General features: G+C 61.8%; 57 protein-coding genes (1 of these 57 only partly in view). 26 read left to right on the plus strand and 31 right to left on the minus strand.

What is annotated here, in order from left to right; translation table 11 throughout:
- Nucleotides 1–224: 224 nt before the first annotated feature.
- From BMY45_RS15540 to BMY45_RS15600, 13 genes are all read right to left on the minus strand, one after another.
- Nucleotides 225–1,304 carry a tartrate dehydrogenase gene (locus BMY45_RS15540; protein WP_092399075.1) on the minus strand — a complete coding sequence of 360 codons (1,080 nt, stop codon included), beginning with the start codon at nucleotides 1,302–1,304 and terminating at the stop codon, nucleotides 225–227.
- Between the two features lie 40 nt (nucleotides 1,305–1,344).
- Entirely contained in the window at nucleotides 1,345–2,802 is a 1,458-nt protein-coding gene (locus BMY45_RS15545) for an NAD-dependent succinate-semialdehyde dehydrogenase (protein WP_092399077.1), read from the minus strand.
- 261 nt (nucleotides 2,803–3,063) lie between these two features.
- Nucleotides 3,064–4,221, minus strand: coding sequence for an acetylornithine deacetylase (argE, locus tag BMY45_RS15550; RefSeq protein WP_092399079.1), 1,158 nt, complete (start codon nucleotides 4,219–4,221; stop codon nucleotides 3,064–3,066).
- Nucleotides 4,218–5,372: an NAD(P)/FAD-dependent oxidoreductase gene (locus tag BMY45_RS15555; RefSeq protein ID WP_092399081.1), complete on the minus strand. Its 1,155-nt coding sequence runs from the start codon at nucleotides 5,370–5,372 to the stop codon at nucleotides 4,218–4,220. The genes argE and BMY45_RS15555 overlap by 4 nt, the downstream gene beginning before the upstream one ends.
- On the minus strand, nucleotides 5,369–6,760 hold the full coding sequence (locus BMY45_RS15560) for an FAD/NAD(P)-dependent oxidoreductase (RefSeq protein WP_092399083.1): 1,392 nt from the start codon (nucleotides 6,758–6,760) through the stop codon (nucleotides 5,369–5,371). The genes BMY45_RS15555 and BMY45_RS15560 overlap by 4 nt, the downstream gene beginning before the upstream one ends.
- The gene (locus BMY45_RS15565; protein ID WP_092399085.1) at nucleotides 6,742–7,050 is read right to left on the minus strand and encodes a (2Fe-2S)-binding protein; all 309 of its coding nucleotides are present in this window, start codon (nucleotides 7,048–7,050) and stop codon (nucleotides 6,742–6,744) included. Before BMY45_RS15565 ends, BMY45_RS15560 begins: the two co-directional genes overlap by 19 nt.
- A complete protein-coding gene (locus BMY45_RS15570) occupies nucleotides 7,047–8,891 on the minus strand; it encodes an ABC transporter ATP-binding protein (RefSeq protein ID WP_092399087.1) in 1,845 nt (614 codons plus the stop codon). Before BMY45_RS15570 ends, BMY45_RS15565 begins: the two co-directional genes overlap by 4 nt.
- Before the next feature lies 1 nt (nucleotide 8,892).
- Nucleotides 8,893–9,768, minus strand: a complete 876-nt coding sequence (locus tag BMY45_RS15575; protein ID WP_092399089.1) for an ABC transporter permease — start codon at nucleotides 9,766–9,768, stop codon at nucleotides 8,893–8,895.
- Complete coding sequence (locus BMY45_RS15580) at nucleotides 9,765–10,721, minus strand: ABC transporter permease (RefSeq protein WP_092399091.1); 957 nt, start codon at nucleotides 10,719–10,721, stop codon at nucleotides 9,765–9,767. Before BMY45_RS15580 ends, BMY45_RS15575 begins: the two co-directional genes overlap by 4 nt.
- Nucleotides 10,722–10,766: 45 nt before the next feature.
- Nucleotides 10,767–12,410: an ABC transporter substrate-binding protein gene (locus BMY45_RS15585; protein WP_092399093.1), complete on the minus strand. Its 1,644-nt coding sequence runs from the start codon at nucleotides 12,408–12,410 to the stop codon at nucleotides 10,767–10,769.
- A gap of 86 nt (nucleotides 12,411–12,496) precedes the next feature.
- Nucleotides 12,497–13,771: an NAD(P)/FAD-dependent oxidoreductase gene (locus tag BMY45_RS15590; RefSeq protein WP_092399095.1), complete on the minus strand. Its 1,275-nt coding sequence runs from the start codon at nucleotides 13,769–13,771 to the stop codon at nucleotides 12,497–12,499.
- 35 nt (nucleotides 13,772–13,806) lie between these two features.
- Nucleotides 13,807–14,475 carry a haloacid dehalogenase type II gene (locus tag BMY45_RS15595; protein WP_092399097.1) on the minus strand — a complete coding sequence of 223 codons (669 nt, stop codon included), beginning with the start codon at nucleotides 14,473–14,475 and terminating at the stop codon, nucleotides 13,807–13,809.
- A gap of 453 nt (nucleotides 14,476–14,928) precedes the next feature.
- Nucleotides 14,929–15,813, minus strand: a complete 885-nt coding sequence (locus BMY45_RS15600) for a LysR family transcriptional regulator (protein ID WP_092399099.1) — start codon at nucleotides 15,811–15,813, stop codon at nucleotides 14,929–14,931.
- Nucleotides 15,814–15,907: 94 nt separating this feature from the next.
- Between BMY45_RS15600 and BMY45_RS15605 the strand changes: the two genes are divergently transcribed.
- The 3 genes from BMY45_RS15605 (at nucleotide 15,908) to BMY45_RS15615 (ending at nucleotide 19,076) form a co-directional block, all read left to right on the plus strand.
- Nucleotides 15,908–17,044 (plus strand): DSD1 family PLP-dependent enzyme, encoded by a 1,137-nt coding sequence (locus BMY45_RS15605; protein WP_092399101.1) that lies wholly within the window; start codon nucleotides 15,908–15,910, stop codon nucleotides 17,042–17,044.
- Nucleotides 17,034–17,474 (plus strand): RidA family protein, encoded by a 441-nt coding sequence (locus tag BMY45_RS15610; RefSeq protein ID WP_092399103.1) that lies wholly within the window; start codon nucleotides 17,034–17,036, stop codon nucleotides 17,472–17,474. The genes BMY45_RS15605 and BMY45_RS15610 overlap by 11 nt, the downstream gene beginning before the upstream one ends.
- 141 nt (nucleotides 17,475–17,615) lie before the next feature.
- On the plus strand, nucleotides 17,616–19,076 hold the full coding sequence (locus tag BMY45_RS15615; protein ID WP_092399105.1) for an aldehyde dehydrogenase family protein: 1,461 nt from the start codon (nucleotides 17,616–17,618) through the stop codon (nucleotides 19,074–19,076).
- 15 nt (nucleotides 19,077–19,091) lie between these two features.
- Here the strand turns inward: BMY45_RS15615 and BMY45_RS15620 are convergent, their stop codons facing one another.
- Nucleotides 19,092–19,484, minus strand: a complete 393-nt coding sequence (locus BMY45_RS15620) for a GFA family protein (RefSeq protein WP_092399107.1) — start codon at nucleotides 19,482–19,484, stop codon at nucleotides 19,092–19,094.
- 18 nt (nucleotides 19,485–19,502) lie between these two features.
- Nucleotides 19,503–20,444 (minus strand): LysR family transcriptional regulator, encoded by a 942-nt coding sequence (locus BMY45_RS15625; RefSeq protein ID WP_092399109.1) that lies wholly within the window; start codon nucleotides 20,442–20,444, stop codon nucleotides 19,503–19,505.
- Between the two features lie 131 nt (nucleotides 20,445–20,575).
- Between BMY45_RS15625 and BMY45_RS15630 the strand changes: the two genes are divergently transcribed.
- Complete coding sequence (locus tag BMY45_RS15630; protein WP_092399111.1) at nucleotides 20,576–20,980, plus strand: RidA family protein; 405 nt, start codon at nucleotides 20,576–20,578, stop codon at nucleotides 20,978–20,980.
- Between the two features lie 197 nt (nucleotides 20,981–21,177).
- On the opposite strand, the gene BMY45_RS15635 is transcribed toward BMY45_RS15630, so the two are convergent.
- From BMY45_RS15635 to BMY45_RS15645, 3 genes are all read right to left on the minus strand, one after another.
- Nucleotides 21,178–21,657, minus strand: coding sequence for a VOC family protein (locus tag BMY45_RS15635; RefSeq protein WP_092399113.1), 480 nt, complete (start codon nucleotides 21,655–21,657; stop codon nucleotides 21,178–21,180).
- Between the two features lie 76 nt (nucleotides 21,658–21,733).
- On the minus strand, nucleotides 21,734–21,970 hold the full coding sequence (locus BMY45_RS15640; protein ID WP_092399115.1) for a hypothetical protein: 237 nt from the start codon (nucleotides 21,968–21,970) through the stop codon (nucleotides 21,734–21,736).
- Nucleotides 21,970–22,752, minus strand: coding sequence for an MlaA family lipoprotein (locus BMY45_RS15645; RefSeq protein WP_092399117.1), 783 nt, complete (start codon nucleotides 22,750–22,752; stop codon nucleotides 21,970–21,972). Before BMY45_RS15645 ends, BMY45_RS15640 begins: the two co-directional genes overlap by 1 nt.
- Nucleotides 22,753–22,998: 246 nt before the next feature.
- On the opposite strand from BMY45_RS15645, the gene BMY45_RS15650 reads away from it, so the two are divergent.
- From BMY45_RS15650 to kefC, 4 genes are all read left to right on the plus strand, one after another.
- Nucleotides 22,999–23,709 carry a response regulator gene (locus BMY45_RS15650; protein WP_092399119.1) on the plus strand — a complete coding sequence of 237 codons (711 nt, stop codon included), beginning with the start codon at nucleotides 22,999–23,001 and terminating at the stop codon, nucleotides 23,707–23,709.
- Nucleotides 23,706–25,052, plus strand: a complete 1,347-nt coding sequence (locus BMY45_RS15655; RefSeq protein WP_092399121.1) for a sensor histidine kinase — start codon at nucleotides 23,706–23,708, stop codon at nucleotides 25,050–25,052. Before BMY45_RS15650 ends, BMY45_RS15655 begins: the two co-directional genes overlap by 4 nt.
- Before the next feature lie 102 nt (nucleotides 25,053–25,154).
- A complete protein-coding gene (gene kefF, locus BMY45_RS15660; RefSeq protein WP_092399123.1) occupies nucleotides 25,155–25,676 on the plus strand; it encodes a glutathione-regulated potassium-efflux system oxidoreductase KefF in 522 nt (173 codons plus the stop codon).
- 1 nt (nucleotide 25,677) lies between these two features.
- Complete coding sequence (kefC, locus tag BMY45_RS15665; RefSeq protein WP_092399125.1) at nucleotides 25,678–27,504, plus strand: glutathione-regulated potassium-efflux system protein KefC; 1,827 nt, start codon at nucleotides 25,678–25,680, stop codon at nucleotides 27,502–27,504.
- A 14-nt stretch (nucleotides 27,505–27,518) separates the two neighbouring features.
- On the opposite strand, the gene BMY45_RS15670 is transcribed toward kefC, so the two are convergent.
- On the minus strand, nucleotides 27,519–28,595 hold the full coding sequence (locus BMY45_RS15670; protein WP_256573660.1) for a GlxA family transcriptional regulator: 1,077 nt from the start codon (nucleotides 28,593–28,595) through the stop codon (nucleotides 27,519–27,521).
- On the opposite strand from BMY45_RS15670, the gene BMY45_RS15675 reads away from it, so the two are divergent.
- The 3 genes from BMY45_RS15675 to BMY45_RS15685 all read left to right on the plus strand — a co-directional run bounded on the left by BMY45_RS15675 (nucleotide 28,581) and on the right by BMY45_RS15685 (nucleotide 30,876).
- Nucleotides 28,581–29,363: an MBL fold metallo-hydrolase gene (locus tag BMY45_RS15675; RefSeq protein ID WP_092399127.1), complete on the plus strand. Its 783-nt coding sequence runs from the start codon at nucleotides 28,581–28,583 to the stop codon at nucleotides 29,361–29,363. The two genes, BMY45_RS15670 and BMY45_RS15675, sit on opposite strands and share 15 nt — an antisense overlap.
- Nucleotides 29,364–29,502: 139 nt before the next feature.
- Nucleotides 29,503–29,883 carry a RidA family protein gene (locus BMY45_RS15680; RefSeq protein WP_047227689.1) on the plus strand — a complete coding sequence of 127 codons (381 nt, stop codon included), beginning with the start codon at nucleotides 29,503–29,505 and terminating at the stop codon, nucleotides 29,881–29,883.
- Nucleotides 29,884–30,321: 438 nt separating this feature from the next.
- Complete coding sequence (locus BMY45_RS15685) at nucleotides 30,322–30,876, plus strand: thioesterase family protein (protein ID WP_092399129.1); 555 nt, start codon at nucleotides 30,322–30,324, stop codon at nucleotides 30,874–30,876.
- A gap of 69 nt (nucleotides 30,877–30,945) precedes the next feature.
- Here BMY45_RS15685 and BMY45_RS15690 read toward each other — a convergent pair whose 3' ends face one another.
- Entirely contained in the window at nucleotides 30,946–31,281 is a 336-nt protein-coding gene (locus tag BMY45_RS15690) for a lipoprotein (RefSeq protein ID WP_047227691.1), read from the minus strand.
- A gap of 237 nt (nucleotides 31,282–31,518) precedes the next feature.
- On the opposite strand from BMY45_RS15690, the gene BMY45_RS15695 reads away from it, so the two are divergent.
- A complete protein-coding gene (locus tag BMY45_RS15695; RefSeq protein WP_092399131.1) occupies nucleotides 31,519–32,175 on the plus strand; it encodes a polysaccharide lyase family 7 protein in 657 nt (218 codons plus the stop codon).
- A gap of 15 nt (nucleotides 32,176–32,190) precedes the next feature.
- Here BMY45_RS15695 and BMY45_RS15700 read toward each other — a convergent pair whose 3' ends face one another.
- From BMY45_RS15700 to BMY45_RS15710, 3 genes are all read right to left on the minus strand, one after another.
- Nucleotides 32,191–33,423 (minus strand): nucleoside permease, encoded by a 1,233-nt coding sequence (locus BMY45_RS15700; protein WP_092399133.1) that lies wholly within the window; start codon nucleotides 33,421–33,423, stop codon nucleotides 32,191–32,193.
- Nucleotides 33,424–33,628: 205 nt separating this feature from the next.
- Complete coding sequence (locus BMY45_RS15705; protein ID WP_092399135.1) at nucleotides 33,629–34,729, minus strand: sugar phosphate isomerase/epimerase family protein; 1,101 nt, start codon at nucleotides 34,727–34,729, stop codon at nucleotides 33,629–33,631.
- Nucleotides 34,726–35,892 carry a Gfo/Idh/MocA family protein gene (locus BMY45_RS15710; RefSeq protein WP_092399137.1) on the minus strand — a complete coding sequence of 389 codons (1,167 nt, stop codon included), beginning with the start codon at nucleotides 35,890–35,892 and terminating at the stop codon, nucleotides 34,726–34,728. Before BMY45_RS15710 ends, BMY45_RS15705 begins: the two co-directional genes overlap by 4 nt.
- A gap of 178 nt (nucleotides 35,893–36,070) precedes the next feature.
- Between BMY45_RS15710 and BMY45_RS15715 the strand changes: the two genes are divergently transcribed.
- The 4 genes from BMY45_RS15715 (at nucleotide 36,071) to BMY45_RS15730 (ending at nucleotide 40,637) form a co-directional block, all read left to right on the plus strand.
- A complete protein-coding gene (locus tag BMY45_RS15715) occupies nucleotides 36,071–37,090 on the plus strand; it encodes a LacI family DNA-binding transcriptional regulator (RefSeq protein WP_092399356.1) in 1,020 nt (339 codons plus the stop codon).
- A gap of 111 nt (nucleotides 37,091–37,201) precedes the next feature.
- Nucleotides 37,202–38,152, plus strand: a complete 951-nt coding sequence (locus BMY45_RS15720; protein WP_092399139.1) for a TAXI family TRAP transporter solute-binding subunit — start codon at nucleotides 37,202–37,204, stop codon at nucleotides 38,150–38,152.
- A gap of 80 nt (nucleotides 38,153–38,232) precedes the next feature.
- A complete protein-coding gene (locus BMY45_RS15725) occupies nucleotides 38,233–40,260 on the plus strand; it encodes a TRAP transporter permease (protein WP_092399141.1) in 2,028 nt (675 codons plus the stop codon).
- Nucleotides 40,257–40,637, plus strand: a complete 381-nt coding sequence (locus BMY45_RS15730) for a DUF1850 domain-containing protein (protein ID WP_092399358.1) — start codon at nucleotides 40,257–40,259, stop codon at nucleotides 40,635–40,637. The genes BMY45_RS15725 and BMY45_RS15730 overlap by 4 nt, the downstream gene beginning before the upstream one ends.
- Before the next feature lie 179 nt (nucleotides 40,638–40,816).
- Here the strand turns inward: BMY45_RS15730 and BMY45_RS15735 are convergent, their stop codons facing one another.
- A complete protein-coding gene (locus BMY45_RS15735; RefSeq protein ID WP_092399143.1) occupies nucleotides 40,817–41,908 on the minus strand; it encodes an SMP-30/gluconolactonase/LRE family protein in 1,092 nt (363 codons plus the stop codon).
- A 97-nt stretch (nucleotides 41,909–42,005) separates the two neighbouring features.
- Complete coding sequence (locus BMY45_RS15740; RefSeq protein WP_092399145.1) at nucleotides 42,006–43,136, minus strand: sensor histidine kinase; 1,131 nt, start codon at nucleotides 43,134–43,136, stop codon at nucleotides 42,006–42,008.
- Between the two features lie 260 nt (nucleotides 43,137–43,396).
- On the opposite strand from BMY45_RS15740, the gene BMY45_RS15745 reads away from it, so the two are divergent.
- On the plus strand, nucleotides 43,397–44,350 hold the full coding sequence (locus tag BMY45_RS15745) for an EamA family transporter (protein WP_092399147.1): 954 nt from the start codon (nucleotides 43,397–43,399) through the stop codon (nucleotides 44,348–44,350).
- Between the two features lie 134 nt (nucleotides 44,351–44,484).
- Here the strand turns inward: BMY45_RS15745 and BMY45_RS15750 are convergent, their stop codons facing one another.
- Genes BMY45_RS15750 through BMY45_RS15760 form a run of 3 tightly spaced genes read right to left on the minus strand, consistent with a single transcriptional unit; the run spans nucleotide 44,485 to nucleotide 46,947 of the window.
- Entirely contained in the window at nucleotides 44,485–45,114 is a 630-nt protein-coding gene (locus tag BMY45_RS15750; RefSeq protein WP_092399149.1) for a Vgb family protein, read from the minus strand.
- A 34-nt stretch (nucleotides 45,115–45,148) separates the two neighbouring features.
- Nucleotides 45,149–46,375, minus strand: a complete 1,227-nt coding sequence (locus tag BMY45_RS15755) for an HTH domain-containing protein (protein ID WP_092399151.1) — start codon at nucleotides 46,373–46,375, stop codon at nucleotides 45,149–45,151.
- 38 nt (nucleotides 46,376–46,413) lie between these two features.
- Complete coding sequence (locus BMY45_RS15760; protein ID WP_092399153.1) at nucleotides 46,414–46,947, minus strand: cysteine hydrolase family protein; 534 nt, start codon at nucleotides 46,945–46,947, stop codon at nucleotides 46,414–46,416.
- 202 nt (nucleotides 46,948–47,149) lie between these two features.
- On the opposite strand from BMY45_RS15760, the gene BMY45_RS15765 reads away from it, so the two are divergent.
- Nucleotides 47,150–47,584: a GNAT family N-acetyltransferase gene (locus tag BMY45_RS15765; protein ID WP_092399155.1), complete on the plus strand. Its 435-nt coding sequence runs from the start codon at nucleotides 47,150–47,152 to the stop codon at nucleotides 47,582–47,584.
- Between the two features lie 184 nt (nucleotides 47,585–47,768).
- Here the strand turns inward: BMY45_RS15765 and BMY45_RS15770 are convergent, their stop codons facing one another.
- Nucleotides 47,769–48,119: a hypothetical protein gene (locus BMY45_RS15770; protein ID WP_092399157.1), complete on the minus strand. Its 351-nt coding sequence runs from the start codon at nucleotides 48,117–48,119 to the stop codon at nucleotides 47,769–47,771.
- Nucleotides 48,120–48,261: 142 nt separating this feature from the next.
- Here BMY45_RS15770 and BMY45_RS15775 point away from each other — a divergent pair, with 142 nt between their 5' ends.
- The 8 genes from BMY45_RS15775 to BMY45_RS15810 all read left to right on the plus strand — a co-directional run bounded on the left by BMY45_RS15775 (nucleotide 48,262) and on the right by BMY45_RS15810 (nucleotide 52,598).
- Entirely contained in the window at nucleotides 48,262–48,522 is a 261-nt protein-coding gene (locus tag BMY45_RS15775) for a hypothetical protein (RefSeq protein WP_092399159.1), read from the plus strand.
- Nucleotides 48,523–48,524: 2 nt separating this feature from the next.
- Entirely contained in the window at nucleotides 48,525–48,854 is a 330-nt protein-coding gene (locus BMY45_RS15780) for a DUF6388 family protein (RefSeq protein ID WP_092399161.1), read from the plus strand.
- A 273-nt stretch (nucleotides 48,855–49,127) separates the two neighbouring features.
- A complete protein-coding gene (gene tusD, locus BMY45_RS15785; RefSeq protein WP_092399360.1) occupies nucleotides 49,128–49,520 on the plus strand; it encodes a sulfurtransferase complex subunit TusD in 393 nt (130 codons plus the stop codon).
- Entirely contained in the window at nucleotides 49,520–49,882 is a 363-nt protein-coding gene (gene tusC, locus BMY45_RS15790; protein WP_092399163.1) for a sulfurtransferase complex subunit TusC, read from the plus strand. The genes tusD and tusC overlap by 1 nt, the downstream gene beginning before the upstream one ends.
- Nucleotides 49,882–50,175, plus strand: coding sequence for a sulfurtransferase complex subunit TusB (tusB, locus tag BMY45_RS15795; RefSeq protein WP_092399165.1), 294 nt, complete (start codon nucleotides 49,882–49,884; stop codon nucleotides 50,173–50,175). The genes tusC and tusB overlap by 1 nt, the downstream gene beginning before the upstream one ends.
- Complete coding sequence (locus BMY45_RS15800; RefSeq protein ID WP_092399167.1) at nucleotides 50,172–50,507, plus strand: TusE/DsrC/DsvC family sulfur relay protein; 336 nt, start codon at nucleotides 50,172–50,174, stop codon at nucleotides 50,505–50,507. The genes tusB and BMY45_RS15800 overlap by 4 nt, the downstream gene beginning before the upstream one ends.
- A complete protein-coding gene (locus BMY45_RS15805) occupies nucleotides 50,504–51,505 on the plus strand; it encodes a glycosyl transferase family protein (protein WP_092399169.1) in 1,002 nt (333 codons plus the stop codon). The genes BMY45_RS15800 and BMY45_RS15805 overlap by 4 nt, the downstream gene beginning before the upstream one ends.
- Before the next feature lie 88 nt (nucleotides 51,506–51,593).
- Nucleotides 51,594–52,598, plus strand: a complete 1,005-nt coding sequence (locus BMY45_RS15810) for a glutathione S-transferase family protein (RefSeq protein WP_092399171.1) — start codon at nucleotides 51,594–51,596, stop codon at nucleotides 52,596–52,598.
- 137 nt (nucleotides 52,599–52,735) lie between these two features.
- Here the strand turns inward: BMY45_RS15810 and cysG are convergent, their stop codons facing one another.
- Complete coding sequence (gene cysG, locus BMY45_RS15815) at nucleotides 52,736–54,130, minus strand: siroheme synthase CysG (protein ID WP_092399173.1); 1,395 nt, start codon at nucleotides 54,128–54,130, stop codon at nucleotides 52,736–52,738.
- Nucleotides 54,131–54,821: the 3' portion of a serine--tRNA ligase gene (gene serS / locus BMY45_RS15820; protein ID WP_092399175.1), read on the minus strand. 590 nt of this gene lie beyond the right edge of the window; only the last 691 of its 1,281 coding nucleotides appear in the window; its start codon lies off the right edge, out of view; it ends in the stop codon at nucleotides 54,131–54,133.

Below are 54,821 nucleotides of genomic sequence, written 5' to 3' on the forward strand. Positions count from 1 at the left end.
TGTGGGAGCGGGCTTGCTCGCGAAGGCGGCGGCACATTCAACATCACCGCAAACTGACACTCCGCTTTCGCGAGCAGGCTCGCTCCCACAGGAGATTGGCGGTGGATGTGCATCCTGAAACCATCCCGCAAAGGGATTTTCGGTGAATTTGAATTTTGCGATCAAACCCCAAAAAAAAGCCCGCAGTGTGAGCGGGCAAAAAGGTGTCACAGGTTAGTAAAGCGTCAAAGCGCTGCGACGATGGCCATGCCAACGTCCTGAGTCGAGCCCTGGCCGCCCAGGTCGGGGGTGATCGGCCCCTGGGCAATCACTTGCTCAATGGCCTTGAGAATCCCGTCATGGGCGGCGCGATAACGTTCATCACCATTGCCCAGGAAATCGAGCATCAACGCCCCGGACCAGATCATCGCAATCGGGTTGGCAATGTTCTGTCCATAAATATCCGGCGCCGAGCCATGCACCGGTTCGAACAACGACGGGAAGCGCCGCTGCGGATCGAGGTTGGCCGACGGCGCGATGCCGATGGTGCCGGCGCAAGCCGGGCCGAGGTCGGAGAGGATGTCGCCGAACAGGTTTGACGCCACCACCACATCAAAACGGTCCGGCTGCAGAACGAAACGCGCACACAGGATATCGATGTGCTGTTTGTCCCATTGCACATCCGGGTACTGCTCGGCCATCAACGCCGTGCGCTCGTCCCAATACGGCATGCTGATGGAGATCCCGTTGGACTTGGTCGCCGCCGTCAGGCGCTTGCGCGGTCGGGTCTGGGCCAGATCGAAGGCGAACTTGAGAATCCGATCGACGCCGCGCCGGGTGAACACCGACTCCTGGAGCACGAACTCATGCTCGGTCCCTTCAAACATCTTGCCGCCCACGGAGGAGTATTCGCCTTCGGTGTTCTCACGGATCACCACGAAATCGATGTCCCCTGCTTCTCGCCCGGCCAAGGGGCACGGCACGCCCGGGAACAGCCGCACCGGGCGAATGTTCACGTACTGGTCGAAGTCGCGGCGGAACTTGAGCAGCGAGCCCCACAGGGAAATGTGGTCCGGCACTTTGTCCGGCCAGCCCACGGCGCCGAAGTAGATCGCATCGAAACCCTTGAGCTGCTCGAACCAGTCGGCGGGCATCATCTGCCCGTGCTCCAGGTAGTAGTCACAGTGAGCCCAATCGAGCACTTCGATGCTCAACGACAACTGCCATTTTTTCGCGGCCTGCTCCAATACCCGAAGCCCTTCAGGCAGGACTTCCTTGCCGATGCCATCACCGGCGATGGCAGCGATTCGAAATGGTTTGCTCATCAATCGTGACTCCCTGGTAGGTGTTCAAACAATGGACGCATCACAGTCCCCCGATGTGGAAGGCCTTGATTTCAAGGTATTCATCCAGGCCGTATTTGCTGCCTTCACGGCCCAGGCCCGACTGCTTGATGCCACCAAATGGCGCGACCTCCATGGAAATGATCCCGGTGTTAAGGCCAACCATGCCGAACTCCAACGCCTCGCCAAACCGCCATGAACGACGCAAGTCCTGGGTGAAGTAGTACGCGCCCAGGCCATATGGAGTGGCGTTAGCAAGGGCCAAGGCCTCTTCTTCAGTAGTAAAGCGCATCAGCGGTGCAACCGGGCCAAACGTTTCTTCGCTGGCCAGCAACATTCCAGCGTGGGCCTCGCCAAGCACCGTGGGCTGGACGAACTGGCTGTCACCCTCGGGAATGCCGCCACAGAGCAGACGCGCGCCCTGACTCAACGCATCATCGATATGCCGAGCGACTTTGCTCACCGCCGCCATGTTGATCAGCGGACCGATCATCACGTCGGCCTCCAGGCCATTGCCGACCTTGAGCTTGCCCACCTCCTCCACCAGACGTTCGGCGAAACGCTCATAAATGCCGTCCTGCACCAGAATCCGGTTGGCGCAGACGCAGGTCTGGCCGGCATTACGGAACTTGCTGAGCATGATCCCGGCCACGGCCTGTTCCAGGTCCGCGTCGTCAAACACAATGAACGGCGCGTTGCCGCCCAGTTCCAGGCTCAGGCGTTTGATATGTTCGGCGCTCTGGCGCATCAGCAGTCGACCGACCGCCGTGGACCCGGTGAAGGAAATCTTGCGCACCGTCGGGTTGCCGGTCAGTTCTTCGCCGATGCCCGCGGGCATGCCGGTCACAACGTTGAACACCCCCGCCGGAATCCCGACCCGCTCGGCCAGCACCGCCAGGGCCAGGGCCGACAAGGGTGTCAGGTCCGACGGTTTGACGATCACCGGGCAACCCGCCGCCAACGCCGGGGCGCACTTGCGGGTAATCATCGCGTTGGGAAAGTTCCATGGGGTGATAGCCGCGCAGACGCCCACCGGTTGCTTGAGGGTGAGCAGGCGCCGGTCGCCGCTGGGCGCCGGGATGGTTTCGCCATAAACCCGGCGAGCCTCTTCGGCAAACCATTTGGCGAAGCCGGCGCCGTAGCGGATTTCGCCTTTGGCTTCGTTCAGCGGTTTGCCCTGCTCAAACGTCATGATCAGCGCCAGATCGTCCAGGTTGTCGATCATGGCCTGATACCAACGCTCCAGCAGCACTGCGCGTTCCGCCGCCGGGCGCGCACGCCAGGCCGGCCAGGCACGCTCGGCGGCGTCGATGGCACGCCGGGTTTCCACCCCCTGCATGGCCGGCACCCGAGCGAGCACGTCCCCCGTGGCCGGGTTGATGACGTCGAGCGTGGCGGCGTCATCGGCACCGATCCACTGCCCGTTGATGTAGGCGAGTTCTGCTAAAAGGCTGGGGTCTTTCAATTGATTCTTGAGCATGATCGCGTCCTGTTCCGAGGTATTTCCAGTCTAAGGAGATGCCGCGGATGAGGATGCTGAAAGCGGAGTTTGGGCAGTGTTGGATGCTGAAATTTGCGCTGGGACGGCAGGCTATACCAAGGTGTCGAAATCAACACAGATCTCATGTGGGAGCGGGCTTGCTCGCGAAAGCGGCATATCAGTCGACATCATCGTTAACTGACAAACCGCGTTCGCGAGCAAGCCCGCTCCCACAGGGATCTGTTTATGATTTGGGGTCGATTACAGTTTCAAGGATCCCAACAACCCTTCCAGAAACCGCTGCCCCGCTTGCATCTGGCTGATTTCAATGAACTCGTCGGGCTTGTGCGCCTGCTCGATGGAGCCCGGGCCGCAGACCACCACCGGCACATCCAGACGCTGCTTGAACAGCCCCCCCTCGGTGCCGAAGGAAACCTTGGCGGTGCCGGTGTCCGCTGCGGCAAAGTTCTTCAGAAAGCGCACCGCCTCAACGCTCGGATGAGTATCGAGGCCCGGATAGACGTTCAGGGTCTCGATCTCGATGTCCGCCACACTGGAGAGTTTTTTCGCCTCGCGCACGATCACTTCAGCGTGTTCGCGCAGCTGCTCCAGGAACTGATCCAGGTCATCGGCCGGCAGGTTGCGCACTTCGAAATCCAGGGTGCACAGGTTCGGCACAATGTTCAGCGCCTTGCCACCGACAATCTGGCCGACGTGCACGGTGCTGTAGGGCACGTCGTAATCGGCATCCCGAGCGCCCTGCGCTTGCAACTGCTGCTGGCTCTGGCGCAACGCGGCGATGAAATCGCAGGCCACATGAATCGCATTGACCGAACGCGGCGCCAGGGACGAGTGCGCCTCCAGGCCTCGGCAGTAAGTGCGATAAGAGCCTTTGCCCTTGTGCCCGAGCACGAACTGCATGTTGGTCGGCTCGCCGATCACGCACAAAAACGGCCTTACCGGTGCCAGGTGCAGCACGTCGAGCAAGCGGCGTACGCCCACGCAGCCGATCTCCTCATCATGGGAGAGCGCCAGTTGCAGCGGTCGGTTCAAGGAGTGGTCAGCAGCGTCGAGCATGGCGTCGATGGCCAAGGCGATGAACCCCTTCATGTCGCAACTGCCGCGACCGTACACCCGCCCCTCGCGCACTGTCGCCTGGAACGCCGGAACGGTCCAGGCCTGCCCCGCCGCCGGCACCACGTCGGTATGCCCGGACAGCAGAATCCCCGGCAACTCCCGTGGGCCGGTACTGGCGAAGAGGTTGGCCTTCTTGCCGCTTTCATCCTTGACGATCAGCGACTCGATGCCCTTGCTCAGCAGTAGCTCGCGCACGTATTCGATCAGGGCCATGTTCGACTCTGAAGAGACCGTTTCAAACCCCAGCAGGCGTTCAAAAATGGCTAGCACGCGAGGTTTCATGAGGCTTTGCTCCGTTGCTCGGCCGTGGCGGCGAACCGGCGAATGGAGAACGGTTCGATCGAGGTGCTGGTACTGCCGGTGCTGATCAGCTCGGCCATGACGTCGCCAACCCCCGGCCCGAGCTGGAAGCCGTGGCCGCAGAAACCGAACGCATAGTACAAGCCGTCCACGTTGCCGCTGGGGCCCATCACCGGCAGGGAGTCGGGCAGATAACCTTCGATGCCGCTCCACACGCGAATGATGTTCAGATTACCCACGCCCGGCAGCAGGCGCCGCATCTGATCGAGCTGATTGAGAATGCTGCGCGGCTCGACATAAGCCCGGCGATTGAGCATGTCCGGTTTACTGCGATAGCCGCCACCAATGACGATGTTGCCCCTCGGGATCTGCCGGAAGTAGATCACTTCCTCGGGAATTTTGGTGTACACGCCGATCACCGTCGGTAAGGCATAAGGCACCGGTTCGGTGACCGCCATCTGTGGGCCGTTAGTCTCCAGCGGCACCGGCTCACCGAATTGCGCCGAGAGTTTCTGGCCCCAGGCACCTGCGGTAATCAGCAACTGAGCGGCGCTGAACTGACGGCCATCGGTGGTTGTGACACTGAAATCACCATTGACCTTCTGCACTTCGGCCACTTCAGTCCGCTCCTCGATGCGTGCGCCAAGTCGCCGCGCCGCCCTGGCAAACGCCGGGGCCGCCAGACGCGGGTTGGCGTGACCGTCATGAGGGGCGTAGGAGCCGCCTTTGACGTCCTTGCCCAGGAACGGGAAGCGCGCATGCAGTTCGCTACCTCGGTAAATCTTCAAGTCCAACTGTTGAGCTTCGGGCGCCGCCGCGTAAGCCTCAAGTTCGGCGATTTCATCCTCGCGATAACACACGCGCATGTGCCCGCTGGCGATGAACTCCAGGTCGTCGTCGATCAGTTCCGGCAGGCGCTTCCACAGCGCCCAGGAACGGTTTGCCAGCTCCAGTTGGCCGAGAAATCGCCCCTGGCGCCGCACGTTGCCGAAGTTCACGCCACTGGCGTACTGACCGATCTGGTCACGCTCCAGCAGGATCACCGACTGGCCTCGCTGGCGCAGGAAAAACGCTGCGGCCGAGCCCATCAAACCACCGCCGACGATGACCACATCGGCTTTATTGAGCGTCATGGCGTCACCTCCCGGGTGAGCATCGAAAGGGGTTTGACCGGCGCCTGGCCGCGCTGCCGACCGACTTCCTGGACCTGGACACCCGCGGCTGCGGCAATGACTTCGGCCCCGGCCTGAGAGCAATAACGCCCTTGGCAGCGGCCCATGCCGACCCGGCTGAAAGCTTTGGCCCGGTTGACTTCACAGGCGCCCTTTTCACTGACCGTACGGCGCAACTCGCCGGCGCTGATCATCTCGCAGCGGCAGACGATCGCCTCGTCGGGCAAGGCCTTGGCTTGGGCGGCGGGCCAGGGAAACGCTTGGGCCAGACCGAGGCGAAATTGATCCATGACCTTGAGCGCCTGACGCTGTGCGGTAACCTGCGTGGCGTCCACCGGTTGCTGCAAATCACTCAACAACGCCAAGGCGACCAGGCGCCCGGCGTGTTCGGCGGCATCAGCGCCACGGATCTTCGCCCCATCTCCGGCGGCATAAACGCCGCTGACCGAGGTCCGGCCCTCTTCGTCCGTGTCCAGCCACCATTGGCCTGAAGCCTCGTCAAAACGCAGCGCACAGCCCGCCAGATCAGCCAATTGAGTTTCCGGGCGCAAGTGATAACCCAGCGCCACCGCGTCGCAATCCACCGTCAAGGTTTCACCGGCCGCCGTGCGTACCCGCACACCACTGACGCCGCTGACCGCCTCACCCAGCACTTGCAATGGAGAGATACCCAGGTGCACAGGGATTTTCGCTCGATACAACTGAGCCAACAATTTCATGCCAGTGAACAGCAATCCGGGCCGCGCCATGAGTTTGGGCAAAGCTTTGATGCGCAGCCCCAGCGGCGCAGTGTCCAGCACCGCCGCCACGTTGGCACCGGCCTTGAGGTATTGGCTGGCGACCAGATACAGCAGCGGTCCGCTGCCCATGAACACCACGCGATGGCCGATGGAAACCGCCTGGGCCTTCAAGGCTATCTGCGCCCCGCCGAGGCTGTACGTGCCGCCCAACTGCCAGCCCTCGATCGGCATCAAGCGGTCGGTGGCGCCGGTGCAAAGGATCAATGCGTCGTAATCCACCGTCGAGTGCAGGCCCTGGCTGACGCAGCACAGTTGCCCGGGCGTGAGGTTCCACACCAGGGTGTCCGGACGATAGTCAATCTGTGGGCGCAAACGGTCAAAGCTTTCGTGCAAGTCCCGCGCTTTGTCCGCCTCCGTGCCGTAGAGCGTGGCGTAGTTACGGGTGAAGCCTTCAGGCTGGCGTCGGTAGATCTGTCCGCCGTCGCGACGGTTTTCGTCGATCAGGACCGGCTTGAAGCCCGCCGCGACCAGGGTTTGGGCGCAACGGATGCCGGCAGGCCCGGCGCCGACAATGACGACTCGATGATTGCTCAGCCGCGCAGTGGCCATATCGCCTCCGGTTGCTTGGTGATGATGTCCAGCCCTTCACGCACTTCGCTGGAACAGGCGCGCAGACGTTCGCCGCTGCGGGTCCAGACCCAGCAATCCTGGCAGGCGCCCATCAGGCAGAAACCGGCCCGGCTGCCCGGATCGAACTCCGACTGACGCAACGCCGGGCCCCGAGTCAGCAACGCGACCATCAGTGTGTCCCCCTGCAAGGCTTCGACGGGTTCGCCATCGACTTTCAAATGGACGATGGGCCGGCCCTGCTCGGCCAACCTCACGAAACGCGCGTTCATGCGTAGGCTCCCATGGTCATGCTGTTTGCATCCTGTTGGTTCTTGAGCAGTTCGGCGCTGTCGTGATGGCAGAGCACTTCACTGCCACCGTCGATGATTCGCCGGGGTGGCGCGGTGTGATTGCACAGGCCATCGACCCGCACCGGGCAGCGATTGAGGAAGGTGCACAGCCCCGCTACAGGGGCCTGGGTGCCCAAGGACGGGAGCGTGCCGCAGGTGGTGGTGCCGCAGCTTTCCAGCCAGCCCTGACGCAACTCGGGAACCGAATGGATCAGCAGGTCGGTGTAGGGATGGAAGGGTGGCTGGGCGAACGACTGCCGGGTGCCCTCTTGAACCTTGTGGCCGCTGTACATCACCACAATGTCGTCGCACAGCGCCCGCACCGTGGAGATGTCGTGACTGATGAACAGATAGGAAACCCCCAATTGCTGGCGCAAGTCGCGCAGCAGTTCAAGAATCGCCGCGCCGACGACAGTGTCCAGCGCCGAGGTCACTTCATCGCAGAGGATCAGGTCCGGTTTGGCCGCCAACGCCCGGGCCAGGTTGACTCGCTGTTTTTGCCCGCCGGAGAGTTCGCTCGGACGGCGTTCGGCCAGCTCCCGTGGCAAACGCACCAGGTCCAGCAGCTCGTCGATGCGCTCACGCAACGCCGCGCCCTTGAGGCCGAAATACATTTTCAATGGCCGGCTTAGAATGTTGCCAACGCTGTGCATCGGGTTGAGCGCGGTGTCGGCATTCTGGAAGACCATCTGAATGCGCCGGAACTGTTCGTCGGTGCGCTCGGACAGGCTGCCACCCAAGGGTTGACCATCAAACGTCAACCCGCCCAGTGCCGGGCTCAACAGCCCCGCCACCACCCGGGCCAGGGTAGATTTGCCCGAACCCGATTCGCCGATCACGCCGATGGCCTGGCCCCGGCGCACGGTCAGGTCGATGTCTTCCAGCACCCGGATCGACGGCATGCCCTGCGGATTCTTGTTGCCGTAGCCGGCGGTCAAACCCTCAATGGTCAGCAGCGGCGCATCGCCGGCCACACCGCAGGGCGGACGGATCGTCGTATCCGGCCGCGCCGCCGCCAGCAGGCTACGGGTGTAGGCGTGAGCCGGGCCTTTGAGCAGCGGCGCGGTGGCGCTCTGCTCGAAGATCTGCCCGCCATTAAGCACCACGATCTGATCGGCCATCTGCGCGACGACCGCCAGGTCGTGAGACACATAAACCGCCGTCGCGCCCCGCTCGCGCACAACACGCTTGAAGGCGCGCAGCACGTCGATCTGGGTGGTCACGTCGAGGGCCGTGGTTGGCTCATCGAGCACCACCAGCAGCGGATCGCTGATCAACGCCATGGCCGCCATCACCCGTTGCAGTTGCCCGCCGGAGACTTGATGGGGATAGCGCTGGCCGATGCGCTCGGGATCGGGCAACGCCAGGTCACGGAACAGTTCGATGGCTTTGGCTTCCAGCACGGACCGGCTGCCCAGCCCATGAATCAATGCCCCTTCCACCACCTGGTCGATGAGTTTTTTTGCCGGATTGAATGCCGCAGCGGCACTTTGGGCGATATACGACACACGATTGCCGCGCAGACCTTGCAGCTCGCTTTCGCGCAACGCCAGCATGTCATGTTCGCCAATCTGCACCACACCGCCGGCCAGGCGACAACCGCGCCGGGCATAACCGAGCAGCGCCAGGGCGATGGTGGTCTTGCCGGAACCGGATTCGCCGATCAGCGCCAGCACTTCACCTTTCTCCAGGGAGAAACTCACGCCCTTGACGATCTCCACCTCACCGCGTTCGCCACACGCGACCACGCGCAGGTCCTCGACTCGAATCAATTCACTCATTTCAATGCCCTCCCGTACGTCGGCTGCGTCGCGAAGACAGGCGGTCGATGAACAGATTGACGCCGATGGTCAGAGTGCCGATGGCCAGGGCCGGAATCACAATGGCCGGTGCTCCCTGATTGAGGCCGCCGATATTTTCGCGCACCAGCGAGCCCAGGTCGGCATCCGGCGGTTGCACGCCCAGGCCCAGGAAACTCATGCCGCTGAGCAGCAGCACAATGAAGCCGAAACGCAAGCCCAGGTCCGCCAGCACCGGGTTGAGCATGTTGGGCAGGATCTCCACGCAGGCGATGTACAGTCGACGCTCGCCACGGGTGCGGGCCACTTGCACGTACTCCAGCGCCTCGATGTTCACCGCCATGCTGCGGGCGATACGGAACGCGCCCGGCGAGTAGCTCAGCACCGCCGTACACACCAGCAAAGTCACCGACGAGCCAAATGCCGAGACCATGATCAACGCCAGCATCTTGCTCGGGATCGAAATGAAAGCGTCCATCAAGCGACTGATCAGCTCATCCAGCCACTTGGGTGATACCACCGACAGCAGTGCGCAACTGGTCCCCAGCCCACTGGCCAGGACCGCAGCCACCAGCGCCAGGCCCACGGTGAATTGTGCGCCGACCAGAACCCGACTGAGCATGTCGCGGCCCAGGTAATCGGTGCCTAACGGATAAGCGATGCTGAGGCTGTCGAAAACATTGTCAGAGACCACTTCCCCCACTGGGTGCGGTGCCAGCCACGGACCGAAGATCGCCACCAGCAACCAGAAGACACACATCGCGGCGCCCACCAGTCCAAGCCAGGACGTGGCGTGAGCGTCTTTGCCCAACGCCAGAGCGACCGCCGCGGTCGGGGGTTTCACAATGAGATTGTTCATTGATTTCTCAGCCTCGGGTTGGAAAGGATCGCGCACAGGTCAGCAATCAACACCAACGTCAGGTACGCGGTACAAAACAACATGGTGCAGGCCTGGACCAACGCCATATCACGGTTGGTCACGGCATCGACCATCAGGCTGGCAATGCCGGGATAGTTGAAAATTGTCTCGACGATCACCACCCCGCCCAGCAGGTAGGACAGACTCAAGGCGATGGCATTGGCGATAGGCCCGATGGCGTTGGGCAACGCATGACGCAGGACCACCCGCACCGGGCTCACACCCTTGAGACGGGCCATCTCCACGTAGGGGCTGTCGAGTTGATCGATCACCGCCGCCCGGGTCATGCGCGCCATTTGCGCGATGATCACGCAACACAGGGTCATGACCGGCAAGGCGTAGGTGCGCATGAATTGCCACGGCGAGGTGATCTCGCTGGAATAGGACAACGCCGAGAGCCAACCCAGGTTCACCGCGAAAATCAACACGGCCAGGGTGGCAACCAGAAACTCCGGTACCGCCACCATCATCAAGGTAAAAAAACTGATGAAGCTGTCAACACGACCACCACGCCCCATCGCCGAACCAATGCCCAGGGTCAGTGCCACTGGCACCGAGACCAGCGCTGTGGCGGCCGCCAGCATCAGGGTGCTGGGCACGCGTCCGGCCATCAGCTCGCTGACCGGCACGGCATTGGAGACCGACACCCCCATGTCGCCGCTGAGCAAACTCGTCAACCAGTGCAGGTAGCGCAGCACACCGGGTTGATCCAGCCCCATTTTTATCCGCAGCGCTGCCACTTGCTCCGGCGTGGCGAACTGTCCTAGGGCCTGTTGCGCCGCGTCTCCCGGCAACACCGCCGTGATGGCGAACACCACCATCGAGACGATCAACAACGTCACGATCGCGGCGCCCACGCGCCGGCCGATCAACCAAAGTGTGCTGCTATTCATCAGTCTGCCCTCCTGCCCTGTCACCCAGCCAATACCCGGCGTTCATCAGGCGTCCAGCCAGACTTGCTCGGAGAACATGTAGCCCATGAATCCGCCCAGCGGGTTGGTGCCGTAACCTTTGACGCGCTGGTCGACGCCATCGATGTTGCTGATGAACACCGGGATGCCGATGCCGCAGTGGTCATGCACCAGGGTCTGCATGTCGGCGTACATCTTGCCGCGCTTGGTCTCGTCGGTTTCGCCCCGAGCCTGGACCAACAGCTGGTCGAACTGCGGGTTCTTCCAGGCCGATTCGTTCCACGGTGCGGTGGACTGGAAGAACTGCGAAAACAGCATGTCGGCATTGGGTCGCGGGTTGATATTGCCGAAGCTGATCGGGTGCTTGGCCCAGTGGTTGGACCAGTAGCCATCGCTCGGCAGGCGGTTGACATTGAGCTTGAGCCCGGCCTCCTTGGCCGATTGCTGCAGCAACACGGCAACATCCACCGAGCCGGTGGCAGCCGGCGAGCACATCACCGGCATGGTGATATTTTCCATACCCGCCTTCTTCAGCAGAAAACGTGCTTTTTCCGGGTCGTAGGTGCGTTGCGGCAGATCGGCGTTGTAAAAGCGTGCGCCCGGCGCGATCGGATGATCGTTGCCGACCCTGGCGAAGCCGCGGAAAATCGCCGACTTGACCTGCTCGCGGTCCAACAGCAATTTCATGGCCTGGGTGAACTCAGGGCTTTGGCCGGGCATCTGGTCCTGACGAATGATCAGGTCGGTGTAGTTGCCCGACGGCGAATCCACGACCCGATGGGTGCTGCTGTTCTTGATCCGAGTCGTCGAGCGCGGGTTGACCTCGTTGATGATCTGCACGTCGCCAGACAACAGCGCGTTGACCCGTGATGGCTCGTCGCCGATACCGATGAACTCGATTTCGTCCAGATATGGCAAACCCGGTTTCCAGTAATTGGTGTTGCGGGCGCCAATGGAACGCACCCCTGGTTTGAACTCCTTGACCTTGAACGGACCGGTGCCGATGCCCTGGCTAAAGTCGCTGGTGCCCTCGGGCACGATCAGCAGATGGGAAATCGCCAGGATCGACGGCAGCTCGGCATTCGGGCCGCTCAGGCGTATCTGTACTTCATGACTGCCATTGGCCTTGACCTCGGCGAACTGCGACGCCAGCGGCAAGACCTTGGATCCCGTGATCGGATCCTTGTGTCGCAACAGGGAGAACACCACGTCGGCGGCGGTCAGCCCCTTGCCGTTATGGAAAGTCACTTCCTTGCGCAGGGTAATCACCCAGAGTGTCGCGTCAGTGGTGTCGATGCGCTCGGCCAGTTCGAGTTGCGGCACCATGTGATTGTCGAAACGCGTCAGCCCGTTGTAGAACATGTAGTGACGCACGTAGTCCGTGGACGATGAGCCTTTGGCCGGGTCCAGGGTGTCGGCGGTGGAGCTGGAGATACCGGCGACGCGGATACGTCCGCCCGGTTTGCCTTTGCCAGGGCTTGCCGCCTCTTCGGCAAACAACTTGCCAGCGGCACCGAACAGGCTGCCGGCACCCGCTGCGGCGACACCTGCCAACCCCAGCATCTGCAATGCATTGCGGCGTGACATGCCGCGATTGAGCCCTTCGAAAACACGCAGGCTTTCTGTACCGGTGATCAACTGGTCTTCAATGCCATTTTTGTTGTCAGTCATGTCAGTTCTACCTTTCGGAAAATGATAGGGCTCGATTGCGCACGATTAACGCAACGTGGTTGAAACGCCAAACAACGCCATGAAACTCAGTGCAGGTAGTCCTGCAGGCGGTAATACGCGCCTACCAGCGGCAGGAACCAGGGCTTGCCGAAATGCCCGGGAATGGCCGGCCAATCGAGTTCGCGCCAAGGGTTGGCCTCGACCTCGCCGGCCATGACCTGGGCCATGACCTGCCCCATGTGCACCGACATCTGCACCCCGTGACCGCTGTAGCCCATGGAGTGATACACCCCTCCATGCTGGCCGGCGCGAGGTAAACGATCGGACGTCATGTCCACCAGCCCGCCCCAGCAATAGTCGATCCTGACGTCGGCCAACTGCGGGAACATCTGCACCATCGCCGCTTGCAGCACCTTGCCGCTCTTGGCGTCGGAAACGCTGTCGGACATGGCAAACCGCGCCCGACCGCCAAACAGCAGCCGGTTGTCCGGAGTCAAGCGAAAATAGTTACCGATCATGCGGCTGGTGACGTAGGAGCGGCGTGCCGGCAGCAAGCTGTCAATCAGCTCCTGGGGTAGCACCTCGGTGGCGATAACAAAGCTGCCCACCGGTACGATTCGCCGCCGGTACCAGCCCAATCCACCTTGCTGACACGTGCCGGTAGCCAGCAGGATCTGCGAGGCCTGCAGCGCGCCTTTGCTGGTGTTGACCTGATAGCCACCAGCGCTGGCCTTCCAGTCCTTCACCGCCACACCCTGGAACACCAACGCCCCGTGACGCGAGGCCGCCTCGGCCAGGCCGACACCGAAGCGCCCGACATGCATCTGCACGCCGTTGCGCTGCAGCAGGCCACCGTGAAACTGGGCCGAATTGACCTCCGCCCGAGTCTCTTGGGCGGACAGCAACTCAACGTCGGCGTCGACTTCCTTGCGGATCAACTCACAGGTGCGCGCCAATCCTTCGTAGTGCAACGCCTTGGCGGCCAGTTTGAGCTTGCCGTGGCGAGTGAGGTCGCAGGCAATCGCTTCCTGCTCCACCAGCGAAACCACACTCTGTACGGCGCTTTCATAGGCCTGGTAATAAGCCCGCGCTTTATCGGCGCCGAGGCTGGCGCTAAGTGACGCGTAGTCCTGGGCAACGCCGGTGTTGCATTGACCGCCATTGCGCCCCGACGCTTCGCCAATCACCCTGCCCGCTTCCAGCACTGCCACGCTGGCCCCCTTCAAGGCCAGGGCCCGGGCCGCCGCCAGGCCGGTGAAACCGCCCCCGACAATGGCCACGTCGACCCGCCCGGGCAAACCGCCGAGCTGGGCACCAGTGAAGGCCGGTGCGGTATCGAGCCAGTAAGACTCACTGCCCATGTCTAACCCCTTTCACCTTGAAGAGTGCGCTCAACTCAGAGCCCGACCAGAGCGGCCAAACCGCCGATGTCCGGGATTTGGTGGTAGCCATACACAGCGTTCGCCGGTTGCTCATGACCACGGGCCACGAAGGCCTTGTTCTTGATCTTCATGTCGTGGGCCGACATCAGGTCGTAGCGGAAGCTGGACGAGACATGCAACACATCCTCCGGCCCGCAGCCGAGGTTATCGAGCATGAATTCGAAAGCGGCCAGGCGCGGCTTGTAGGCTTGGGCCTGCTGGGCAGTGAAGACTTTATGAAAAGGCGCGCCGAGCTTGTCGACGTTGGACATGATCTGTTCGTCCATCGCGTTGGAGAAAATCACCAATGGAATCTTGTCGGCGATTTTCGACAGACCCGCCGGTACATCGGCGTGAGGGCCCCAGGTTGGCACGGCGTCGTAATAGAGCTGGCCTTCGCCCCGATATTCGATTCCCCAGCGCTTGCAGACCCGCATCAGGGACGTCTTGATGATTTCATCATAGGGCCGCCACTCGCCCATCACCTGATCCAGACGATAAGCGGAGAAATCCTTGACGAACTGGTCCATCTGCCCGGCATCGACACGATCAGCGAACAGTTCGCGAGTCATGGTGCCCATCTGGAAGTTGGTCAACGTGCCGTAGCAGTCGAAGGTGATGTACTTGGGTCGAAGAAAGCTCATGAGTGCGGTCCTGAGTTGTTGTTGAAGGCATGACGAGGCAAACATTGATGCCGTTCGTGAAGCATCGGTACAACGCTGCATCACGTTTTTATTACAACACCATGAGACCGTGGATAAACGGTTAAAAATACCGGCCGCTTGGTACAAACCACCGTTTTGCAGGGTTCGCTCAGCAGACTTTGCGGGATGCTCCAGAGGCGGGCGTTGCACCCGTGTTTCTGTGGGTTTGCGGACAGTTATGGTGCGTCTGGCGACGCGGTGAAGGCCACTTTGCGGCAGAATCTACGCCTGCGGCGGGCCGTTCCAGCCTTTATCTTGAACGGGCCGCCGCCATCGCGAGCAGGCTCGCTCCCACAAGGATTTATGCTGGCCCGGAAATCACCGACCACCCCAGTTCCCCTGTGGAAGCGAGCCTGCTCGCGATGGCGGCAGGTCTGTAAGGAACCTTATTGTTCAGGCTTTCAACTCAGCCTCAAGAAAACTCACCAACGCCTGCACCCGTGCGCTGCGAACTTTGCGCGACGGCACCAGCAGGTTGATCGGTGCGCTGTCGAATTGCCAATCGGCGAGCACCCGGACCAGGTTGCCATCGGCGATGGCTCTGCTGACATCCCATTGCGAGCGCAGCATCAGGCCCAACCCCTCTTCGGCCCAGCGTCGGGCCACACTGCCGTCGTTGCTCAGCAAGGCTGGCTGGATGCGCAGGGTCTTGCGTTCCTGCTCATTGCGCAGATGCCACAGCGTGACGTCCTCATCGTTTTCGCGAATGCAAATACAGCGGTGCTCAGCCAGTTGCTCCGGTGAAGACGGCGTGCCGTGCCGCTCCAGGTAGGCGGGGCTGGCGCATAACCAGCGAGCATTGTGGCTCAGGGGCCGGGCAACCCACTGGCTGTCGCTGAGGTTGCCGATGTGAATCACCGCATCACTGTCGTGACGATCGGGCCAGGGCGTTTCCCGTAGATCCAGGTGCAGGCACAACTGTGGGTGCAACCTGGCAAAACGCGCCAGCAACGGCGCGATGCGTTGCCGTCCATAGCCGAACGGCGCCGCCAGCCTGAGGGTGCCAGCCAGTTGATTGTCCGGCTGTTTGAACGACTCGGGAAGCGCCTCCAGTTGCTCCAGCAACAGCGCACTCTGGCGGGAGAAGCGCTCGCCATCGGCGGTGAGGCTCAAGCGCCGGGCATCGCGGTTGGCCAGGGTCAGGCCGAGCAGTGTCTCCAGTTTGCGCAAGCGCATGGACAACGCAGGTGGCGAGACATTGAGGGCCCTGGCCGCTGCGCTCAACGACTCGGAGCGCGCCAGCGTCACGGCCATGCGCAGGTCTTCGACGCTAATCATTCAGTTCAACTTAATGATTGATGACACAGCATTGAACCACGACTTCACGACGACTGAGTAGAGTCGCCCTGTCCCCATCCACCGAGTGCTGCTCATGACCGCCTCAATTCCCCTCCTTGATACCCCTGCCGCGCTCATTGATGTACCGCGCATGCAGCGCAACATCCAGCGCATGCAGCAACGCATGGACACCTTGGGTGTGCGTTTACGGCCCCACATCAAGACCAGCAAATGCCTGCCCGTGATCCAGGCGCAGATCGCCGCAGGCGCCAGCGGCGTCACCGTGTCTACCTTGAAGGAGGCGCAACATTGTTTCGCGGCCGGCATCCAGGACATTTTCTACGCCGTGGCCATGGCGCCCGGCAAACTGGCCCAGGCCCTGACGCTCAGGCGCCAAGGCTGTCGTTTGAGCATCCTCACGGACAGCCTGACGGCGGCCCAGGCCATCGTCGATTTCGGCCAGCAGCACGATGAGCGGTTCGAGGTCTGGATCGAGATCGATTGCGACGGCCATCGGTCCGGCGTGCGGGTCGAGGACGATTCACTCGTGGGCATCGCCCGGTTACTTGATGAAGGCGGCATGCAGCTTTGCGGCGTGATGACCCACGCCGGCTCCAGCTATGAACTCGATACACCCCAAGCGCTGCAAGCCTTGGCCACACAGGAACGCGACCTTTGCGTGCGCGCTGCCCAACGCATTCGCGAAGCCGGGCTGGCCTGCCCTGAGGTGAGCATCGGCTCCACGCCCACGGCGCTGTCGGCACAGAACCTGGAAGGCGTCACCGAAGTTCGCGCAGGCGTCTATGTATTCTGCGACCTGGTGATGCACAACGTCGGCGTCTGCCAGGCAAGCGAACTGGCGCTGAGCGTGCTGACCACCGTCATCGGTCATCAACAGGAAAAAGGCTGGATCATCACCGATGCCGGCTGGATGGCCATGAGTCGTGACCGGGGTACGCAGCGCCAGTCACGGGACTTCGGCTATGGACAGGTGTGTAGCGAAACCGGCGACTGGATCGACGGCGCGCTGCTCACCAGCGCTAATCAGGAGCACGGCATCATCACCCTGACGAACGCCGAACACGTGGATATCACCGCGCGGTTTCCCATCGGCAGCCGCCTGCGCATCCTGCCCAACCATGCATGTGCCACTGGCGCACAGTTCCCTCATTACCTCGCCTGTGATGCCACGGGCCAAGTGCACAACTGGAGTCGTCTGCATGGCTGGTGAGATTGGGTTTATCCATACCACCCACGCCGCAGCGCCGGGTGGACATTACGCCCAGGCGCTGTCGTACCAGGGCGTCCTGTATGTGTCCGGGCAATTGCCGGTGCGCGCCGATGGCAGCCACAGCGTCGACCAGCCCTTCGAGGTCCAAGCTGCCATCGCCCTGGAAAACCTGCTGGCGATTCTCGACGCCGCAGGCCGGGGCCCAAGCGATCTGGTGAAGGTGACGGTCTATGTCGCCGGCATCGAACACTGGCCGGCCTTCGACCGAATCTATGCCCGCTATCTGGGCGAGCACCGCCCCGCACGCGCCGTGGTGCCCGTCCCGGCGCTGCATCATGGCTACCTGATTGAAGTCGAAGCGCTGGCGCGCGTGTCGGCAACGGGCAATGGGCAACCGGCAATGGGTACAGATACGTTTTTGCCAAGTTAGCGCGCCAGATACAGCAGATTCTCCTTTGCCAAGGTCGAGAACGGCACAACTGATCAGGGCCGCTTTGTTAGTTTATTGAGCAGACACGGCATAACGATCTGCCGCAGGCCATGCCATAAACGCTCTATGGGAGCCCGTTGGATGACAACCCGATCTTCGAACAGCTACACCCTCGACCCGCACACAACCCGACAGCTTTATATCAATGGTGACTGGTCGTCCCCGGCACATGCGGCCACGTTGCCGGTGATCAACCCGGCCACCGAAGAGGTTGTTGCCCACGTCGCCCAAGGGTCGTGCGAGGATGTTGATCGGGCGGTCGCGGCGGCGCGTGCGGCCTTCCCCGGCTGGTCCTCGACTTCGCCTGCTTCGCGCGCGCTGGTGATCGGCAGAATCCATGAACTGATCCTTGAACGAAAGGAGGCGCTGGCCCAGGCGCTCTCTCTGGAAATGGGCGCGGCCATCGGTTTTGCCCGGGCGATGCAAGTGCCGCTGGCGGCCGAACACGTGCGCGTGGCCCGTGATGTGCTGTCCGACTATTGTTTCCAGAAGGTCGAAGGCGGCACAGCCATTACCCGCGAACCCATCGGCGTCTGCGGGCTCATTACGCCGTGGAACTGGCCGCTGTATCAGATCACCGCAAAAGTCGCTCCGGCCATTGCGGCAGGTTGCACGGTCGTTCTCAAACCCAGCGAACTGTCGCCCCTGAGCGCCCTGCTCTTCGCGCAACTGGTGCATGACGCCGGCCTGCCTCCCGGGGTCTTCAACCTGGTGAACGGCAGCGGTGCCGAGGTCGGTGCGGCCATGGCGGCGCATCCTGATATCGACATGATCTCCATCACCGGCTCGAACCGCGCAGGCGCGCTGGTGGCCCAGGCGGCCGCCCCGACGGTGAAACGCGTGACCCAGGAGTTGGGCGGCAAGTCGCCGAATGTGCTGCTGCCAGACGCTGACTTCGACAAAGCCGTGCCACCGGGGGTGATGTCGGCGTTTCGCAATGTCGGCCAGTCGTGCAGCGCACCGACCCGCATGATCGTGCCAAGGAACCGATTGGCCCAGGTCGAAGCCCTGGCGGCCGCCACCGCCAATGCGATCATCGTCGGTGATCCGCAATCGGAAGAAACCATCCTCGGTCCCATCGCCAATCAAGCCCAGTTCAATCGCGTGCAGGCCATGATCGAAGTGGGCCTGAACGAGGGCGCAAAACTGCTGTGTGGTGGGCCAGGCCGCGTGCAGGGCTTTGAAAAAGGCTTCTATACTCGCCCGACGGTGTTCTCCGAGGTGGACAGCGCCATGCGCATCGCCCAGGAAGAAATCTTCGGCCCGGTGCTGTGCATCATTCCCTATGACACGGTGGATGAAGCGGTCGCCATCGCTAACGACACCGTCTATGGGCTGGGCGCGCATGTTCAGGGTCAGGACCTTGAACAGGCGCGCAGCGTTGCGTCGCGCATCCGCGCAGGGCAAGTGCTGTTGAACTATCCGGCGTGGAATCCGATGGCGCCGTTCGGTGGCTACAAGCGCTCCGGCAATGGTCGTGAGTATGGTCTCCATGGGTTCGAGGAGTACCTGGAGATCAAGGCGATTGTGGGCTTCGGCTAAGTCCCGCGAGCGCGCCTACTCTTCGAAGCGCCCCGTGCCCTCACGATCATGCGGGTAGTGCCTGGTGAACGGAAACGCCGGCAACCAGGATTCACGGCGCACGGTCCAGCTTTCGTAGGTGGGCATCAGTTGATCCGGGGCATCCAGCGTTCCCAGGTTCACTTCAATCTCGTCGCCGGTACGGGCGAACACCGACGAGCCGCAGCGCGGGCAGAAGAAACGCCCGGCGTAGTCCCGGGTTTCACCCTCGATGGTCACGGCATCCTGGGGGAACACCGCAGAGGCGTAGAACAGCGCCCCGTGATGCTTGCGGCAATCGAGGCAGTGGCAGAGGCCAACCCGATACGGGCGCCCCGAGGCCTGGATGCGAACGTTGCCGCACAGACAACCGCCGGTGAATGGGTCCATGGTGTGTCTCCTCTGCAGTCATGCGGTCGGTTTTATTAACCCGGATCGGTCGATGACAGGCGCATGCTGCGCCATCAACTCCACGACCCATTCGATGAACACCCGCAACTTGGCGCTGATGTGCCGGTTTGGCGGGTAGGCCAGATAAAGCGGCATCGGCTCGAGGTGCCAGTCTTCGAACAGCGCCACCAAATCACCTCGCGCCTGATGGGCTCGGGACATGTACTCGGGCAGCCAGAGCACGCCCAACCCCGCCAAACCCGCCGCGAGGTAGGCATTGCCGTCGTCAATGGCCAGCGCGTAGCGCCCTTTGACGTGAAGCAGCTCAGCGTCACGGCGCATCGCGTAGGGCAGGGATTTGCCAGTGCGCGCCCACAGGAAACCCACGGTGCGATGGTGCGAATCCTCCAGTTCTCGCGGATGCGCGGGCACGCCAAACCGTGCCAGGTAACTCGGGGCGGCGAAGACGCCCAGGGCGAGATCGCCGACGCGTCGGGCGACCAGCGACTGATCCCGCAACTCACCGCCGCGCACCACGCAATCGACGTTTTCATCAAGCATGTCGACGATGCGATCACTGACGCCCATGTCGATCTGAATGTCCGGATATCGCTCATAGAACGTCGGCAAGGCCGGCACCAGGATCATTGCAGCCAGCGGGCTCGGCACGTCCACCCGCAGGCGCCCGCGGGGTAACGCCTGGGCACCGGAGACGCTGGTCTCGGCATCGTCCATGTCGGCCAGCAGGCGAATCACCCGCTCGTAATAAGCGGCGCCGTCAGCGGTGACGTTGACCTTGCGCGTGGTGCGGTTGAGCAATTTGACGCGCAACCGTGCCTCCAGTTGCTGCACCAGTTGGGTCACGGTGGTTTTGCTCATGTGCAGGGTGTCGGCCGCCTTGGTGAAGCTGCCCGCCTCCACCACTCGAACGAATGCCTGCATCGCGTCGAAACGATCCATTGCTGCCCCATGTGTCCGTCAGATTGTTTGGATTCTACAAACAGTGATCGCCAAGGTTGCTCGTTTATCGTCCGGGCACAAGCCCCTAGAGTGGTTTCAAGATTGAATCCGACCCTTTGATGGAGACACTTATGGCACAGCGTGATGTCGTTTTCCCAGCCGGGCGCCAGGCCCTGTATGAGCGTAATCGCTATTCGCCAGCGATTCGCTCCAATGGCTTTTTATTCGTATCGGGGCAAGTCGGCAGCACCGAAGACGGCTCGCCAGAACCGGAACTGGAGGACCAGGTTCGGCTGGCGTTCAACAACCTGAAGGCGATTCTAGCCGCCGCCGGTTGCACCTTTGACGATGTGGTTGACGTCACCGTGTTCATCGTCGACCCCGAATCGACATTCGAGAGGATCTGGAAAGTGGTGCCCGAGTTCTGGGGCAACGCACCGCATCCGACTCTGACGGGAGTGGGGGTGACGTGGTTGTATGGTTTTCAGTTCGAGATCAAGGTGATTGCCAGGTTGCCTGAAGCCGCCGAGGGGTAGAAACCGAAACCACCGCTATCGCGAGCAGGCTCGCTCCCACAGGGGGTTGCGATGGTTTCGAATCTCGAGGCCACTGCAAATTCCTGGTGGGAGCGGGCTTGCTCGCGAAGACGGCGGCACATTCAATATCAATCCAAGCCGGCCCACCGCTTTCGCGAGCAAGCCCGCTCCCACAGGGAATCGGCGGTGACCGCTGGTTATCCTTTTAACGCGGCTTCGATGGCGGCGATGTCGATCTTCGTCATCTCCATCATGGCTTCGAACGCGCGCTTGGCCGCTGCCTGATCGGGATTGGCTATCGCGGCGGTCAACACGCGCGGGGTGATCTGCCAGGACAGGCCCCACTTATCCTTGCACCAGCCGCAGGCACTGGCCTGGCCGCCGTTGCCGATAATCGCGTCCCACAAGCGATCCGTTTCGGCCTGGTCATCGGTCGCGACCTGGAATGAAAAGGCTTCGTTGTGCTGGAACGCCGGGCCTCCATTGAGCCCCAGGCATGGAATGCCCATCACCGTGAACTCGACCGTCAGCACATCGCCCTGCTTGCCCATCGGGTAGTCACCGGGGGCGTGATGAACGGCCTGCACCGCACTGTCCGGGAACGTCGCGGCGTAGAACTGCGCAGCCTCCAGCGCAGCGCCGTCGTACCAGAGACAAATCGTGTTTTTATTGTTCATCCGGGTCTCCGAGAGAAGGACTGGACGATTAAGTCTAGCAGCGTCCCTGGCGGATGAAGGCTATCGGACACACGGGCTAACCACTCACCCGCTCCCCATGACTGACCATCCAGCGAATCATGCTCGCCAGCGGCACCCGGTAATTCTGGGTGTCGCACGCGCCGGTCTGGTCATGGCTGTACAACTCCAGGTAGCGGCTGAGCAGTAGATGTCGGCCGTCCTGCGCCAACTGCAGTTCGATCTCCCGGCAATGCAGAATACCTCTGTCGAGGATTTTCACTCGCCGGTGCAGAACCAATACAGGGTTACTCATCAACGGTCTCCCCCCTCCTGGCAAGCGGCGTCATCCCCCGCCACCGCGCCCAACTTGCCCTGGGCGACAAAATCGGCGCGCCGCTGCGCGACCGAGTCACGAAGCGCCACGTAGTAATCCGGTTGAGTGCGCAATTTGTCGGTCAGTGGGAGCGCCTCGGCACGACCATCGACGATGCCGCCTACGGTATCGATCGTACCTAGCGTATCGACCGTGTCGCTGTTGCTGCCGAACGGATCGACCGCAGAACTCAGCAGTCTGCCGGTGGCGTCCCTCAAACTGGACGTTCCCAGCAGCGGCAGTTCGAGGATCGGCCCGGGGGCGAGATTCCAGACGCCGAATGTCTGGCCGAAATCGGCCTTGTGGCGCTCGATGCCGAGCTTACCGGACACATCGATCAGCCCGACGATGCCGGCCGTGGTGTTGATGACGAAACGCCCCAGGGTGTTGACCGAGCGTTGAGCGTTGCCTTGCAGCAGATCGTTGATGAAGACCTTGGGCTCACCGAAGTTCGCCACGAAGTTATGGACGCCCGTCTGCATGACGTCTGGCAGCTTGCGATAGCCGCGGGCAACGGGGGCCAGCGCATAGTCATCGACGGTCCGGTTGAAGGCGAAGATGCCGCGGTTGACGGGCTCTGCCGGATCATGAACGGTGTAGCTCGCATGTTCACAACTGCCAGGGGTTGCAGCGGGCGTGCTGGTGCAGCCGCTGGCGAATGCCACGAGTCCTACGACAACAGTGCAACGAACAAACAGCGGAGCGGGCTTGGTGATCGGCATACAAGGCTATCTCGGCGAGAAATTGGGGCGATACCGGTCAGTTAGGGGAAACACAGCCATCCACCTATCCTTGTTGGCGGGCTATTTTTAACTGACTGACATGGGGCGATCCTGCCCCTGATTCTTTGCCTGAAGATTTCCACAACATTGCCCTTCGGCAACTTTGTTACCGAGTTGAAATATATGACGCAGGCCCCGGATTGACCCTAGTATCCCCTTCTGTATTCATTGCCCTGCGTGCCCACTGTGAGCCATCTATTACTGGTGGACGACGACCTCGAAGTCCTCGCCCTCTTGCGCAAATTCCTCGAGCAACATGGCTATAGCGTCGAAGTGGCCGCCGACGGTGCCGCGCTGTGGCAGGCGGTGGCGCGTCGGTTGCCGGACCTGATCATCCTCGATGTCATGTTGCCAGGGGACAGTGGGCTGGTGCTCTGCCAGCGACTGCGGGCCGAGCATACGGTCGGCATCATCATGCTCACGGCCATGGGTGAGTTGAGTGATCGGGTCGTCGGTCTTGAGCTGGGGGCGGACGATTACCTGACCAAGCCGTTCGATGCGCGCGAGCTGCTGGCCAGGGTGCGCGCCGTGCTCAGGCGCACCGGCGAAGCCAGGGGCACGCTGAACAGCACCTCGCGGCTGATTCTGGAATTCGAAAACTGGCAGTTGGACGTCACCCGTCGCGAGTTGCGCTCACCCGACAAAGTCATGATCCCGCTGTCCACCGGCGAGTTTGAGTTGCTGCTGGTCTTTGCCGAACACCCGCGCCGGGTCCTCACTCGCCAGCAACTGCTGGACTTGGCCCGCGGCGAAACCTACGACGCCTTCGATCGCAGCATCGACGTCCAGGTCAGCCGGCTGCGCCGCAAGCTGGAGAGCGATATCAATGGCCCATCGATGATCCGCACCATTCGCAACAGCGGTTACCTCTTCAGTCCCCATGTGGTGAAGCGATGAAGCCCCGGCACTCAGCCTTCCGTCGACCACGCGATACGGTAGCCCGCTGGATTGCCCTGACCACCATGCTCGCCATGCTGACGTTACTGGCCCTGAACGAGCTGTTCGGCCTGCTGGCTGGGACCTGGGCACGCCCTCCCCTGATGGAAACCGGCCTGATGGATAAGGCCGCCACCATCACGCGCATCATCGACTCGGTGGCGCCCGGACAACGGTCCGATATCGCCAGGGCGGCCAGCGACCAGGCGTTCGCCGCGCACTGGTTACCCCGCCGGGAAGACGCGCGACTGCCGCTGATCGACGACTCGCAGTTCAGTGAGGGCTCGGCGTTCCTGCGCAAGCAACTGGGCCGGCCCGAGGCCAGGGTAGAGGCCTACGAACCCGGCGATTGGCCGACCGATGCGCCAGACAGACGCTACGCGGTCCTCATCCAACTGGCCGACCATTCCTGGGTAGAGTTTTCCGTCCCCTCTCGCAGTTGGGGCATGAAGGAATGGATGCGCAACCTGATCATTATCGGGCTGATACTTTTATCGACGTTCATCGTCGGCCTGATTGCCACGCGGCACCTGGCGACCCCGCTGGAACGCTTCGCCGAGGGCGCCAGGCGCTTTGGCGTGGACTTCAAGGCGCCGCCCATCCCGGTGGTCGGCCCCCACGAAATCCGTCAGGCGATACTCGCGTTCAATGCCATGCAGGCCCAGCTCCAGCACTTCGTCCAGGACCGCACGCAAATGCTCGCCGCCATCTCCCACGACCTGCGCGCCCCTTTGACCCGCATGCGCCTGCGCGGGGAATTCATTGAGGATGCCGAGCAGCAGTCGAGACTGTTCAGGGACGTGGATGAAATGCAGGCGATGGTCAATTGCGCGTTGGAATTCTTCCGCGACGAAGCTCGGCTCGAACACGCCACCGCGTTCGACCTGGCCGAACTGCTGCACACCGTCGTCGACGACTTCAAGGATGCCGGCACCGAGGTTTCATTCGAGGGCGCTCAACGGTTCGTTTACGTGGGCCGGCCCATCGGGATCAAGCGCGCGCTGGTCAACCTGATCGACAATGCGAGTAAATATGGCAGCGAGCCGGGCGTTCAGCTCAAGGCGTTCATGGACCGCGTCGAGATTCGCGTCCACGACCGCGGGCCAGGTATCGCCCCGCAGTTCCACGAGCAAGTCTTCGCGCCGTTCTTTCGCATCGAAGGCTCGCGCAACAAGAACACCGGTGGTGTCGGGCTGGGGCTGTCGGCAGCGCGGGCGACGGTGCTGGAGCATGGCGGCACGCTGACCCTCAGGAATCGGCGCGGTGGCGGCCTGGAGGTCAAGGTCTCGCTGCCGCTCAATTGACCCTGGCACGACACGCCAGCAAACAATGTTCTAAACAACACGCGCCTTCCTCGGTAGGATATCCGGCCTTTTGACCAGGACCGGCCTACCGGAATTGCCCTGATGATTCTGATCATTTACGCCCACCCCTACCCTGACCAATCATCGGTCAACCAGCAAATGCTCCAGCGGGCATCCAGCAATCCGGACGTGGTCATACGCTCTCTCTACGATCTTTATCCGGACTTCGACATCGACGTCGAGGCCGAACAGCGCGCCATCGAACAGAGCCAACTGCTCGTTCTCCAACACCCGATGTATTGGTACAGCATGCCGCCGCTGCTGAAGTTGTGGATCGATAAAGTGTTCACCCATGGCTGGGCCTATGGCAGAGACGCCACAGCCCTCAAAGACAAGCCCCTGCTATGGGCCGTCTCCACGGGTGGCAACCACGATCATTTCCAGATCGGCGCCAACCCGGGCTTCCAGGTGCTGGCCCAGCCCCTCCACGCAACGGCCCTCTACTGCCACATGCGCTGGCTGGAGCCGGTCGTGGTACACGGCGCGTATGCCGGCGCGTGCGAAAACCTGGACGCACAAATCGAACACTACAGCGCACGCCTGGCCTCCTGGAAGGAAGATTGATATGGAGACTCACAGCCTGATTGAACTGCTTATCTACCTGGGTTCGGCGGTGTTGATCGTGCCGATTGCCGTCAGGTTGGGCCTGGGCCCGGTGTTGGGTTATCTGCTGGCCGGGTGCGTGATCGGCCCGTGGGGACTCAAGCTCGTTACTGACGTAAAGGCGATTCTGGAATTCGCCGAAATCGGCGTCGTGCTGATGCTGTTCGTCATCGGGCTCGAGCTCGATCCCAAGCGGCTCTGGGCGCTGCGCAGGATGGTGTTCGGTGGCGGCGCCTTGCAGATGCTCGCCTGTGGCGGGGCAATCGCGGTGTTCTGCGCGGCCCTGGGGCTGAATTGGACGGCCGCGCTGCTGGTCGGCCTGACCCTGAGCCTGTCCTCCACGGCCATCGCCATGCAAGCGATGAACGAGCGCAACCTGACGTCGACCGCCGTCGGACGCAGCAGCTTTGCCGTTCTGCTGTTCCAGGACATCGCGGCCATTCCCCTGGTTGCCATGATTCCGTTGTTGGCGGCCCACGGCGACACGCCGTCCGGCACCGCCCTGGTGCTTTCGATCATCAAGATCGTCGTAGCCATCAGTGTCGTCGTGCTGTTGGGGCGCTACGTGACGCGCCCGCTGTTGCGCTTCGCCGCGCGGTCGGGCCTGCGTGAGATCTTCAGCGCCGTGGCGCTGTTTCTGGTGTTCGGCTTCGGTTTTCTGCTGGAAGAGGCCGGCTTGTCGATGGCCATGGGCGCGTTCCTCGCCGGGGTGCTGCTGGCCAGTTCTGAATACCGACATGCCCTGGAAAGCGACATCGAACCGTTCAAAGGCTTGCTGCTGGGGTTGTTTTTTATCGGTGTCGGCATGTCGATCGATTTCGGCACGCTGATCAATGCTCCCCTGAAGGTCATGACCCTGACCCTGGGTTTCATTCTGATCAAATTGTTGGTGATCAAGAGCGTCAGCCGTTTGCTGAACGTCCCTGCCGGCCAACGCTCATGGCAGGCGGTGTTGTTGGGCCAGGGCAGCGAGTTCGCCTTCGTGGTGTTCGGCGCCGCCACGCTGGCCGGCATTCTGACCGACCAGTGGGGCAAGAGCCTGACGCTGGCGGTGGCCCTGTCCATGTGCCTGACGCCGTTGCTGATCCTGCTGCTGGATCGAGTAGAGTCCGCCACCAAGAAAAACCGCCAGGAATCCGACCTCGTCGATCAGCAGAACCCACGGGTGATCATCGCCGGGTTCGGCCGCTTCGGGCAGATCGCCGGGCGTCTGTTGATGTCCTGCGGCGTCGAGGTGGTGGTGCTGGACCATGACCCCGATAACATCGAGACGCTGCGCAAATTCGGCGTAAAAGTGTTCTACGGCGACGCCACGCGCCTCGATCTGCTCCACGCGGCCGGCGCCGGCCAGGCGGTGGTGCTGATCAATGCGATTGACGACCAGCAGGACAACCTGACGCTGACCCGACTGGCCCAGGAGCACTTCCCCGCGTTGAAACTGATCGTCCGTGCGCGGGACATGGGGCACCTGATCACCCTGCGGCAGATGGGCGTAGAGACCGCCGAGCGGGAAACCTTCGAGAGCGCGTTGGCATTGGGCCGAAATGCGCTGGTGCAGATGGGTGTCGGGGCTTACGAAGCACGCGAGCGCGCGGATCAGTTCCGTCGTTTGAATCTGCAGATGCTGGAGGAAATCGTCGCCCAGCCGGAAGACGACCTCAAGTTCAGGCACGACGCCTACCAGCGCGCCAACGCGTTGCTCACCGAAATGTTCAACGAAGACCGTGCACGCCCCGTCGACAGTTGGCCTGACCATCATCGAAACGAGACGGATGAGGCACGCAGCTGATCCATCCCCCGGCGTCACACCCGCCCGAACTGGCGCCGGTACTCCACCGGCGTCAGCCCGGTCAGCGTCTTGAACATCCGTTGCAGGTTGGAACTGCTGCTGAAACCCAGCTCGGCGCCGATGCTGGCGAGGGGTAATGATGTCAACGTCAGGCGTTCGCTGACCTGATTCAGCTTGATGCAGCGGGCGTACGCTGCGACGGTCTGACCCGTTTCGCTGCCGACCTTGCGCGCGAGCGTGCGCTCGGACATGGCGAGCCGCCCCGCCAGCGCCTTGACCGTGATGTGTTCCGCTGGCATTTGCTCGATCAGCCCATGCAACCGACGCAGCAACCCATCGGGCTGCTGGACCAGGGCGATCCCTTGGAACGCCGCGTGAGAAATCGCTGGGCGCGCAAGCACCATGAGCCGGGTAATGTCGCGCAGCACATCACGGCTGACGCTCTGTTCGATCAATTTTTCCGCGATGGGCAAATAACCATTCACCCCCGAAGCAGTGGCGGTTCGCTCATTGAACACGCAGTTCTGATCGCTTTGCCAACGGACTTTTTGATACTGCGCCTGCATCGCCTGAGCCAGCCACCACGTTACCGTCGCGCCCTGCCCGTCCAATTGCCTGCAGGCGGCCAGCAGGCAAACACCTGTGCAGTAAGCCCAGAGTTGAAGGCGTCGGGGACGTTTCGACAGGGCTTTCAACAGTTGCGTCTGCCCAGCAAGTACCGCGTTCACCTGCTCGGCCGATTCGGCCCAGAAACCGGGGACCAGGACGGCGTCGAGTTCGCAACGGCCCAGGGCCGCCTGCGCTTGCAGGCTTATGCCATGTGCACAGGTTACCGGGCCTGCTTGCAGGGCGACATAAGTCGCCTCGAACAACACCCGGCCGCTTCTGCGGTTGACCGCATGCAGCAGATCGGCGAACGCAAACAGGCCGGCAGGCATGCAACCGGGAAACAAGAGTAGACCGACACGAAGTTTTTGAGGCATGGCTTGAAATGAATCAATGATGTCAGATTCGGCCATTATGCCCATCACCGCCGATCGACACCATGAAGCGCTCGCCCAAAAAAGGAACGCTCCATGAAAATTCAGCAAATTCGTAACGCCACGATCATCCTTGAATCCGGCCCGTATCGTGTGCTCGTCGATCCGATGCTGGCCGGCAAAGGTATGCTGCCGCCACTTCGGTTGTTCGGCGCCACCCAGCGCAATCCACTGGTGGAACTGCCAGCGTCTACGGCTGGCGACCTGGAGGCCGTGACTCACTGTCTGATCACGCACTGCCAGAAAGGTCATTTCGATCATCTGGACCGAGCCGCCAAGCGGTGGTTGAGGGAAAAACAGATCCCGGTGATCTGCACACCCCATGACGCCCCCTATCTCGCCAAGCGGGGCTTGAATGCCCAGCCGCTTGCCAAGGAACACCAACAGCCCGGCGCGTTTTTGGGCGGCACTATCCGTACAGTCAGGTGCACCCATGGGCACGGCCTGGTGGGCAAGCTGATGGAGCACGGCGTCGGTTACCTGATCGAGCTGCCTGGCGAACCCAGCGTCTACCTCACCGGCGACACCCTGCTCAGCCCCGCCGTGCGCGAGTTCGTCTTGCACCATCAACCGCAGGTCAGCGTGGTGCCGGCAGGCGGGGCGAGGTTCGATTTAGGTGGCGACATCATCATGGGCATCGAGGAAACCCTGGCGTTCGCCCGCTTGTCTCGCGGGACCGTGGTTGCTAATCACCTCGAAGCGATCAGCCACTGCCCGACGACGCGCAAAGCACTGCGCGACGCCGCCGCGATGGCCGGGCTCGAAGGTCGGATACGGGTACCGGAAGATGGCGAGACGTTGGTGTTCCAGCCTGGCTGAACCAGCCCGTCCAACTCGGTCATCAGACGCAGGCGTACATGAGTAGAGAAAGGAAATCACGAAAGGCTCGACGATGGACGGTAAACTGGCCGCTTGCGTCGCGACCGCCCCATTACCCTTTCCTGAACAAGAGGCTTTCATGGCAAACCAAGACATCACGTTCATCCCCGACCCGGACGCGGACTCCATCTCTTCCGACGTCGCCGGCTTCGGCGGCCTGCTGGTTTCCACCCAGATTCCCACTCGCCCTGACGGCAGCCTGGAACTGGGTGACATCACCTTGCAAAGCGAATGCACATTGCAGGCACTCAAGACGGCCCTGGAAGGCGCCGGCAGTTCCATGGACCGGGTCTTGCACCTGACGATTTACCTTACCGACATGGCCGACCGCGCGGCCTTCAACGAGGTGTACCAGCGTTTCTTCGCCAAACCCTGGCCGGTACGCGCCGCAGTAGGCGTAGCGGCGCTGGCGGTTGAAGGGATGCGGGTGGAAGTAACGGCGATGGCGGCCAAAGGCTGAGATAGCGGCTTGTTGAACACTCAGCGCTGAGTTTGAAGCCCCCCCTAAGGTCAATCCAAAGTGCCCCTTGTGGCGAGGGGATTTATCCCCGTTGGGCTGCGTAGCAGTCCCCAAACCAGGCAACTCGGTGCGCCAGGAAGATTGCGTTAACTGCTTTAGGGCCGCTACGCAGCCCAACGGGGATAAATCCCCTCGCCACAAAAGAGGCGCACTCGCCTAACTGAGATCACATTGCCGAGTTGTGCTTGCAGATTAAAAGTCAGTAGGTTGTAGTTTGTTCCATGAGAGCTTTGCTCCCTCGCCACAAATTCCTGATCAGTTGCAACCGCCGGACATGTCCCAAATGCGCGATTTCCACGAAAACAGTCATTTGCGCACCTAGCCCAAGCCTGCGCGGCTGTCTAAAGTGCGGCGTTTTCCACCCTTGCGGGCGTATTTATGAATCTCTGGTTCCGACTGTTGCTCATGCTGTTTCGTCGTCCCTGGCGCAAGCCGACCGGCCCCTTGGATACCACCGTGGTGCGCATGCGGGTGTGGCCGTTGGACCTGGACCTCAACCGCCACGTCACCAACGGACGTTATTTCACGCTGGCCGACGTTGGGCGAATGGATTACGTGTTGCGCAGCGGCGCCTACAAAGTGGCTTTGCGCAACCGGGCAGTGCCGATCGTGGGGGATGTTTGGGGCAAGTTTCGCCGGGAGCTGAAGCTGTTCGAGGCGTTCGAGGTGCACACTCGCTTGCTGGGCTGGGACGAGAAGTGGACCTTCATGGAACACCGTTTCCTGAGCCAGGGACGTGTGGTGGGCGTGGTGATGATGCGCGGTCTGTTCCGCTCGGCCCAGGGCACGATTGCACCAGGAGAGTTTATTCGCGCATTGGGGCTGGCCGAACAGTCACCGGCCATGCCCGAATGGCTCAGCGCCTGGTCGCAAAGCTGCGATGGCATGAGCCTTACGCTTCGGGAGGAGGAAAGTGGGCGTACGGTTGGCTGAACGGGTCATGACTGACATCGATCCGCGCCAGCCGGCACTGCACATCCCTCCCCCACAACAGCGTGAGTCTTACTGAACGGTTTTCAGCTTGACCACATCACCGGACACCTTGGTGGTGTAACCGGTCAGGACCCAGGCCCAGAACCAGTCTTCCTGCACTTGGGTGTTGATCATGGCGTCGCCGCCCTTGGCCAGGATCGCGGCATTCTGAGCGCGCACGAAACGGTTGTTCTGGCGGATCGGGATCATGCCAAACAGCAGCAAGCCGGTGGCTTTCGCTTCACTGTGGCCGACCACGGTGTATTGGCTGCTGTCGTATTGCTTGGTTTTCATCGGGGTGCCGGTGCAACCCGCCAGGGCCAGGCCAACCAGTGCGCAGGCGACAATTTTGCTGAGGTGGTTCATTGAATACTCCATGAGAAAACGCCCGGGATCCATCTCTCGGGCGGCGCGTACTCTAACCGATCAGCGTCAAATTGACATCACTGCGCTCAACCCGCCCCAAGGCTCGGCGCAGAGCCATTCGTCAGTTGCCTCTGCAGCGAAACGGTCGCTCGTCGATACCATGGACACTGTGCCACGGAAGGTAATCCTGCCCATTGCGGCTGATGCGTGATGGCCGATTCCGTTGGAGCATTGACCATGATTGATCTGACTGTCTGGAACATCACCCTGCCCGTGCAGACCCCGGCGCAGGTCGTGGCGACCAAGGCCATGCCCAAGCTGCAGAACAAATACTTCAACCGCTCAGGCGAGCGGATTATCTTCTGGGCGCCGGTGAACGGCTCCCATACCGGTAAAAGTGACTACCCACGCTCTGAATTGCGCGAAACCACCAAAGACGGCAAGTTGCGCAACTGGCGTTACAACAGCGGCGTCAATACCCTCAAAGGCACCTTGGCGGTGAACCAGGTTCCCTCCCAAGGCCGCGTAGTCGTGGCGCAGATCCACGCCAAGGATGCCCCTACGCCGCTGTTGAAACTGGTGTATCGCTACGCCAAGGGCACCGGCAACATTGATGTGGAATATCGGGTAAAACCCAAGGACAAGAAGAGCCCGGTGATCTATACCGTGCCGAAAGTGGCACTGAACAAAACCTTCAGCTACTCCCTGCAAATGGACAAGCAAGGCAAGCTCACGGTGCTGATCAACAACGTTGGCAAGCAGGTGAAGCTGGACCGCTCCTGGCATCCCTACAACTTCTACTTCAAGGCCGGCGTCTACACGCTGGATAACGTCGGTTCTTCCAGCGAAGGCGGGAAAGTGACCTACACCAAACTGGACGTCAGCCATAAATGACTGACGTCCAGCACCTCAAGCCTTTGAAGCGGCCACGACCGCCTGCCGGCCGTTGAAGGTAAACAGGAAGCAGACGAACACCAGCAGCGCAAAACCGGCCGGGAACAGCCAGATGTTTTTCCACTCATGGCCGCCGTCCACGGCATAGTGATCGGTCACCTGCCCCGCTACCCAGAAGCCGATCAGCATGCCAACGCCATAAGTCGCCAGCGTGATCAGCCCCTGGGCTGAGCTGCGAAAACGCTCCGGCGCCTTGGCGTCGGTGTAGATCTGCCCCGAGACAAAAAAGAAGTCATAGCAGATGCCGTGCAGGGCAATGCCAGTAAAGAGCATGAACGCCAGGTCGCCGTTATTGCCGTAGGCAAACAGCACGTAACGCAGCGCCCAGGCCAACATGCCGACCAGCAGCGCCAGCTTGATGCCAAAGCGCTGGATGAACAGCGGCAACAGCAACATGAACAGCACTTCGGAGACTTGCCCGATGGCCATTTTTGCCGTGGGGTTGCTCATGCCGGTTTCGGCCAGGAACGGGTTGGCGTTCTGGTAATAGAACGCCAGGGGAATGCAGATCAGGATCGAGGCGATGAAGAACACCAGGTAGCTGCGATCCTTCAACAGGCCCAGGGCATCCAGACCCAGCAGTTGTTTGACACCACCTGCGCTCGCTTGCGCCTTGAGCGGTGCGGTGGCCGGCAACGTGAAGCTGTAGAGTCCCAAGACCAGCGAGGCGATGCCCGCCATCAGGAAGGTATTGCGCAAGCCGCCTGCCGAGATCGCTTCGCGCGAGTCCCAGGCAAACACAAAGCTGATCACCACGCCCGCGACGATCCAGCCGATCGTGCCCCACACCCGGATGCGGGAGAACTCCAGCGCCGGGTCGCGCATCTGGCGGAACGCCACCGAATTGACCAGGGCCAGGGTCGGCATGTAGATCACCATGTACGCCAGCACGTACGGGTAGAACACGCTGAAATCCGCCGCCGAATACAGCTGATACAACAACACCGCGCCCAACAGATGCAGCACCGCCAGGATGCGTTCGGCATTGAAGTAGCGGTCGGCGATCAGGCCGATCACGAAGGGGGCAATGATCGCTCCCCAGGACTGGGTGGAAAACGCCATGCCGATCTGCCCACCGCTGGCGCCCAGGGTGCTGGACAGAAAGGTCCCCAGGGTGACGAACCAACCGCCCCAGATAAAGAACTGCAGAAACATCATCACGCTCAAGCGTGCATTCATCATGGTCATGACTGTCACCGTTTTATTGTTGTTCTTGTGAAAAAACAAAGCCGAACACAGCCTTTGTGGCTACAGGATTCATTGTGGGAGCAAGGCTTGCCCGCGATACAGGCGCCTCATTTCCCCAGGGACCGCGTTAACTTCATCGCGGGCAAGCCTTGCTCCCACAGTAAGTCCCTTCGCCAGAGGGTGCTGTGCTGGGCCTGATACAGGCTCACCTCAGCAGGCCCAACAGCCGCCGGTTGGAATCCTCATCGGCCGTTACCCCGGCAAAATCGTCAAACGCCTTTCGGGTTTTGCTGATCATGTGCTGGCGGATGAACGCCGCGCCTTCTGCGGCGCCCTGTTGCGCGTCCTTCAGGCAACACTCCCATTCCAACACCGCCCAGCCGCTGAAATCGTATTGGGTCAGTTTGCTGAAGATCGCTTTGAAATCGATCTGGCCATCGCCCAGCGAACGGAACCGCCCGGGACGATCGACCCAGCCCTGATAACCGCCGTACACACCGGAACGGGCGTCGGGCCGGAACTCGGCGTCCTTGACGTGGAACATGCGGATGCGTTCGTGGTAGCGGTCGATGAAACCCAGGTAGTCCATCTGTTGCAGGAGCAAATGGCTGGGGTCGTAGAGGATCGCCGCCCGAGGGTGATGATTGACGGCCTGCAGAAAGCGTTCGAACGAGGCGCCGTCATGCAAGTCCTCACCCGGATGGATTTCGTAGCACAGGTCCACGCCGGCTGCGTCGAAGCAATCCAGAATGGGCCGCCAGCGTCGGGCCAGTTCGGCGAACCCTTGCTCCACCAGGCCAGAGGGACGTTGCGGCCACGGGTACAGGTACGGCCACAGCAACGCACCGGAAAACGTCGCATGGGCGCTAAGGCCCAGGCGCTGGCTGGCGCGGGCAGCGAGCTTCAATTGCTCGATCGCCCATTCGGTTCGTGCCTGGGGCTGGCCACGCAGATGGGCCGGGGCGAAGTCGTCGAACAGCGCGTCGAAGGCCGGATGCACCGCCACCAACTGGCCTTGCAGGTGCGTCGACAACTCGCTGATCTGGACACCGGCCTGGGCGCAAATGGCCTTGAGTTCGTCGCAGTAATCCTGGCTCTCGGCGGCGCGAGCCAGGTCGATGTATTGCGTGCCCGAGGTCGGCAGTTGAATGGCCTTGTAACCTTGTGAGGCCGCCCATTGGGCGATGTTCGCCAGGGTGTCGAAAGGCGCGTCGGCGGACATGAACTGCGCCAGGAAAATACCTGGGCCACGCAGGCCTGTCGGTGTTTGGGCAATGGGATTCACGGCGGGGCTCTCCTGATTCATTGTGTGCAGGCCAGTGCGGTCCACTTGGTATCGCCACGATGGTTGGCGATGGCCGCTTCGATAAAGGCCATGCCCCGCAGACCGGTTTCGATACCGGGTACGCCGGGGGCGTCTGGTCCTGGTGCCGCGGCCCGTATGGCACGGGCAAAATCACCGTAGAGGTTGGCCATGGCCTCCAGATAACCTTCAGGATGGCCGGCCGGCAGACGCATCCGCTGGCGGGCGGCCTCGCACAGCCAGGGCTGACCAACACCGGAACGCAAGACTCGCAACGGTTGGTCGATGGGACGATGGATCAGGCTGGCCGGCTCTTCCTGGCGCCATTCCAAGCCACCCTTATCGCCATACAGGCGGATTTTCAGCGGGTTCTCTTCACCCGCGCAGACCTGACTGGCAATCAGCACGCCACTGGCGCCGCCGGCCATGCGCAACAGCATCGCCGCGTCGTCGTCCAGTTGCCGGCCCGGAATGTGGGTGCCCAATGCCGCGCATATCTGTTCGATGGGTTGGTCGGCGACGAACTCCGCCAGGGAAAACGCATGGGTGCCGATGTCGCCAATGCAACCACCCAACCCTGACTGTTCAGGATCGTCACGCCAGCCGGCCTGTTTGTTGCCTTGCCCGGCGACGTCCTGACTGAGCCAGCCCTGGGGGTACTCGACCAGCACTTTGCGCACCGTGCCGATCACGCCGGTGCGCACCATCTCCCGGGCCTGCCAGACCATCGGATAACCCAGGTAGGTGTGAGCCAGGCCGTAGAGCCGCTCGCTGCTTTCAAGCACTTGCTTGAGGGCCAGCAATTCACCCAGATTCAAAGCGGCAGGCTTTTCACTGAGCACATGAAACCCCGCCTTCAGCGCCTGACTGGCGATGGGGGCGTGCAGATGATTGGGGGTGACAATGACCAGCAGTTCCATGCGCAGGTCCGCCGGCAGCGCCGCTTCGCTGTCGAGCATGCCTTGCCAATCGTTGTAGCAACGGTTTGCAGCCAGGCCCAGGGCCGCGCCGGTCTGCTGATTGTTGTGCGCATCACGGCTGAACGCACCGCACACCAAGTCAAAACCACCGTCCAGACCCGCGGCCTGACGGTGGGCCTGGCCAATGAAAGCGCCCTCTCCACCGCCGACAAAGCCCATTCTTATTTTCGCTGCTACAGGATTCATCGCGACTCTCTTAGGCTGGGACTGATGACAATGTAACCGGTTACATCATGGCGGAAATCTAGGCTCAGTTTTGCGGCATGTCAAACCCGTTGGCACATGCATGAGCATTTGTGCGACGCGCAACCTGCGGTAAGCTCCCCAACCGTGCCGGCATTCCTGGCGCCGAATCGAGGTGATTTTGTCCAATATCCGTGAAGTGGCGCGGCTGGCCGGTGTTTCGGTGGCCACGGTTTCCCGAACGCTGAAATCTCCCGAACGGGTGCTGCCCCAGACTCGGGACAAGGTTAATGCGGCGGTGGAACAGGCCGGTTATCGGCCCAACCTGATGGCCGTGCAGTTTCGCTCCCGGCGAACCGGCAACCTGGTGATACTGGTCCCGACCATCGCCAACACCTTTTTCGCCCGGGTCATCAGCGGGGCCCAGCAGGCTGCGCAGGCGGCCGGCTATCGATTGTTGTTGTGCGACACCCAGGGCCAGGTCGAAATCGAGCGCGAATTTGCCGCCCTCGTCTACGCGCACCAGGCCGACGGGGTGATCCAGTTGCGGGCGAGCAACCCGTTCGAATCGCTTCCCGCGGGCGCCGAATGCTTACCGCTGGTCAACGCCTGCGAGGTGGTCAAGGGCGCGCCCTACCCGACCATCAGCCTCGACAACCGGGCCGCCGCCCAGGCCATGACCGAACACTTGATCGGCCTCGGCCACCGGCGCATCGGCATCATCAAAGGGCCCCGAAGCAGTCCCCTGACCCTGGACCGCGTGGCCGGTTATCAGGATGCCTTGTGCCAGGCCGGTATCGCCGCCGACCCAAGCCTGATCTGTCACGGTGACTTCACGCTGAAGGCCGGCTACGAGGGGGCCGGCGCCATGCTGGCCTTGGCCGAGCGCCCCAGCGCGCTGTTTTGTGAAAACGACGAGATGGCCATTGGCGCGCTCAAGCGCATCAAGCAAATGGGCTTGCGGGTGCCCGAGGACATTTCACTGGTGGGTTTTGATGACATTCCTTTCGCCGCGTATTGCGATCCACCGCTGACCACCCTGTCCCAACCTGCCGAAACCTTCGGCCAGAGAGCGGTGCATATGCTGATCGCCCTGATCGAGAAAAAGCCGATTGCCGAACGCCATGTCGTGCTGCCGTTCGAGTTGACCGTGCGCGGCAGCAGCGCCGCGCCAAGCCCGGCGTTTAACAAGGAAGCTTAAAAAAACGATGCCCATCACCTTTTGATGCGCTATTGACTCGCCACCTGCGGGCCCGTTTCGACTACAGTGGCACTACTCTGCATAAAGCCATAACAAGACGGAGAGTTTCCCATGCGAGTCAACAAGCGTTTTACCCTTCTGGCCGCCGCAGCAGCCCTGGTGGTCACGACCACAGCCCAGGCAGCCCCGGCGTACATCAACATCCTGACGGGGGGCACCAGCGGGGTTTATTACCCAATCGGGGTCGGCCTGTCGCAGATTTATAGCAACGGGATCGAAGGTTCCAAGACCTCGGTACAGGCCACCAAGGCCTCGGTGGAAAACCTCAACCTGCTGCAGGCCGGTCGCGGAGAGCTGGCACTGGCGCTGGGCGACTCGGTGGCGGACGCCAAGAACGGCGTGGAAGATGCCGGTTTCAAAGCCCCTCTGACCAAACTGCGGGCCATCGCCGGCGCCTACCCCAACTACATCCAGATCGTTGCCAGCCAGGAATCGGGCATCAAGACCCTGGCCGACCTCAAGGGTAAATCCATCTCCGTGGGAGCGGCCAAATCCGGTACCGAGCTCAATGCGCGGGCCATCCTCAAGGCCGCAGGGCTGAGCTACAGCGACATGAAGGTCCAGTACCTGCCGTTCGCCGAATCGGTGGACCTGATCAAGAACCGTCAACTGGATGCCACGCTCCAGTCCTCCGGGCTTGGCATGGCGGCCATTCGTGACCTGGCCTCGACCATGGCGCTGAACTATGTGTCGATCCCGGCAGACGTGGTGGCGAAGATCGGCAACCCGGCCTACCTGAGCGCAGATATTCCGGCCAATACCTACGACGGTCAGGCCGAAGCCGTGCCGACCGTGGCCATCACCAACATCCTGGTCACCCGCGCAGACGTTTCGGACGAAGTGGCCTATCAGATGACCAAGCTGATGTTCGATAACCTCACTCGCCTGGGCAACGCCCATTCGGCGGCCAAGGACATCAAGCTGGAAAATGCCGCGAAGAACCTGCCTATCCCTCTGCATCCCGGTGCCGAGCGCTACTACAAGGAAGTCGGCGCGCTGTAGACCGACCCGGTGCAGCGGCGATGATCGCCGTTGCACCCTCCTGGTTCGCACCTTCGATGTAGACAAGAGGCTTTCAGTTAATGAGTGAAATTCAGCACGGTCTTCCCTCCGACCCACGAGACTGGCCCAAGACGCTGTTCTACGTGGCCCTGCTGTTTTCTGTATTCCAGATCATCACCGCCGCCTTCTCCCCCATTTCCAGCCAGGTGCTGCGTGCCGTGCACGTGGGTTTCCTGTTGTGGGTGGTGTTCCTCAGTTATCCCGCCTATGGCGCAAGCCGCCCCTGGCAACCCCTGGCGTGGGTGCTGTCCCTGGCTGGCATCGCCACGGCCGCGTACCAATGGGTCTTCGAGTCTGACCTGATCCAGCGCTCCGGTGACTTGACGTCCACGGACCTGATCATCGGTATCGTTTTGATCGTGCTGGTATTCGAAGCGGCGCGGCGAGTGATGGGGATTGCCCTGCCGCTGATCTGCGGGTTGTTCCTGGCCTATGGGCTGTTCGGTGAATACTTGCCGGGCGAGCTGGCCCATCGCGGCTACGGCTTCGATCAGATCGTCAATCAACTGTCCTTTGGCACCGAGGGCCTCTACGGCACGCCCACCTACGTATCGGCCACCTACATTTTCCTGTTCATTCTGTTCGGTTCCTTTCTTGAAAAGGCCGGAATGATCAAACTGTTCACCGACTTCGCCATGGGCCTGTTCGGCCACAAGCTCGGCGGCCCGGCCAAAGTAGCCGTGGCCTCCTCTGCCTTGATGGGTACCATTACCGGTTCCGGCATCGCCAACGTCGTGACCACCGGGCAATTCACCATCCCGCTGATGAAACGCTTCGGCTACAAGGCCGCGTTTGCCGGCGGCGTGGAAGCCACCTCGAGCATGGGCAGTCAATTGATGCCGCCGATCATGGGCGCCGTGGCGTTCATCATGGCCGAGACCATCAACGTGCCATTCGTTGAGATCGCTAAAGCGGCGCTGATTCCCGCGTGCCTGTACTTCGGCTCGGTGTTCTGGATGGTTCACCTGGAAGCCAAGCGCTCCAATCTCAAGGGCTTGCCCAAAGACCAATGCCCCAGCGCGCTGGGCGCCGTCAAAGAAAACTGGTATCTGCTGATCCCCCTCGCCGTGCTGATCTACCTGCTGTTCTCCGGTCGCACGCCGCTGTTTTCCGGCATGGTCGGACTGGCGCTCACCGCCATCGTGATTCTCGGCTCGGCGATCATTTTGCGGGTGTCGAGTTTTGCAATGCGCTGCGCTTTCTGGATCGCCCTGGGCATCCTGTGCGTGGGCTTTTTCCAGTTAGGCATCGGCGTCATATTTGCGGTGATCGCGGTGTTGGTGGCGATCTGCTGGTTCATCAAAGGCGCGCGGGAAACCCTGACGGTTTGCCTGCACGCACTGGTGGACGGCGCGCGGCATGCGGTGCCGGTGGGGATTGCCTGCGCCCTGGTGGGGATCATCATCGGCGTGGTGTCGTTGACCGGTGTGGCGTCGACCTTCGCCGGCTACATCCTGGCCATCGGCAAAGACAACCTGCTGCTGTCGCTGATCCTGACCATGCTCACCTGCCTCGTACTGGGCATGGGCATTCCGACCATTCCCAATTACATCATCACCAGCTCGATCGCCGCGCCCGCCCTGCTGGAACTGGGCGTGCCGCTGATCGTGTCGCATATGTTCGTGTTCTATTTCGGCATCCTCGCCGACCTGACGCCGCCGGTAGCACTGGCCTGCTTCGCCGCTGCGCCCATCGCCAGGGAAACGGGGCTGAAAATCAGCTTCTGGGCGGTGCGCATCGCCCTTGCCGGCTTCGTCATTCCATTCATGGCCGTCTATAACCCGGCGCTGATGCTCCAGGGCGACAGCCTATGGATGACCGCTTACATGCTGATCAAGACGATGCTGGCGGTCGGGCTCTGGGGCATGGCGTCCACCGGCTACCTGCAACAGAAAATGCCGATCTGGGAACGCCTGATGTGTTTTGCCGCCGGGGCTTTGTTGGTCGTGGCGCTGCCGCTGACCGATGAGATCGGCTTCCTGTTGGGGGCCCTGCTGATCTTTCAACACGTATGGCGCTCGCGGCGCACTGGACGGGCCTTGGCGTGATCGGTTTGTGCCTGGGCCTGGCCGGTGCGGTCTGGGCCCAGCTTCCTGTCACTGATTTCACCCTGGCGTGGAATCACACCATCGAGAAAATCCGGTGGGAGGAAGATTACCGTGTGACTGAACAAGGCCTGGTTCTGGGCGAAGCCAGGGTCAGGGGCAACGGCGCCGGCATGGAAGTTCCGGACGGTGCCCGGTTGAAAAACGGCAGTTGGCACTATCAGCGCCGGTTGCCGCCCCTGCAACCGCTGAAACTGGGGCGAACACCCGAGGCGGGTGATTACCAGTTGTGCTTCGACGGGGCTTGCCAGCCGATGAGCCATTGGCTCGGACCGCCCAAGGCAAGCCAGCCGACTGTGGAGTTATGGAGTTGCGGATAACCAGGTCCCCTGGTCCAAACAGAACGCTGTGGCGAGGGGATTTATTGTGGGAACAAGGCTTGCCCGCGATGAAGGCCACGTGGTCTCTGGAGAAACGAGTCGCCTGTATCGCGGGCAAGCCTTGCTCCCACACCTGATTCTCTCGCCACAAGGAACCGCAGGGCGAGAGGGTCAGTCACTCAGGCAAACGTCGCCCCACGGGTATTCACAAACAGTGCATACAACGAGTGGCTGCCGGCCATGAACAGGCGATTACCCTCTCGTCCGCCAAAGCAGACGTTAGGGCAGCGCTCCGGCAGGGAGATGTGTCCGATAGCCTTGCCCTCGGGGTTGAACACTCGCACACCGTCGAGCTTTTCCAGGTCGGCCTTGGGATCGCCATTACCGCCCCAACCGCACCAGAGGTTGCCACTCTCGTCGCATTTGAGCCCATCGATGGCCGCGTAATCCAAGCCTTCGATGTGCTTGCGCCGCTCGCCCAGGGTGCCATCGTCCTTGACCGTGATCGCCCACACCAGGCGGTTCGGCTTGGCCCGGCCTTCGACCACGTAGAGGAGCTTCTCGTCCGGCGAAAAGCACAGGCCGTTGGGCCCTGCCATGTCGTCGATGACCCGGGTGACCTTGCCGGTTTCACCGTCAATGCGGTACACCGCGTGGGGCTGGGCAGGTGCGACTTTGTGCCCTTCGTAGTTGTTGCCGGTCTGGAACGGTGGATCGGTGAACCAGACAGAACCGTCGCGCTTGCACACGATGTCGTTGGGCGAGTTGAAAGGCTTGCCCTCGAAACTGTCCGCCAGCACGGTGAGGGTGCCGTTGTGCTCGGTGCGGGTGACGCGCCGGCCTTCAGTCGACGTGGTGGAGCCTTCGCAGACCAGCAAGCGCCCTTGGCGATCACGGCACAGGCCGTTGGAAAAGTTGGAGTTCTCGCGGTAAACCGACAGGCTGTCGGTGACTTCATCCCAGCGCATGATGCGGTTGTTGGGAATGTCACTGACCAGCAAATAACGACCGTCGCCCACCCACACCGGCCCTTCCGCCCAGCGCAGGCCAGTAGCGAGCTTTTCAACACTGGCGTTGAACAGCCGCAGGTCCATGAAGCTGGGGTCGAGGATCTTGATCAGCGGGTCAGGGTAACGCTGGCTCAAGGGTTCTGCCTGAGTCAGCCCGGGCAGGTTGCCCAGCGTTGCGGCGGCGGCCGAAACCACCAAGGATTTTTTCAGGAACACCCGGCGGCCCTGGTGGGCGGTCGTTGCAGGTTGCGAAGCATCCATCGTGCGTCTCCGTTAATTATTATTGGACGGCGACGACTGTTTTACTCCGTGATAGGACATCGTACAAGTAGGCCGCCTACCCTGCGCAAGAAAAAATTCAGTGCGCGTGGAGCGGGATCCGTACGGTGAAGGTGGTGCCCGATCTTGCCTTGGAATGAACCTCGATAGTGCCCTTATGGGCGGATACGATGGCTGACGCGATGTGCAGCCCCAGCCCGAGCCCAGCCGTAGAGCCATACTGCATGTCGCCGTTGCGCAATTGCCGGACCATCGGGTTGAAGATGCTGGCAATGGCGTCTTTCTCGATCGGCTTGCCCTGGTTGTTGATGGCAATCACCGCAGTATCTTCTTCGGTGCTCAGTGAAACGGTAATCGGCGCCCCCTCGCTGCCATGCTGGACGGCGTTGCCGATCAGGTTGGCGAACACCTGCTCCATGCGCGCCTGATCAAACAGGCCTTCCAGGGCACCGGTGGTTTCAAAGATGATTCTGCTTTCCGGGTGATAAGCCCGCGCCTCTTCCACCATGCCTTCACAGGCCGCCACCAGATCACCATTAAAGCGCTGCACCGGAATGCCCGAGCCCAACTGGGTACGGGTAAAGTCCAGTAGATCGCCGACAATCTTGTTGGCCCGCTTGACGCTGGTGTAAATGCGCGAAGATATCTTGGTGGCTTTGGCGGGCAGGTCGCCTGCCCGCAATAGCACCTCTGAGCTCAGCAAGATCGCGCCCAGGGGGCTGCGCAGGTCATGCCCCAGAATCCCGAGAAAAATATTTCGTGAGGCATCGACGGCGCCCGAATAACTGACCACCGATTCCGCCAGGGCCTGATCCACCGCTTCGTTGAAACGAATCAGATCGGTCATGACCTGCTCCTGATCCAACTGGGTCTGCGGCATCCAGAGCAACAGCACGCTGGTGCGCAGCGCACGGTACTCCGAAACCATCTGCTCCACCGTAAACCCCGAGGACTGGCGAATGACCGCATGGGTTTCGGCTGCGGTTTCAGCCTCTGCCGCTGGCGCATCGCCCTGGGACTTGGCGATCTGTTCCTTGACCGTCTGCGAAGTGCGCAGGTCAGCGGCAATGGTGCGCAGCATTTGCTCGGCGTGATCGCGCAAAGCCAGCGAATCCATGCCATGGGAGGCCGGTGTGATGGTTTTGGCGAAGTCTTCCCACGCCTGAAGAATCGGCTCGATATTGTCGAGAATGAAATCAGCCAGGCGCATGGGTTGCTCCGCGGAAGGGGTAGATCAAGGGCGCTGTGGAAACAACCCAACGATCAGGTTGTTGTACAGCAAACCAACGAACAATGTGCGGCGGACCTGCGAGGGATCGCTGTAAATCGTTAGATGGCTTTCAGGATGCGAAGCTTGTGTCTTGCATGCCTATGGGGTAAAAACCCAAGCCGAGTTGTACGACAACCTATAACTACGATAGCCGGTCCGAAGCGTTTTGCTTTGGCGGCCTGCCTTTGAGACGCCCTGCCATGACCCGCTCCACGGCTGCACCTGACACCCCCACTCCGTTACCGCGGCACCTCGCCGTGCTGGTTCTGCTGTGCATGGGATGTGCCTTCGCCGGCAACCATGTCGCCGCCCGTGCGGCATTTGATGACGGTGCGGGGGTCTTACTGGCGATCCTGCTGCGCTCGGGCGGCACCCTGCTGGTGCTGGCCGCCATGGTGCTCTGGCAACGCCAGAACCTGCGCCTGCCGCAAGGCGTCTGGCGCTGGCAACTGGCTCTGGGGTTGTTGATTGCCGCCCAGAGTCTGTGCCTGTATTCCGCCGTGGCGCGGGTCCCGGTGGCCCTGGCGCTGTTGGTGGGCAATGTCTTTCCGATCCTGCTGGCGTTGCTGACCTGGGCACTGGGCGGGCCACGTCCCACTGCACGGACTGCCACGTTGATGGGCATGATCCTGGTGGGCCTGGTGTTCGTGCTGGAAGTACCGGCCCGACTGTCGTCGCAAGAGAGCGTCGGCCCACAATGGTTGCTGGGTGTTGGCCTGGCCTTCAGTGCCGCCTGTGTCTTTGCCTGCGCGCTGTGGATCACCGACCACAAATTGTCCCAAGTACGCGGTTCGGTGCGCAGCCTGCTGACCATTTTCATTGTGTTCAGCAGCGTCAACCTCGCCGGCCTGACCGGCGCCCTTCCCGGTGGCTTCGACCTGCCGGCCAGCAGCACCGGCTGGTTCGCCCTGGCGACCCTGGTGGTGCTCTATGGCACCGGGTTTATCGTGCTGTTCATCTCCGTGCCCCGCCTGGACATGCCACGCAACGCCCCGGTGATGAACATCGAACCGCTGGCGACCCTGCTGATCGGCTGGCTGGTGCTGGACCAGATGCTCAACCCGGGCCAGGTGATGGGCGGCGCGATTGTGGTCACCGGCATCGTGTTGCTGACCTATCGCAAGGTCGAGCGCATCTGCGAAAAAGCTGTGTAGGAGCTGTGTAGGAGCTGTGTAGGAGCTGTCGAGTGCAACGAGGCTGCGATCTTGCCCCAAACAATTGAGTCCCAAGCGAAAGATCAAGATCAAGATCAAGATCAAGATCAAAAGATCGCAGCCTTCGGCAGCTCCTACGGTCGGCGAACCGCCCTCACCTTCGCACTGCCGCCACCGCCGCAAAAGAACCGGTCGGCGCCGTCTGACTCAAGCCCCGACACACCGATCCCCGCCGGCATCGTCACGCTTTCCAGCACTTCTGCGGTTTGAGGGTCGATGCGCCGCAGGTCGCTTTCATCGTTTTCCCAGGTACCGTGCCAGAGTTCGCCGTCGACCCAGGTCACGCCCGTGACGAAGCGGTTGGATTCGAGGGTGCGCAGGATCTTGCCCGTGGAGGGATCGATCTGGAGGATTTTGCGCGCCTTGTACTGGCCGACCCAGAGGGATCCTTCGGCCCAGGCCAACCCTGAGTCATCCCCGCTATTGGGCGCCGCAATGGTCGCCAGTACCTGACCGGTGCGCGGGTCGATCTTGCGAATGGTGTCTGCGGCGATCTGAAACAGGTGCTCACCGTCAAAAGCCGTTCCAGCGTTTGCCGGGACGTCCAGCGAACGCAACATCTGGCCGCTGGCGGGATCGAGTGCGTGCAACTTGTCGCCGGAAGCAAACCAGACGAGCTCACCGTCATGACTGACACCGTGTACACAGTCAACGCCCGGAAAAGGACCGTATTCACGCAGGATCTGGGCATCTGAACGTTTCATCTTGCAAGCCTCATCGTTGGAGTGTGACTGCATCCTAACCATTGGGCAGCAGCGCGGTGAGTAACAATACCGTCGTGAATCCGGGCATCGGCGGCGCCATCCAGCGACAGGCCCGCCCACGCCCGACCGACTGCACCTGGCCCGCCGCGGCCAGCGTGTCGAGGGCCCGTTGCACGGTGCGCTGGCTGACATCCAGGGCCAGCGCCAGGGCAGAACTGGACCATGACCCGCCATCGGCGAGCAACGCCAGCACTGCGGCGTGGGGCTCCTCCACAGGACGCGCCAGCACCACCACTTCCCCGCCCCTGCACGGCACCAGGGCAAACCCATGCCGGGTCGCTGTCACCTCGGCCAGCGGGCGAAGCACCGCGCGCAGCCGCCCGACTTCGACCCGCAGTCGGGCGCGATGGGATTCATCCGTCAGTTTCAAGCCAAAGGCCTGGGCAACGAGCGTTTCCCTGGACACCTCGGCCGGCCAGGCTTGAGCCAATTGTCTGGCGAGGGCGAACAACACCGGGCGCCTGGCAAGGGAGATCCGCTGGCTCGCCCGGTTTACCCCATTGCGACATGCGTCCACCACCAACGCGTCGCTGGACAGGAGTGCTTCAACGTCCTCAAGGACCAGCAACCGCTCCTGGCCCCCCGCAATCAGACGGGCCGCCGGCGTCTGCAGGACGCGCCAGGCGCTTTCGACTTCGGCAGTCAGCGCGCCGATGCCCGCTTGTCGTGCGGCCTGGCCGGCACGTTCGAGCGCGGCCCGTGCGGTTTTCGTTCGTAACCGTCGCATGGCAATGCCCGCCACCACCAGTTCGCAAGCGGCTCTGGACGGCGCAGGTAGACAGCTTGGATCAAGGTCAACCAACCTGGACTCGGCCTCATCGAGATGGCCTAGCAACAGCAAGCGGCGGATTTCGATTGAGCGTGCGTGGGCGACGTTCGTCCGGTCGCCATGGCGTTCAAGCACCGCCCGCGCAGCCTCCAGGCGCTTCACCGGCCAGGCCAGATCACGGGACGCCAGGGCGATCTCACCCTCGGCCACCACGCACCGCGCCTGTGCCACGGCCTCCCTGGGCCCGAAGGCCCGAGCCGCCCGCCGCATCAGCGCCCTGGCCCGCTCCAGCTCGCCCAACTGGGCCATGGCAATGCCGCGAAGCGCCAAGGCCGGCGCATCGTCACGCAGGGAAACGCGATTGAGCGCGGCCACCGGATCCCCCGCCGCCAGTGCTCGTGCTGCAGCGCTGATCAACGCATCCGCTGCCATCGTCCGGTTTCCCCTCGCCACAGGTTGGGGTGTCGCGGTCAGAGACGGATGTCCCCCGCCGGCAGCACATCGATCCGCGACACCGCGCTGCTCAGGCGTCCCAGCCGGTTGTTGTGGTTGGCAATGATCTGCTCGGCCGCCATGCTGCCGTTGTCCACGGTGGAATGGGCGTCCGCGGCCAGCACCACGTCGTACCCCAGGGCATGGGCCTGGCGTACGGTGGCGTTGACGCAATAGTCGGTTTGCAACCCGCAGATCACTACGCGATCAATCATCCGGGCTTGCAGCAGCGACAGCAGATCGGTCTGGTAGAAGGCGTCCGGCGTGGTCTTGCGGACTCGCAAGTCATCCGGTGCAGTCAACAGGCCGTCGGCCAGTTGCCAGGCGCTGGAACCATAAGTCAGCGACCCCTCCAGCTCTTCGTGCTGGATCAGGATCACCGGCAGGCCGACGGCCCTGGCCCTGGCGCTGAGGTCGTTGATTGTCCGGAGCAGGCGTGGGCTGTCGAAGCACTCTTCTTCGCCGCTGCACAGCGCGCTCTGGACATCGATGATCAGCAATGCGGTGTTCATGACGTTCCTCTTCAAAACGTGTTGGATCCCGACAACAGATTAACCACCTACCGATCATTCCATGTCGCGGATCGCTTCAAAAACACTAGGCAGTATGGCCCGGTTTGCGTAGTACGCCTGTTCACCGTCGCTTGGGTGACGCAAAAGCCAGGTTTGGGATAGGCTCGTGCGGCTCATCCCTCACCGCACAAGGACATTGCCGATGACGCTACGAATCGAACGTACGGACACCCCTACCGCAGCAGACCGCGAGGCGATCCTCGTCCCGCTGCGCGCCTACAACACGGCCAAGACCGGCGGCACGGTGCCTGAGCTGGTCGCCTGGCTGGTACGCGACGAACACAGCGACGAAATCATCGGTGGGCTCTACGGTCGAGTGTTCTTTCGCTGGTTTTATATCGAGTTGCTGGTAGTGCCGGAACAGGCCCGTGGCCAGGGCACCGGTTCAACATTGATGCAGATGGCCGAAGACTTTGCCCGGACGAAAAACTGCGTGGGCATGTGGCTGGACACCTTCGACTTCCAGGCGCCGGAGTTCTACAAAAGACACGGTTTCACAGGCTGTGGCCAGATCGACGACTACCCGCCAGGTCACCAGCGTTTCTTCTTCCAGAAGCGCCTGGACCAGCCTGATTGAAATACGGACCCTGTGGGAGCGGGCTTGCTCGCGAAAGCGGTTATGTATTCAACATTGTTGTTGACTGACCCACCGCTTTCGCGAGCAAGCCCGCTCCCACATGGGGTTGCGGGTGTTCACAGTATCTGCAAACGACACATAAACCTGTGGGAGCGAGCCTGCTCGCGATAGCAGTGCAAGTCGCCTACAGACAAGTCGCCAACGCCGCCAACCGGCGCTTGGCCACAAAATCGTCATGCTGGGCGTAATAGCTCAACGCGGTACCCGTGGCGCTGCCTTGCACATCGACAAACGATTCGGCCGAGCGGGTGTACACCGTCGTGCCGCCCTTCTGAGCCGGTTGCAGGTAGGCACCGGCATCCACGCCAAATACCGCTTCGTCCTGCCAGGAAAACTGCACGCATTGGGCCACGACCTGTTCCGGCTTGTCGGAGGTCAGTGTCTTGTAGGGCGCTTGAGTACGGGCCTGGTTCATCGCCGAACCCGCGCAGCCAACCAGCAACATTGCGGCCGCGGCCACCATCAGCATTCGCATTGCGTTCACTCGTAGAGAAAAAAACCGACTGTAGCACTGCGGCCTGGGCCTTCATGCTGCTTTACTGAAATTTATACGCGACACCGGGCGATGATTCGCGCAACCTGTCGCGCCATTGCCACTTGCCCGCGCGGAACAGCCCATGACACCCAATGCCGAGTTCTACAAACCGACCACCGAATACGCTGACAAACTGATCAGCCAGATCGGCCAGACCCCGGCCTGGATCGCCAAGCGAATCGGCGTCACCGACAAGCGGATTCGCTACATCCTCGACGGTGAACGTACGGTCAAGGGCGAAACCACGCCGATACAGATGACCTACACCGAACAGTTCGCCCTCGAATGCCTGGCCGCTGCGGCCAAGGCCAGCAAGAAACAACCCCCGGCACCCAAGGAGTGACCATGGCGGCAACCGAACAGCAACATGAACGAGCGCTGGAAAAATTTCTCGATGAACGCCCCGAGCTGCGCGTCGAACTGGACAACCTCAACCCGCTGCTGGCCCAGGCCAAGGGCGAGACCGCTGCGCAGTATCGCGCCGAGCGCTTGCATGAGGCGTTCGAAGCCGAAGCCGAGCGCCAGGGCCTGTTCGCTTGGGAACTGACCCTGCAACTGACCGCCGCTTCGCCCCAGGACTACGAAAACCAGCGCATGGAAGTCCACAAGGAAGTGGCACAGATGGCGGGGATGGAGTGGGCGGAGTATTGCGAGTTGAATGGGCTCGAGCAGTAGCTCGAATGGATTGAATACCACCTGTGGCGAGGGGATTTATCCCCGCTGGGCTGCGAAGCGGCCCCTCTTTCGCCACCGTGGCCTGTCTGATACACCGCGTTGGCGGGTCAAGGGACTGCTTCGCAGCTCCACGGGGATAAATCCCCTCGCCACAAGATGAATCCCCTCGCCACAAAGTATCCAAAGCATGCCCCTTTGTGTTGAATCCCCTGGCAATCGCCCCCCCGCCCATAAAGCTTTATCATGGCCGCAGTTTTGCTGATCGGGTCTGTCATGAAGTTTGCCATCGCGTTGTTTTCCGCCGCCCATGCACCCTCCTCGCGCCGCGCCCTGTTGTTTGCCCAGGCCGCGCTGGCCGGTGGGCATGAAATCGTGCGGCTGTTTTTCTATCAGGATGGCGTCTATAACGCTGCCGACAGCCTCGTAACGCCCCAGGATGAACAGGATCTGCCCCAACAGTGGCGCGCCTTTGTCAGCGACAACCAGCTCGACGGCGTGGTCTGCATCGCCGCGGCGTTGCGCCGTGGTGTGCTGAACAATGAAGAGGCCCAACGTTACCAGCGTTCAGCGGTCAGCGTCGGCGCGCCTTGGGCCTTGTCCGGCCTGGGCCAGTTGCACGACGCGATCCAGGACGCCGACCGCTTGATCTGTTTTGGAGGCGCGTAATGGCCAAATCCTTATTGCTCATCAGCCGCCAGGCTCCCTGGTCAGGCCCCAGCGCCCGGGAAGCCCTGGACATCGTACTGGCCGGGGGCGCGTTCGACCTGCCCATCGGTCTGTTGTTTCTCGACGACGGCGTCTTGCAGCTCGCCAGCGGCCAAAACGCCAAGGCGCTCCAGCAAAAGGACCTGAGCGCGAACTTGCAGGCGTTGCCCATGTTTGGCGTCGAGGACCTGTACGTCTGCGCCGACAGTGCCGCCGAACGTGGCGTTGCAACCGCTGCCCTGGCGCTGGACGAGCTGAACATACTCAGCGCGCCGCAGATCGCCGCGCTCATTGATCGTTATGACCAGGTGATCACCCTCTGATGTCGACTTTGCATGTGTTGTCTCATTCCCCCTTCGGCGATAGCCGCTTCACCAGTTGCCTGCGCGTGCTGGGCGAGCAGGACGCACTGCTGCTGTGTGGCGACGCGACGTACGCTTTGCGAGCCGCCACGGTGCCGTTTGCAGAACTGCAACGCAAAGGCCTGAAGCTCTTCGTGCTTGGCGAAGACGCCCAAGCCCGGGCCCTGGACATTCCGCAATGGGCCGAGGCCATCGATTACCCGGCGTTCGTCGCGCTGTCGATCCACCATGACAAGGTCAACACCTGGTTATGAACGTGCTGAACGTGGGCCAACGCGCCATTGCGCTGGACAAGGACGGCTACCTGGCCGATCTCAATGACTGGTCGGCCGAAGTCGCCACGGCCCTGGCCGCCGCCGAAGACATCCAGTTGAGCGCCGAACACTGGGAAGTCCTCGAACTGCTGCGCGGCTTCTACGACGAATTCCAGCTCTCCCCCGCGACCCGGCCGCTGATCAAGTACACGGCGCTGAAACTGGGCGCCGACAAGGGCAACAGCCTGCACCTGAACCGATTGTTCAAAGGCACTCCCGCCAAACTCGCCGCCAAGCTGGCGGGCCTGCCCAAACCGACGAACTGCTTATGACCGACTTCCCATCGCTGACCCTTGAGACCCCGGCCGAACATCCGTTCGCCCAATTCGTGCGCATCCTCGGCAAAGGCAAGCGCGGCGCCCGTGACCTGACCCGCGAAGAAGCGCGGCAAGCCATGGGCATGGTGCTGGACGAACAGGTCGAAGACACCCAACTCGGCGCCTTCCTGATGCTATTGCGGCACAAGGAAGAAAGCGCCGAAGAAATGGCCGGTTTCACCCAAGCCTTGCGTGAACGCCTGCAGCCCCCGGCGTTGGCGGTGGATCTGGATTGGCCGACCTACGCCGGCAAGAAACGTCATTTACCGTGGTACCTGCTGGCGGCCAAATGCCTCGGGCAGAACGGTGTGCGGATTTTCATGCACGGCGGCGGCGCGCATACGGCGGGCCGGCTCTACAGCGAGCAACTGCTTGGCTTGCTGAACATCCCCCTGTGTCGCGACTGGCAGCAGGTTGGCACAGCGCTGGACAATGGTGGCCTGGCCTTCATGCCGCTGGTGGACTGGGCTCCGCAAATGCAACGGATGATCGACCTGCGCAACACCCTGGGCTTGCGTTCACCGATCCATTCCCTGGCGCGGATCCTCAACCCCCTGGGCGCCCGTTGCGGGCTGCAAAGCATTTTCCATCCGGGCTACCAGGCGGTCCACCGCGATGCCAGCGGTTTGCTGGGAGACACCGCCATCGTGATCAAGGGCGACGGTGGCGAGATCGAGATCAACCCGGACGCCGACAGCCACCTGTATGGCACCTGCGGTGGGGTGAGCTGGGATGAGGAATGGCCGCGACTGGCCGAACAGCGCCACGTCAAACCGCAAAGCCTCGACCCTGAGCACCTCAAAGCCATTTGGCGAGGCGACGTTGAAGACAGCTACCCGCAATTGGCGCTGATCGCCACCATGGCCCTGGCCCTGCGCGGCCTGGGCCTGGCTCGGGAAGAAGCTTTAGAGCAAGCCCGCCAATACTGGGCGGCGCGGGATCGATCGATTTAACCGATCATCAACGCCCAACCTTTGCGCTTTTTGTTCGAACCTATGGGAATAGACTCCTCTCCAACGTTTATTGGCAGAGGAGATCGAGATGGGTTTGTTAGTCGAAGGTCGCTGGCACGACCAGTGGTATGAAAGCAAGGACGGCACCTTCCAGCGTGAACAGGCGCAACGCCGCCATTGGATCACCGCCGACGGCAGCGCCGGCCCCACGGGCGACAGCGGGTTTACCGCCGAGTCCGGGCGCTACCATTTGTATGTGTCCCTGGCCTGCCCCTGGGCCCACCGGACGCTGATCTATCGCAAGCTCAAAGGCCTGCAAGACCTGATCGATGTCTCGGTGGTCAGCTACCTGATGCTGGAAAACGGCTGGACCTTCGACAAGCGCCATGGCTCCACTGGCGACAAACTCGATCACCTGGATTTTCTGCACCAGCGCTACACCGCCGATACGCCGGACTACACCGGTCGTGTCACCGTGCCAGCGCTGTGGGACAAACGGCAACAACGCATCGTCAACAACGAATCAGCGGAAATCATCCGCATGTTCAACAGCGCCTTCGACGGCTTGACCGGGAACGACCTGGACCTCTACCCCGAGCACCTGCGCAACGACATCGATACGTTGAACGAACGCATCTACCCGGCCGTGAACAATGGCGTGTACCGCGCCGGGTTCGCCACCACTCAGGCGGCCTACGAAGAAGCGTTCGATGGTTTATTCGCCGAACTGGACCGCTTGGAGGGATTACTGCAAACCCGACGCTACCTGACCGGTGAATACCTGACCGAGGCCGATATCCGCTTGTTCACCACGATCATCCGTTTTGACGCGGTGTATTTCGGTCATTTCAAATGCAACCTGCGGCGCATTGCGGACTATCCGAACCTGTCGAACTGGTTGCGGGAGTTGTATCAGTGGCCGGGGATTGCCGAGACCGTGGACTTCACCCACATCCAGCGCCATTACTACGGCAGCCACAAGACCATCAATCCCAACGGGATCGTGCCCAAAGGGCCGGAGCAGGATTTCAGGGTTGCCCATGATCGGGAGCGGTTGAGTGGGAAAGGGATTTGGCGTGGGCCCCGGGATTGATTCGGGATCTTTGTTGCAGTTGAGGGCCTCTTCGCGAGCAAGCCCGCTCCCACATTGATCGCGTTCAGCCGAAGAATTGAGGCCTACGCCGATCCAATGTGGGAGCGGGCTTGCTCGCGAAGGGCGCGACGCGGTCTCTAGACCTGCCCCTGAGCCCCTTCAAACCACGCCAGTTTTTCACGCAGTTGTACCACTTCCCCAACGATCACCAGCGTCGGCGCATGGACCTCATGCTCGGCCACCAGCCGCGGCAAGTCCGCCAGAGTGCCGGTGAACACCCGCTGGTTGGAGGTGGTGCCTTGCTGAATCAGCGCCGCCGGTGTGTCCGCCGAGCGACCGTGCTTGATCAACTCGTCGCAGATGATCGGCAGCCCCACCAACCCCATGTAAAACACCAACGTCTGCGCCGGGGAAACCAGGTCCGACCACGGCAGGTCGCTGGTGCCGTCCTTCAGATGGCCGGTGATGAAGCGCACCGACTGGGCATAATCGCGATGGGTCAGCGGGATCCCGGCGTAGGCTGCGCAGCCGCTGGCCGCGGTGATACCCGGAACCACCTGGAACGGGATGCCATGGGCCGCCAGCTCTTCGATTTCTTCACCGCCACGACCGAAGATGAACGGATCACCGCCCTTCAACCGCACCACACGTTTGCCTTGCCGGGCCAGGTCGACCAATTGCTGGTTGATCTGGTCCTGGGGCACCGCGTGCTCGGAGCGACGCTTGCCGACGTAGATCCGCTCGGCATCGCGTCGGCACAGCTCAAGTATCGCCGGCGCCACCAGACGGTCGTAAAGCACCACGTCCGCCTGCTGCATCAGCCGCAAGGCGCGGAAGGTCAGCAGGTCCGGATCCCCAGGGCCTGCCCCCACCAGATAGACCTCACCCGGTGCATTCGGCGCCTGGCCTGCAATCTTTTCACGCAACAGGCGCTCAGCCTCGGCGCCCTGCCCGGCCAACTGCCGGTCAGCGATAGGCCCCTGGAACACCTCTTCCCAGAACGCCCGGCGTTGCTGCACATCCGGGAACAGCCCTTTGACCTGACTGCGAAAACGCGCCGCCAGTCCGGCCAGTTGCCCATAGGTCGAAGGAATCCAGGTTTCCAGCTTGGCCCGGATCAACCGCGCCAGCACCGGCGCATCGCCGCCACTGGACACCGCGATCACCAGCGGCGAGCGGTCGACAATCGCCGGGAAGATCACACTGCACAGGGCCGGTGCGTCCACCACGTTGACCGGCACGCAGCGCTTGTGGGCATCGGCCGACACCTGAGCGTTAAGCGGCTCGTCGTCGGTGGCGGCAATGATCAGGCCGCAACCGTCCAGGTCCGTTTCGAGGTAACCACGCAGGACACATTCGCCACCGCTGCCACTGACCAACTCAAGTAGTTGCGCCTCGATATGCGGTGCGACCACCCGCAGCACTGCACCGGCATCGGCCAGCAGGCGAGACTTGCGCAAGGCAATCTCGCCGCCGCCGACCACCAGCACACGGCTGCCGCGCAGGTTGTGAAACAGTGGCAAATAGTCCATTTAACCGATGACCTCAATGCCGCCCATGTAGGGCTTCAACACGTCGGGAACCCGGATCGAACCGTCGGCCTGCTGGTAGTTTTCCAGTACCGCCACCAGGGTGCGGCCCACGGCCAGGCCGGAGCCGTTGAGGGTGTGGACCAGCTCCGGCTTGCCGGTTTCCGGGTTGCGGAAACGCGCCTGCATGCGGCGGGCCTGGAAGTCGCCACAGTTGGAGCACGAGGAGATTTCGCGGTACTTGTCCTGGCTCGGGATCCAGACTTCCAGGTCGTAAGTCTTCACCGCACTGAAACCCATGTCGCCGGTGCACAGCGCCAGGGTGCGGTACGGCAACTCCAGCAGCTGCAGGACTTTTTCGGCGTTGGCGGTCAGGCTTTCCAGCGCTTCCATGGATTTCGACGGTTCGACAATCTGGACCATCTCGACCTTGTCGAACTGGTGCTGGCGGATCATGCCGCGTGTATCACGGCCCGACGCCCCGGCTTCACTGCGAAAGCACGGCGTATGAGCAACGAACTTGATCGGCAGTTGCTTGGCGTCGACGATCTCGCCGGCCACGATGTTGGTCAGCGACACTTCGGCGGTCGGGATCAGGTACAGGTCGGCCTCGCCTTCGCGGCTGATCTTGAACAGATCTTCCTCGAACTTCGGCAACTGGCCAGTGCCCTGCAAGGCTGGCGCCTGAACCAGA

Origin of the sequence: Pseudomonas sp. NFACC39-1, from assembly GCF_900110355.1 — a bacterium.
GTDB lineage: Bacteria > Pseudomonadota > Gammaproteobacteria > Pseudomonadales > Pseudomonadaceae > Aquipseudomonas > Aquipseudomonas tehranensis.

What these genes read in the sequence shown, in the direction of transcription:
- BMY45_RS15540 (WP_092399075.1), bottom strand. Translation starts at nt 1,304, where the DNA reads ATGAGCAAACCATTTCGAATCGCTGCCATCGCCGGTGATGGCATCGGC.
- BMY45_RS15545 (WP_092399077.1), bottom strand. Translation starts at nt 2,802, where the DNA reads ATGCTCAAGAATCAATTGAAAGACCCCAGCCTTTTAGCAGAACTCGCC.
- argE (WP_092399079.1), bottom strand. Translation starts at nt 4,221, where the DNA reads ATGAAACCTCGCGTGCTAGCCATTTTTGAACGCCTGCTGGGGTTTGAA.
- BMY45_RS15555 (WP_092399081.1), bottom strand. Translation starts at nt 5,372, where the DNA reads ATGACGCTCAATAAAGCCGATGTGGTCATCGTCGGCGGTGGTTTGATG.
- BMY45_RS15560 (WP_092399083.1), bottom strand. Translation starts at nt 6,760, where the DNA reads ATGGCCACTGCGCGGCTGAGCAATCATCGAGTCGTCATTGTCGGCGCC.
- BMY45_RS15565 (WP_092399085.1), bottom strand. Translation starts at nt 7,050, where the DNA reads ATGAACGCGCGTTTCGTGAGGTTGGCCGAGCAGGGCCGGCCCATCGTC.
- BMY45_RS15570 (WP_092399087.1), bottom strand. Translation starts at nt 8,891, where the DNA reads ATGAGTGAATTGATTCGAGTCGAGGACCTGCGCGTGGTCGCGTGTGGC.
- BMY45_RS15575 (WP_092399089.1), bottom strand. Translation starts at nt 9,768, where the DNA reads ATGAACAATCTCATTGTGAAACCCCCGACCGCGGCGGTCGCTCTGGCG.
- BMY45_RS15580 (WP_092399091.1), bottom strand. Translation starts at nt 10,721, where the DNA reads ATGAATAGCAGCACACTTTGGTTGATCGGCCGGCGCGTGGGCGCCGCG.
- BMY45_RS15585 (WP_092399093.1), bottom strand. Translation starts at nt 12,410, where the DNA reads ATGACTGACAACAAAAATGGCATTGAAGACCAGTTGATCACCGGTACA.
- BMY45_RS15590 (WP_092399095.1), bottom strand. Translation starts at nt 13,771, where the DNA reads ATGGGCAGTGAGTCTTACTGGCTCGATACCGCACCGGCCTTCACTGGT.
- BMY45_RS15595 (WP_092399097.1), bottom strand. Translation starts at nt 14,475, where the DNA reads ATGAGCTTTCTTCGACCCAAGTACATCACCTTCGACTGCTACGGCACG.
- BMY45_RS15600 (WP_092399099.1), bottom strand. Translation starts at nt 15,813, where the DNA reads ATGATTAGCGTCGAAGACCTGCGCATGGCCGTGACGCTGGCGCGCTCC.
- BMY45_RS15605 (WP_092399101.1), top strand. Translation starts at nt 15,908, where the DNA reads ATGACCGCCTCAATTCCCCTCCTTGATACCCCTGCCGCGCTCATTGAT.
- BMY45_RS15610 (WP_092399103.1), top strand. Translation starts at nt 17,034, where the DNA reads ATGGCTGGTGAGATTGGGTTTATCCATACCACCCACGCCGCAGCGCCG.
- BMY45_RS15615 (WP_092399105.1), top strand. Translation starts at nt 17,616, where the DNA reads ATGACAACCCGATCTTCGAACAGCTACACCCTCGACCCGCACACAACC.
- BMY45_RS15620 (WP_092399107.1), bottom strand. Translation starts at nt 19,484, where the DNA reads ATGGACCCATTCACCGGCGGTTGTCTGTGCGGCAACGTTCGCATCCAG.
- BMY45_RS15625 (WP_092399109.1), bottom strand. Translation starts at nt 20,444, where the DNA reads ATGGATCGTTTCGACGCGATGCAGGCATTCGTTCGAGTGGTGGAGGCG.
- BMY45_RS15630 (WP_092399111.1), top strand. Translation starts at nt 20,576, where the DNA reads ATGGCACAGCGTGATGTCGTTTTCCCAGCCGGGCGCCAGGCCCTGTAT.
- BMY45_RS15635 (WP_092399113.1), bottom strand. Translation starts at nt 21,657, where the DNA reads ATGAACAATAAAAACACGATTTGTCTCTGGTACGACGGCGCTGCGCTG.
- BMY45_RS15640 (WP_092399115.1), bottom strand. Translation starts at nt 21,970, where the DNA reads ATGAGTAACCCTGTATTGGTTCTGCACCGGCGAGTGAAAATCCTCGAC.
- BMY45_RS15645 (WP_092399117.1), bottom strand. Translation starts at nt 22,752, where the DNA reads ATGCCGATCACCAAGCCCGCTCCGCTGTTTGTTCGTTGCACTGTTGTC.
- BMY45_RS15655 (WP_092399121.1), top strand. Translation starts at nt 23,706, where the DNA reads ATGAAGCCCCGGCACTCAGCCTTCCGTCGACCACGCGATACGGTAGCC.
- kefF (WP_092399123.1), top strand. Translation starts at nt 25,155, where the DNA reads ATGATTCTGATCATTTACGCCCACCCCTACCCTGACCAATCATCGGTC.
- kefC (WP_092399125.1), top strand. Translation starts at nt 25,678, where the DNA reads ATGGAGACTCACAGCCTGATTGAACTGCTTATCTACCTGGGTTCGGCG.
- BMY45_RS15675 (WP_092399127.1), top strand. Translation starts at nt 28,581, where the DNA reads ATGAAAATTCAGCAAATTCGTAACGCCACGATCATCCTTGAATCCGGC.
- BMY45_RS15680 (WP_047227689.1), top strand. Translation starts at nt 29,503, where the DNA reads ATGGCAAACCAAGACATCACGTTCATCCCCGACCCGGACGCGGACTCC.
- BMY45_RS15685 (WP_092399129.1), top strand. Translation starts at nt 30,322, where the DNA reads ATGAATCTCTGGTTCCGACTGTTGCTCATGCTGTTTCGTCGTCCCTGG.
- BMY45_RS15690 (WP_047227691.1), bottom strand. Translation starts at nt 31,281, where the DNA reads ATGAACCACCTCAGCAAAATTGTCGCCTGCGCACTGGTTGGCCTGGCC.
- BMY45_RS15695 (WP_092399131.1), top strand. Translation starts at nt 31,519, where the DNA reads ATGATTGATCTGACTGTCTGGAACATCACCCTGCCCGTGCAGACCCCG.
- BMY45_RS15700 (WP_092399133.1), bottom strand. Translation starts at nt 33,423, where the DNA reads ATGACCATGATGAATGCACGCTTGAGCGTGATGATGTTTCTGCAGTTC.
- BMY45_RS15705 (WP_092399135.1), bottom strand. Translation starts at nt 34,729, where the DNA reads ATGAATCAGGAGAGCCCCGCCGTGAATCCCATTGCCCAAACACCGACA.
- BMY45_RS15710 (WP_092399137.1), bottom strand. Translation starts at nt 35,892, where the DNA reads ATGAATCCTGTAGCAGCGAAAATAAGAATGGGCTTTGTCGGCGGTGGA.
- BMY45_RS15720 (WP_092399139.1), top strand. Translation starts at nt 37,202, where the DNA reads ATGCGAGTCAACAAGCGTTTTACCCTTCTGGCCGCCGCAGCAGCCCTG.
- BMY45_RS15725 (WP_092399141.1), top strand. Translation starts at nt 38,233, where the DNA reads ATGAGTGAAATTCAGCACGGTCTTCCCTCCGACCCACGAGACTGGCCC.
- BMY45_RS15735 (WP_092399143.1), bottom strand. Translation starts at nt 41,908, where the DNA reads ATGGATGCTTCGCAACCTGCAACGACCGCCCACCAGGGCCGCCGGGTG.
- BMY45_RS15740 (WP_092399145.1), bottom strand. Translation starts at nt 43,136, where the DNA reads ATGCGCCTGGCTGATTTCATTCTCGACAATATCGAGCCGATTCTTCAG.
- BMY45_RS15745 (WP_092399147.1), top strand. Translation starts at nt 43,397, where the DNA reads ATGACCCGCTCCACGGCTGCACCTGACACCCCCACTCCGTTACCGCGG.
- BMY45_RS15750 (WP_092399149.1), bottom strand. Translation starts at nt 45,114, where the DNA reads ATGAAACGTTCAGATGCCCAGATCCTGCGTGAATACGGTCCTTTTCCG.
- BMY45_RS15755 (WP_092399151.1), bottom strand. Translation starts at nt 46,375, where the DNA reads ATGGCAGCGGATGCGTTGATCAGCGCTGCAGCACGAGCACTGGCGGCG.
- BMY45_RS15760 (WP_092399153.1), bottom strand. Translation starts at nt 46,947, where the DNA reads ATGAACACCGCATTGCTGATCATCGATGTCCAGAGCGCGCTGTGCAGC.
- BMY45_RS15765 (WP_092399155.1), top strand. Translation starts at nt 47,150, where the DNA reads ATGACGCTACGAATCGAACGTACGGACACCCCTACCGCAGCAGACCGC.
- BMY45_RS15770 (WP_092399157.1), bottom strand. Translation starts at nt 48,119, where the DNA reads ATGCGAATGCTGATGGTGGCCGCGGCCGCAATGTTGCTGGTTGGCTGC.
- BMY45_RS15775 (WP_092399159.1), top strand. Translation starts at nt 48,262, where the DNA reads ATGACACCCAATGCCGAGTTCTACAAACCGACCACCGAATACGCTGAC.
- BMY45_RS15780 (WP_092399161.1), top strand. Translation starts at nt 48,525, where the DNA reads ATGGCGGCAACCGAACAGCAACATGAACGAGCGCTGGAAAAATTTCTC.
- tusD (WP_092399360.1), top strand. Translation starts at nt 49,128, where the DNA reads ATGAAGTTTGCCATCGCGTTGTTTTCCGCCGCCCATGCACCCTCCTCG.
- tusC (WP_092399163.1), top strand. Translation starts at nt 49,520, where the DNA reads ATGGCCAAATCCTTATTGCTCATCAGCCGCCAGGCTCCCTGGTCAGGC.
- tusB (WP_092399165.1), top strand. Translation starts at nt 49,882, where the DNA reads ATGTCGACTTTGCATGTGTTGTCTCATTCCCCCTTCGGCGATAGCCGC.
- BMY45_RS15800 (WP_092399167.1), top strand. Translation starts at nt 50,172, where the DNA reads ATGAACGTGCTGAACGTGGGCCAACGCGCCATTGCGCTGGACAAGGAC.
- BMY45_RS15805 (WP_092399169.1), top strand. Translation starts at nt 50,504, where the DNA reads ATGACCGACTTCCCATCGCTGACCCTTGAGACCCCGGCCGAACATCCG.
- BMY45_RS15810 (WP_092399171.1), top strand. Translation starts at nt 51,594, where the DNA reads ATGGGTTTGTTAGTCGAAGGTCGCTGGCACGACCAGTGGTATGAAAGC.
- cysG (WP_092399173.1), bottom strand. Translation starts at nt 54,130, where the DNA reads ATGGACTATTTGCCACTGTTTCACAACCTGCGCGGCAGCCGTGTGCTG.